This window comes from Pseudomonas sp. MAFF 730105, assembly GCF_055380705.1.
The window spans coordinates 6,552,708-6,609,574 of sequence record NZ_AP018438.1; the positions used below are offsets into that span (position 1 = coordinate 6,552,708).

Here is a 56,867-nt window from a genome sequence, read left to right on the forward strand (position 1 = left end):
GCAGACCAGGCCGTTGACCAGCATGAATAACGTGGGCAGCAGCGAGCCCTGGTACAGCAACCGTGTACGCTCTACAGCCATCTCCGTGGCGTACTGCTTGCAGATGACCCGCGGTTCCACACAGGGGCCCGCCAGATCGGAATTGAGGGTCATAGGCACTGTTCTTGTTCTTAGGGGCACGGAGAACCCGAAACGAGCACCGAGCATACACAAGCCAGAGGCCATCCCACACTGCTCCCGCTCACAAAAATGTCTAAAAATGTCGCTATTTCATTGGACGACAGCCCCTTCAAGCGTGTTTTGCCGCCGCTTGCACCCATGACTGACCGGTCATCCCAATCGGTCTTTTATCGGCTGAGGTAAAGCTTGGTTTGCCCGGGGTGCCGCCGCACCCTAGAATGCGCCGATGCGCGATGATCTCTCTCTTCTGCTGAACTCCCTCAATGATGCCCAACGCCAGGCCGTAGCGGCCTCCGTGGGTAGACAGTTGGTCCTGGCCGGTGCCGGTTCCGGTAAAACCCGGGTGCTGGTGCACCGTATCGCCTGGTTGATCCAGGTCGAGAACGCCTCGCCCCATTCGATCCTGTCGGTGACCTTCACCAACAAGGCCGCTGCCGAGATGCGCCACCGCATCGAACAGTTGATGGGCATCAACCCGGCCGGCATGTGGGTCGGTACGTTCCACGGCCTGGCACACCGCCTGTTGCGGGCCCATTGGCAGGAGGCCGGCCTGAGCCAGACCTTCCAGATCCTGGACAGCGACGACCAGCAACGTCTGGTCAAGCGGGTGATCCGCGAGCTGGGGCTGGACGAGCAGCGCTGGCCGGCCCGCCAGGCCCAGTGGTTCATCAACGGCCAGAAGGACGAAGGCCTGCGCCCACAGCACATCCAGGCCAGCGGCGACCTGTTCCTGGCGACCATGCGCAGCATCTACGAAGCCTACGAGGCCGCGTGCCAGCGCGCCGGGGTCATCGATTTTTCCGAACTGCTGCTGCGGGCACTCGACCTTTGGCGTGATCATCCAGGGCTGCTGGCGCACTATCAGAAGCGCTTCCGGCATGTGTTGGTGGACGAGTTTCAGGACACCAACGCCGTGCAGTACGCCTGGTTGCGCCTGCTGGCCAAAGGCGGCGACAGCCTGATGGTGGTGGGTGACGACGATCAGTCGATCTACGGCTGGCGCGGCGCCAAAATCGAGAACATCCATCAGTACTCGGCGGATTTTCCTGACGCCGAAGTTATCCGCCTGGAACAGAATTACCGCTCCACGGCCGGTATCCTCAAGGCTGCCAACGCCCTGATCGCCAACAACACCGGGCGCCTGGGCAAGGAGCTGTGGACCGACGGCGGCGAAGGCGAAGCCATCAACCTCTATGCCGCCTTCAACGAACACGATGAAGCGCGCTATGTGGTGGAAACCATCGAGAGCGCGCTGAAAACCGGCCTGGCCCGCAGTGACATCGCCATCCTGTACCGCTCCAACGCCCAGTCGCGGGTATTGGAAGAAGCGTTGTTGCGCGAGCGGATCCCTTACCGCATCTACGGCGGCCAGCGCTTCTTCGAGCGCGCCGAAATCAAGAACGCCATGGCCTACCTGCGCTTGCTCGAAGGCCGAGGCAACGACGCAGCCCTGGAGCGAGTGATCAACGTACCGACCCGGGGCATTGGCGAGAAGACCGTCGAAGCGATCCGCGATCATGCGCGCCACAGCCATGTGTCCATGTGGGAATCCATGCGTCTGCTGGTCGACAACAAAGGCGTGACCGGTCGTGCCGCCGGCGCACTGAAGGCCTTTATGGACCTCATCGAGGACCTGGCCGCCAAATGCGCAGAAATGCCACTGCACTTGATGACCCAGACCGTCATCGAGCAGTCCGGCCTGATTGCCTATCACGAAGCGGAAAAAGGCGAGAAAGGCCAGGCCCGGGTAGAAAACCTCGAGGAACTGGTCAGCGCCGCCCGTAACTTCGAGAGCACCGAAGAAGACGCGGACCTGTCGCCCCTGGCGGCCTTCCTCGGCCACGCCTCCCTGGAGGCCGGTGACACCCAGGCCGAGGAACATGAAGACAGCATCCAGTTGATGACCCTGCACAGCGCCAAGGGCCTGGAATTCCCCTACGTGTTCCTGGTGGGCATGGAAGAAGGCCTGTTCCCTCATAAAATGAGCCTGGAAGAACCGGGGCGCCTGGAAGAAGAACGCCGCCTGGCCTATGTCGGCATTACCCGGGCGATGCAGAACCTGGTGCTGACCTACGCCGAAACCCGGCGTCTGTATGGCAGCGAGACCTACAACAAGGTGTCGCGCTTCGTACGTGAGGTGCCGAAGGGTCTGATTCAGGAAGTGCGCCTGTCCAACAGTGTCAGCCGTCCGTTCGGTGGCAGCCAACAGCACGGCACCAGCAGCCTGTTCGGCGGCAGCGACATCCCGGCGACCGGCTTCAGCCTCGGCCAGGCCGTGCGGCACTCGGTATTCGGCGATGGCGTGATCCTCAATTTCGAAGGCGCCGGTGCCCAGGCCCGGGTGCAGGTGAATTTCAGCGAAGGCAGCAAATGGCTGATGCTGGGGTACGCCAAGCTCGAGGCAATCTAGAAGGTTTTCTCGAGACTTTATATGTGGGAGCGAGCCTGCTCGCGATGGCGGTGAATCAGACAACGTTGATGTTCACTGACACTACGCCATCGCGAGCAGGCTCGCCCCCACAGTGACCTTTCAGCATCTGGCTGCTTTCCGATAGAACTTGTCCACCTTTCCTACAGCCCAAAGCGAACAGGCCCTCTTGCGCTTCTGAAGCTGAACCTAAGCTGTCACGCAAAAGCCCGAAACACTCTGCCGCTAGCCAGCAACAGTTCACCTGTGCAACATGGCGCGCGTGCTATTCACAAATGGGAATGCCTTTATATGAAACGTTTTCTGAGCATCGCCATGGCGTTGTGCATCGGCCTGACGATGGCCATCGACGCCAATGCCGCCAAGCGCTTTGGCGGTGGTAAAAGTGCGGGCGCGGCCCCGACTCACCAGACCAGCCAGATGGCGCCGTCCTCCGCAGCCGGTCCAACTGCCGCCACCGCAGGCGCGGCCGGTGCCGCGGGCGCAGCCACCAAGGCCGGCGGTGCTTCGCGCTGGCTCGGCCCCCTGGCCGGTATCGCCGCCGGTGGCCTGCTGGCCTCCATGTTCATGGGTGGCGGTTTCCAGGGCATGCAGATCTTCGACATCCTGATCCTGGCGGTCATCGCCTTCCTGGTGTTCCGCTTCATTGCCGCCCGTCGTCGCAAGCAGCAGGAGCAGTACGCTCCGGCCGGCCATGCGCCAATGCAGCGTGAAACGTTCAACCAGCAGCCTGCCGGTGGCTCGATTTTCGGTGGTTCTGCACCCGTGGCCGCCCGCCCGGTCATCAACGCTCCTGCCTGGTTCAACGAACGGAACTTCGTCGAGGCCGCGCGCACCCACTTCCACTCCCTGCAGCAGCATTGGGACGCGAACGAAATGGACAAGATCGCCGAGTTCGTGACCCCGCAACTGCTGGAGTTCCTCAAGCGCGAACGTGCCGACCTGGGTGATGGCTACCAGTCCACCTACATCGACAATCTTCAGGTGCAACTGGACGGTGTCGATGATCGCGCCGACAAGACCATCGCTACCCTGACCTTCAGCGGTGTGTCGAAGGACTCTCGCTTCGATCAGGGCGAAGCGTTCAGCGAAAGCTGGAACATGGAGCGTGCCCAAGGCGAGAACCAGCCTTGGCTGGTGGCAGGTATTCGCCAGAACGGTTGAACCTTTGCGCGTTTCGCCTGTTGAAATAAGAGAACCCCGGCTCAAGCCGGGGTTTTCTATTTCGCGGTTGCATCTATGGCGCGCTACTGTATAAACCGCCTCATGTAAAACCGCGCCATCGAGAAAGAGGACACCCGGACGTGGAAGAAATCATCGAACAATTGCGTGAAGCCAACGAACCGGTACCGGTTCCACTGGAGTTGCCCGACGAAGACTTGCTGGTAGAGATCGAAGAGCAGTTGTTCATCGATATCCCGTTCGTCTTCAGGGAGTTTTTGCTGACCGTCAGCGATGTCATCTATGGCAGCCTGGAACCGGTCACCGTTACCGATCCCAACTCCCATACCTACCTGCCGGAAGTGGCCGCCACCGCCTGGGATGCGGGTGTCGACCGCAGCCTGATTCCGATCTGCCAGGACGGCGACGATTATTATTGCGTCGAAGAAGACGGTACCGTGGTGCTCTGGCAAGCCGAAGAAGAACTGATTGCCGAAGAAACCTGGGAGTCCGTTTGGCACTGGGCGCGGGACGTCTGGCTGGAAAGCTGATCAGCATCAGGGATCAATGCCCGGACGACTCCTTGTGGTTGTCCAGGGTTTCCATCAAGGCCACCTGCATTCTTGTATGCAGGCGGACAAACCAGCGCCAGAGCAATGCCGCCACGGCAGTCGCTACCACGGCAATCAACACCAGCAGCTTGTTGGTCGGCAGGATACTGGCCGACAAGGCTGCCAATAGCAGGAAAATCACCAGCAACGAGAGGATGGGGATCACTTCGGCGATCACCCGTCGCACCCGCTGGGTGTGACGACCGGCCATCTCGGCCTTCACGCCCATCTCCGCCAGCAGCATCGACAGCGCCTTGAGCTTGCGATAGGCCGCGATCAGGAAGGGCAGCGACAACAGCAGCGCCCCGCCCCAGATCAGCGCTTTCTGCCAGCTCGGGTCGCTGATCCAATCTTGCAGATAGACCGACATCCGCTCGGCGAAATACCCGCCCGACACAAAAATCGCGATGACTAGTGCCAGGTTGATGCCCACCTGCAGCAGGATTCGCCTGATCATCGAAGCAATCAACGCGCCTTCGCCGCGAGGCTGGATGCTGCGCAACCATTCACCGTACATGCCCAGCACCCGGGTCAGCCGTCGCGGCATCACGGTCGCCAATTTAAGAGACAACGGATCGGCGGCACGGATCAGGTACGGCGTCAGCAACGTGGTCAGCACCGAGACGGCGACCGCTACCGGGTAGAGAAAGTCGCTGGTGACCTGCAGCGTCATCCCCAATGAGGCGATGATGAAAGAGAACTCGCCAATCTGCGAAAGCCCCATCCCGACCCGCAGAGAAGTACGTCCATCGTTGCCGGCGATAAAGGCGCCGAGACCGCAGGACAACATTTTGCCCAGCACCACGGCCGCCGTGATCACGGCAATCGGCCAGGCGTATTGCAGCAATATGGCCGGATCGAGCATCAGGCCTATGGCCACGAAAAAAATCGCACTGAACAGATCACGCACCGGCTCCACCAGGCGCTCGATCTTCAGCAACTGCCGGGACTCGGCCATGATCGCCCCGATCAGGAACGCCCCGAGCACCATGCTGTATTCCAGTTTCACCACCAGCAGGCAGAAGCCGAAACACAGGCCCAGTACGGTGATCAGCAGCATCTCGTTACTGTCGAACTTCGCCACGTAGGCCAACAGCCTCGGCACCAGCAGGATGCCGACGACCAGCGCGACGATCATGAACAAAGACAGTTTGCCGACGGTGGAGAATACTTCGCCGGAACTCACCGTCCCGCTGACAGCGATGCTTGATAACAAGGCGATGATGCCGATGCCCAGGATGTCTTCAACGATCAGCACACCGAAAATCAGCTGCGCGAAGCGTTCGTTCTTCATCTTCAGGTCGTTGAGCGCCTTGACGATGATCGTGGTCGATGAAATGGCCAGGATCGCGCCCAGGAACAGCGAGTCCATGGTATTCCAGTCGAACCAGCGACCGATCTCATAGCCGATCCAGATCATCAGCACGATTTCGAGGAACGCCGCGATGAAGGCCGTGGCGCCGACCTTGAACAGCTTGCGCAGGCTGAACTCCAGGCCCAGACAGAACATGAGGAAGATCACACCCAGCTCGGCGAGGGTCTTGATGGTGTCTTCGTCATGGATGAAACCGAACGGCGGCGTATGGGGGCCGATGAGGAAACCGGCAACGATGTAGCCCAATACCACCGGTTGCTTGAAACGATGGAAGAGCACGGTTACCAATCCGGCTGCCATCATGATGATTGCCAGGTCTTGAATGAAATTGATGGCATGCATCGGTCGGGCTCCCTGATCAAATGACTCATCGCCAAGCTGGATAAGTCCGCTTCCTTTGTAGGAAATGCCCATGCAATGGGCTTTTGCAGGTTAACACCGCGACTTCCGACAAAAAGACGGTGCAATATATGGAAACAGATCCATCGGCGCGTGACGGCAGGCACAGGCGCAGCGTCCCGATATCGATGGTTTTGATAAACCTGATGGCCTATGGGCCAGCGACCAGCGCCCGCAGAGGTGCACTCCCTGAATTGCTGCCTTGAACCGTGAGTACGTTATGGAACCCGGAAACGCCCAACTGTCGATGACGGTGTTGATGACCCCCGATATGGCCAACTTCTCTGGCAATGTCCATGGCGGCACCTTGCTCAAATACCTCGACGAAGTCGCCTATGCCTGTGCCAGCCGTTATGCGGGACGCTACGTAGTGACCTTGTCAGTGGACCAGGTGATCTTTCGCGAACCGATTCATGTCGGCGAACTGGTGACCTTCCTGGCGTCGGTGAACTACACCGGCAACACGTCGATGGAAGTGGGCATCAAGGTCGTGACCGAAAACATTCGCGAACGCTCGGTGCGCCACACCAACAGTTGCTTCTTCACCATGGTGGCGGTGGATGACCAGCGTAAACCCGCGGCAGTCCCGCCCTTGCAACCGCAGAACAGCGAAGCAAAACGCCGCTACGAGCAAGCGCAGCAGCGCCGGCAGATCCGTCAGGAACTGGAAAAGCGTTATCAGGAGATCAAGGCGGACGGGCCTTAACCATTCAGCCTGTGGGACCGAGTCGCGCCCTTCGCGAGCAGGCTCGCTCCCACAGTATCTGAACCTACTCGGTCAACGGTGGGAGCGAGCCTGCTCGCAAAGGGGCCGGTGAGGATCAAAGACTGATCGGCACCGCCTCGAACCGTACCCGCGGATGTGCGATCCGGTCCTGGGCACGAACCAGCTCCAACTCATAGCTGGCGCACGCCTGGGTTTCCAATAGCACCTCATGCACCGCAGCCGCGGTGAATTCGAAGGCCGCCACCAGGTTGTCTCCCAACAGGACCCGCGCCAGGAACAGCCCCGACGTCAGGTCACCCACGCCCACGGGCTGGCGAGGGAAAGCCAGTAGAGGACGGCTCAGGTGCCAACTGCCATCGGCAGTCACCAGCAGCATTTCGAAGCGATCTTCGGGCTTGCCGGGGTAGGCCAGGTGTTTGACCAGGACAGCCTTCGGTCCGCGTGCCATGAGCGCACGAGCCATGGCGAGGCAGTCGAACAGCGACTGCGCCTTGCGCCCCGAGAAACTGTCCAGCTCCAGTTGATTCGGGCACATGAGGTCAGCCACGGCTGCCGCTTCATCCAACAGGAACTCACTGACCTCGGGCGCCACGATACAGCCCTTCTCCGGGTGCCCCATGACCGGATCGCACAGATACAACGCCTTGGGGTTAGAAGCCTTGATCCGAGCCACACCCGTCAGAATCGCCCGCCCCTGAGCGGCACTGCCCAGATAACCGGACAGCACCCCGTCGCAATTGCCCAGCTCGCCAATCGCGGCGATGCCTTCGACCAATGCCGGTATCTGCTGCGGCGCAAGCACCTCGCCGGCCCATTGGCCGTACTGGGTGTGATTGGAAAATTGCACGGTATTGAGCGGCCAGACATTCACGCCGACACGCTGCATGGGAAATACCGCAGCGCTGTTGCCTGCGTGGCCGAATACCACGTGGGACTGGATGGCAAGCAGATGGGGCGTCCGTTTCATGGGGAGAGGTTTCCGTAAAACGATTGAAATTCAAGCCGCGCAGTATGCGACTAAACGCAGCCTGTACGACAGACCGGCGACACAGTTAAGCTGATAGCAACTTGTGGGAGCACTTCGTTCATGCTGACTCTTGGAAACATTTTCGTGCTGATGCTGCTGGCCACCGGCGGCGCCTGGTTGTGGCACAACCATGGCTTGCGCGAACGGGCCCTGGCGAGGGTCGTGCAGCATTGCGCCAACCTCAAGATCGAGCTGTTGGACGGCAACGTAGCGCTGAAGAAAATCGGTTTCGTGAAGGATGGCAGTGGGCGGCGCAGGCTGGCCCGTGTCTACAATTTCGAGTTCACCGTCACGGGGGAGTCCCGTCATGCGGGCACCATTACCCAGTTCGGTGCCCACAGCGCGCAAATCGAACTCGCGCCGTATCCGATGCCCTTCGAAGAAGCACCCGAAGCGCCGATTGAACCGATCCAGACCAGGCCTCGGGCCGAGGTTATCGAGTTGAGCCAATGGCGCCAGGAACACAACAAGTGGAAGCCTTGAAACGGGTCTGACTCAGAATCGCCGACAGTTCGCCAGGCCGGCTTGCAACGCGTCAACGTCTTGCGGCTGACCGAAAATCAGTTCTAGCCGCGAATCCTGGCGCCACTCGCTGGTTTGCCAGGTCAGCGCTCCCTTATCCAGTGCATTGGCCGACACCCAGCCATCGACGCTGTGGATAACCAGCTTCGCCCGTGTCCAGTTTCCGCCTTGCAGCCATTCCGTCAGGGCCGTCGGATCGAAGCGCTGGCTCGGGTGCCAACGCCAGCCGATGCTCCAGCCCTCTTTCTGCTGTTGATGCAGGCAAATCGGCAACGTCGGATCACTCCAGATGGTCGGCATCTGGCCCACATCCCTCGGCAGATTCAAGTTATCCACAGCCCCACTTCCCTGCACACCAAACCCCGGCAGCCTGTCGAGGGGCAATGCAGCCTGTTGCGTCCAGTGCTGCGTAAGAGGCGGTAGCTGGGCGGCGATTCGAGCGCGGTCGGTTTCACTGAGGCCTTCGGACTTGTTCATCACCAGCAGTCCGGCATCGGCCAGCGCTTGCTGCTGCGCCTCGGGCAAAGGTCTGCCCTGGGCCAGCGCCTGGGCATCCAGGACCATTACGCAGGGCTGGACCGCCAGAACGCCAAGCCACGGCGCCAGCTGGAGTTGCCGCAGCAGTTGCGCAGGATGGCCCAGGCCGGACGGCTCGATAAACAGCCGGTCCGGTCGTGCCTTGCGCAGTAGACGGCCGAGGCCGATCTGGAACGGCGCGCCATTGACGCAGCACAGGCAGCCCCCGGCCACCTCGCCCAGTGCGATACCATCGGCCTCCTGAGTCAGCAAGGCGGCATCCAGGCCGATCTGGCCAAACTCATTGATCAGCACTGCCCAGCGCTCATCGGCCGGACGCTGGGCCAGCAGTTGCCTGATCAGGCTGGTCTTGCCGGCGCCCAAGGAACCGGCAATGACATGGGTGGGGATGTTCTGCAACATAATCGGCGACTTTTGATGGAGGTGAACGATGCGGATAATCGGTTGGTGCTTGTTGGCGCTGATATCGAACCAGGCACTGGCCCAGGCCTGTGTGGTTCACAGTCAAGCGGAGCGGCTCGATGTAAAAGTCTGCCAGCAGAACCGCAACATCCCGCCCAAACTGTTCGCTGACGGCTTCTGCCAACCGAACCTTGCCGGACAGAAAGTCGAGGTGCAATACGTCGATCAGTGCCCTGGAGGGGCCTTTGGCATCTGCAGCAACGCCCAAGTCGCCAATATGCCTTACCGCCAGGATATTCACTATTACGGCGTCACCACCGACGCCGCTTATCTCAAGCCGTTTTGTGAAGGGAAAAGCCAGGGTATCTGGCTCAAGCCTTAGGCCAGCCAATCCAGCGTGAGGATCAAGCGGCGTTCTCCCGGGGCCGGCTCCGGCGAGCGATGAATCAGGCCGAAGCCTTCATTGCCCAGCCACTTTTCACCTTTTAGCAACGCCACTTCGCCACTGCACAGCTGCTGGATCACCTGCCGATCACGGGGCTCGGCGTCAGGTTGAGCCAGCCGTCGACGTTCCATGACGCCCTCCTCAAGCCATTCGCTGCCAGCACCGGCATACGTTGTGATCAGCCGCACCGGCACATGATCGACGTGAAAGCGTGGGCACATGGCCTTGTCCAGCGTCCGCAGGCGCAGGCCGATCCGCTTGGCGCCCAGCAGGCAGGCAAACGCGCTGACCAGCCAGGCGACATCGGCAACGAAGCCTTCGTAGCCGTGCAGGTCGCTGAAACCGGCGGCAAGCCCCTTCAGTTCAGGTTGCGAGTCCTCCTCCGGGATCTCGAGTACCAGCGACTCGGCCAGCGCTTGATCCATCGAAAGCACCAACGCCGCAAAGTCACTGATGTGCGCCGGAAGCTGACGCTGCCAGACCGCCAGGTTGGTGCCGTCTTCCAGAATCTGCGCCAGGGTCCGCGGGGTATCGCCCAGAACCTGCCGAACCTGGCGCTCCTGTTTCAGAGTGGGCGCCAGCATCAGGCCGCGACCTCGTCATGCCAGGAGCCGAACGGGTCTGGCAGCAAGCGCCAACTCTCCATACCCTGGGCCATTTCCGCATCTGTGAGCAGGCATCCGTCCAGCTCTTCAGCGAGCAGGTCGAAGTCAATGTTCTGGCCGATGAAGACCAGTTCCTGGCGGCAATCCCCAGTGCCGGGCAACCAGTTTTTCATGATGGCCGCGGTGCTTTCCGCATCCTGGGGCCATTGATCCTTGGGCACGAACCGCCACCAGCGCCCGGCAAACCCATGTCGCATCAATCCGCCTGCCTGAGACCAACTGCCCGCGTCTTCAGGTTTGCTGGCCAGCCAGAAGAAGCCTTTGGAGCGTAGCAGCTTGCCGTTGATCCAGGGTCGTTCTATCAGGTCGAAGAAGCGCTGGGGATGGAAAGGCCCGCGCGCCCGGTAGACTGTCGAAGCGATGCCGTATTCCTCGGTTTCAGGCGAGTGCTCGCCACGCAACTCCTGCAGCCAGCCGGGCGCTTGAGCCGCACGCTCGAAGTCAAAACGACCGGTGTCGAGGATTTCTCCCAGGGGCACCTGCCCCATGACCATGGGCATAATCTTCGCGTGAGCGTTGAGACGCTTGAGGATAGCCATCAGTTCTTCCCGCTCGTGGCGGCTAATCAGGTCGATCTTGCTGATCAGAATCACGTCGGCGAACTCGATCTGTTCAATCAGCAGATCAGTGATCGAACGCTCATCTTCCTCGCCCAGTGTTTCGCCTCGCGATGCAAGGTTCTCGGCGGCTTGGTAATCCGGCAGGAAGTTCAGGCCGTCGACTACCGTCACCATGGTGTCGAGCCGTGCCACATCCGCCAGGCTTCGACCTTCTTCATCACGGAACGTGAAGGTTTCAGCCACCGGCAAAGGCTCGGAAATACCGGTGGATTCGATCAGCAGATAATCGAAGCGCCCTTCCCTGGCCAGTTGCCCGACTTCTTCCAGCAGGTCCTCACGCAAGGTGCAGCAGATGCAACCGTTGCTCATCTCCACCAGCTTTTCCTCGGCGCGGTTCAGGCTGACATCACGCTGAACTTCGCTGCCATCGATATTGATCTCGCTCATATCGTTGACGATGACCGCAACACGCAGGTTGTCACGATTTCGTAGAACGTAGTTGAGCAGCGTGCTCTTACCGGCACCAAGAAACCCGGAGAGCACAGTTACGGGAAGACGATTGGGCATCAGGTATATCCTCATCGGACGGCCGTGTTGGAAGTGTGTGTTGTGGCGCGTTTTGTCAGGTTGTCGCTTCGGTCAGGGCGACTTATTTTATGTTATAGTATAACGATAAATACTCGCTAGCCCGAAATTCCAACTCTTCGAGAATTACTGATGCGCATTCTTTTGAAATTCGTACTGGCGGGCCTGATGCTGTCAGGCGCTCTGGAGGCGTCTGCCCGAACCTCGTTACTGGCAAACTGCACACGCAGCGCGAACTTGCTGGCTTGTTCCGATGAGCAAGGCAATGCCTATAGCGTCATGACGGCAGGGAACACGGTTTATTTGCGCGGTTTTGAGGTGAAGGGCAGCCGACATTGGGCGCAAACGACCAGCCGTTACGGTCAATTGACGTTCTTCACGGGCTTGGCCTCCGACGGTGAAGCTTGGGTTGGTTACAGTCGACGCGTGGGCTGGACCACCCTGAATCGCTTTTCCAGTTCAGGCGGTGCAGCCGGTAAATTCATCTGCGGACGCATAAACGGCTGCGAGGATTCACGCTGATGTTTCACGTGGAACGATCATAAGAACCGCATGAAACTCTGTTCATGAAAAAGATCTGGTTGAATTTATTGTTACACTATAACATAAGCTTTGACCCCATGACGGATCTTGATCATGAATGCGTTTGCACTTCCGGACATCGCTGCCCAAGCTTCGCGCCAAGCCTTGCCTCTCGATTGGGTGGGCATGTGTGGCGTCGCCTTGCCTGTGTTGATCGAGGGACAACAACTGAGTGCTATAGCCGACCTTGGCGTCAGCCTCGACGATGTGGACGCTCGCGGTATCCATATGTCCCGTCTGTACCTGGCATTGGAGATGCTCGAAAACTCGACGCTTTCTCCCCCGCTGTTGCAACGTGTCTTACTGCATTTCCTGGACAGTCATGAAGGCCTTTCACAAGCCGCCTCCCTGACCCTTCACACCGAATTGCTGCTAAAACGCCCTGCCCTGGTCAGTCCGTTATCAGGCTGGAAGCGCTACCCGGTGAGTATCGAAGCGCACCTGAAACATGATGTGTTCCACGTGGAACTGAGCATTCAAATACCCTACTCATCCACCTGTCCATGCTCGGCGGCACTTGCCAGGCAGCTGATCCAACAGCAGTTCGTGGATGATTTCGCGAATAAATCTTTGGAGCATGCTGAGGTTCTGGCCTGGCTGGGTTCCTCACAAGGGATCGTTGCTACGCCACACAGCCAACGCAGCATCGCCTCCCTGAACATTCGCTTGAGCACGGGTAGCAGCCACTTGCCGCTGCTACGGATCATCAATCAGGCCGAAGCCGCCTTGGGCACCGCGGTACAAACCGCAGTCAAACGCGCCGACGAACAAGCATTCGCCCTCGCCAATGGTCAGAACCTGATGTTCTGCGAGGATGCCGCTCGACGATTGAGTCAGGCCTTGAGGCAGTCACCCGACGTCATGGCACTCAATGTGCGCGTCGTTCACGCGGAAAGCCTGCATGCCCATGACGCCGTGGCGCAAAGCCGCTGGACACGGGAGGCAGCATGATCAGTTGCCAAGCCTTGCGTTGGGGCCCACCGGGGCGTCCGCTCACACCCGAGCTGTATGTTGAGCGCCCCGCAGGCAGCCTGACGGCGATCATCGGTGCCAACGGTTCGGGCAAAAGCAGCCTGCTGAAAGTCCTCGCGGGGTTGCAAAAGCCCCTCTCCGGAAAACTCACCCTGACGGTTCCACGTCGGGGAGGCGTCTCGTTCCTGCCGCAGCAGCAACACCTGGATCGACAATTTCCCATCAGCCTGCAAGAGCTGATAGCCGCAGGAGCTTGGGGTAGTCGACACACACCGGCCCAGCGAAGCCAGCGACTCGGAACGGCGCTGGAGAACTGGGCGTTGACCGGCCTGGAGAATCGCCCACTCATGGCGTTGTCTGGAGGCGAGTTACAACGCGCTTTACTCGCTCGCTTGAGTCTGGCTGAAGCGCCGTTGCTCTTACTTGATGAACCCCATGCGGCGCTCGATGAAGAGGGTCAGGCGTTGTTGTGGAAACACATTCACACCTGGCATGCCGAGGGCCGCACCTTGGTGGTTGTGTGTCATGACCTTGCCGCTGTACGCCAGCATATTCCCCACACTTTGTTGGTCAGCGCCACAGGCTGCACGTTGGGTCGCAGCGTCGAAGTGATTACCCAACAACCTCATATAAAGGTGGCTTGATGCTCGCGGCCACCCATCTCTGGCAGCCCTTCCAGGAATTCGTTTTCATGCGCCGAGCGTTGCTTGGCGGCCTGGTACTGGCCTGCAGCACAGCGCCGTTGGGGGTGTTTCTGATCCTGCGACGCATGAGCCTGATCGGCGACGCCGTGGCCCACGGCATCCTGCCCGGCGCCGCGCTGGGCTTCTGGTTCGCGGGACTGAGCCTGCCCGCCTTGACCTTGGGCGGCCTCGGCGCGGGCCTGGGCATGGCCGGGCTTGCGGCGTGGGTCACCCGTCGAACGGGTCTGCGGGAAGATGCGAGTCTCGCGGCAATCTATCCCATCTCACTGGCGGCTGGCGTGCTGATCCTCGGCGTGGCCGGTAAACGCCTGGACCTGCTGCACCTGTTATTCGGATCAGCCTTGGCGGTGGACGGCCCGACTCTGACCGGCATGCTTTGGGTGTCGGCGGCGAGCCTGATTGCCATGGCGCTGATCTACCGCCCTTTATTACTCGACACGCTGGATCCGCTGTTCCTACAAACCGTCAGCCGTCTAGGCCCGTTGGCCCATGGTGTATTCCTGACCTTGGTGGTGCTGAACCTGGTGATCGGCTTTCAGGCCATTGGCGCCCTCATGGTGGTCGGCTTGATGATGTTGCCGGCCGCCGCCTCGCGGTTCTGGAGTCGTCGCTTACCGCCCCTGATGGCCATCGCTGCGCTGCTCGGTTGCCTCTCGGTCTGGTTTGGCCTGTTGTTGTCCTTCTATTTCTCGCTGCCCAGCGGTCCGGCCATCGTGCTGGTTGCGGGGATGTTTTATCTACTGTCCGTGATAGTCGGTCCGGTACACGGTCTGCTGCGCCGCCCGCCCCTGCTCACATCCCCATGAGGTGTTTCCCGATGCGCGTTCTGCTCGTGCTGTTCAGTCTGATGCTGTCGATGTCCTTGTCCGCTGCCGAGAAACTTCAGGTGGTCACCAGCTTCAGCATTCTCGCCGACATGACCCGACAGGTCGGTGGCGAGCATATCCAGATCACCAACATGGTCGGACCAGACGCCGATGCGCACACGTACGAACCGACGCCGGACGATGCCAAGGCGCTGCTCGGTGCAAAATTGATCATCAAGAATGGACTGGGCTTCGAGCCGTGGCTGGATCGCCTGGTCACCAGCACCGAAACCGGCGCGCCGGTTATCAGTGCCAGCCGAGGCGTGATTCCGCGCTCATTGGATGAAGACGGTGAGACCGTTCCGGACCCACACGCCTGGCACAACCTGGCGAATGCCGAGCTGTATGTGCGCAATATCACCAAGGCACTGGAAGTCGCCGACCCAGCCAACAAAGCCGACTATGAGCGCAACAGCCAGGCGTACCTGAAGAAGATTTATGCGCTGCTTGCCGATGCCAAAGCCAAGCTCGGTTCCCTGCCGCCTGGCAACAGGAAGATCGTGACGTCTCACGACGCATTCGGTTATCTGGGTCAGGCCTATGGCATCGACTTCATGGCACCCCAGGGACTGTCCACCGAACGCGAGCCGTCAGCCGCCGAAGTCGCAGCGCTGATCACCCAGATTCGTCAGGCACACGTCAAAGCGGTGTTCATGGAAAACATCAAGGACACCCGCCTGCTGAAGCAGATCGCTGATGAAAGCGGCGCGCACATTGGCGGTACGCTGTACTCCGACGCCCTCGCCGCCAGCGGACCGGCCAGTACCTTCACCGGCCTGTTCGAATACAACCTCAACACGCTGTACGACGCGCTGTCCAAGCCGTAACCGTCAGTTTCACCTGCACAGCGGTCAAGCCCTCGGCTTGACCGTTCCGCAATCCTGCCCCAACCACACGGCGCGGGTATCGAGGCTGCCATTCTGCTGGATACCGGTGGCATTGAAGGTGCCATTGACCTTGGTGGTAAATTCCCGATCGCTCTGAAAGGTGGCGATGCCGTTACCCTGGGCTTTCGGGCAACTGAAGCGAAACTTCCACTGATTGCCGGTGCGCTCGGTGATCTGCTGTTTGCATCCCGACTGCGGATCTTGCAGCGGGATGTCATTGGTTTGGACTTGGGCCGGCGTCAGGCATACCCGAATCCCCTTCCCACCCATGGTAATGCCCTGCTTTTCCAGCATCGCCCGCTGCTCCGGGGTGATCTGGTTCTGCAACTGGCCGAGAATAAGTTGCAGGTCTGGCAGGTTCTGGTTATCGACTTTCATGTTGCTTGAAGTCAGTTCCCACAAACCTGGCTGAAGCATCTGTGCCTGAGCCGCCACAGGAACTGACAAGCCAACCGCCAAGGCCAAACCCAGCAGACGAACATTCATTGCAAGAACTCCAGAGGACAAGTGGCCGTTAGACGCCGCCTACGGGCTTCGGTTCAAGCTCGGCGGCGGTGAATTAATTAGCGACATTCGTCATGGAACATGGTCTGTTAGGCATTGAAACTTCAGGAGCAAGGCTGCCCCATGGATTATTTCGGACCGCATGTTTTCGGTTACCTGATTGCGTTGCTTCATACCCTGGGTTCCATCGCCGCGGTGCATGCCGTGCTTACGGTGCGCACCGCCCAAGGCTCGATCGCCTGGGCCCTGTCACTGGTGTTCATCCCCTACCTGACGTTGATTCCTTATCTGGTGTTCGGTCGCAGCACCTTTGATGGTTACATCAAGGCACGCCGGCAAGCCAACGAAGAAATGCGCAAGGCCGTGTCCGAGCTGAATTGGCGCCCATGGGTCGAAGAGGCCCTGACCGCCCGTGCCTCCCAGGCCTACGACTCGCTACGCGCCATGCCCAAACTGGGTCGCACACCCTGCCTGGCAAACAACGAAGTGCGTTTGCTCGTCAACGGTCACGCCACGTTCGAGGCCATTTTCCGGGCCATCGAAAGCGCCCGTGAAGCGGTGCTGATCCAGTTCTTCATCATCCATGACGACCGACTTGGCCAACGCCTGCAGACGCTGCTTTTAAAGAAAGCCGCCGAAGGTGTAGCGGTGTATCTATTGTATGACCGGATCGGCAGCCATTCCCTGCCCCACCGCTATGTCCAGGCATTGCGCGATGGGGGTGTCCACGTCAAGGCGTTCGCCACCCGCAGCGGCTGGCTCAATCGTTTCCAGGTCAACTTTCGCAACCACCGCAAGATCGTCACGGTGGACGGTGTGCTGGGGTTCGTCGGCGGGCACAACGTGGGGGACGAATACATGGGGGAGATGCCACCATTGTCGCCGTGGCGCGACACCCATGTCGAAGTACGCGGCCCCGTGGTGGCGAGCATGCAGGAGTCATTTGCTGAAGACTGGTTCTGGGCTGCCCGTTCATTGCCCCCCTTGATCCTGCCGGACACTTACCCCGATGACGGCGTGCTCTGCCAGTTGCTGGCCAGCGGGCCGGCGGATGCCCAGGAAACCTGCTCGCTTTTTTTCGTCGAAGCCATCCATGCCGCCAGCGAACGGGTCTGGATCACTACGCCCTACTTCATTCCTGATGAGTCGGTATTCGCCGCATTGCGCCTGGCGGTGCTGCGCGGGGTGGACGTGCGCATCCTCCTGCCTTCACGACCGGACCATAAGATCGTCTACGCCGCCTCCAGCCTGTACGCATTCGAAGCGGTCCGCGCCGGTGTGCGCGTCTTCCGCTACAAGCCAGGTTTCCTGCATCAGAAAGTGGTACTGATCGACCGGGAAATCAGCGCCATCGGCAGCGCTAACCTGGACAATCGTTCGTTCCGGTTGAATTTCGAAGTGATGCTGCTGACGGTGGATATTCCGTTCGCCACCGAGGTCGAGCAGATGCTCGAAAAAGACCTCGCTCAAGCCCACGAAGTCGCCAAAGAGGAAAGCCGGGAAACCCACCGCCTACAGAAAGTCGGCATGCGGGTCGCCCGACTTATTTCGCCGATCCTTTAAGGGGTGTAGATATCGTCTCGGGTCCAAGGCAAGTCATGGCTGCCATCGGCATAAGCCTTCACCGCCAGGATCTGATGCAGATTGATCCACCCCTTGGCGAATGCATAGGCGCATCCGGCCAGGTACAAGCGCCAGATTCGCAGCGTCTGCTGCGGCACCTCTTTCGACGCGGCCTCCAGATTGTCTTCGAGCCGCTCACTCCAGTGATCCAAGGTGCGCGCGTAGTGCAAGCGCAAGCTCTCCACATCGACAATTTCCAACCCGGCCTCACTGATCTGGGCTGAAATCATCGACAGGTGCGGCAGCTCCCCATTGGGGAAAACGTACTTCTCGATGAAGTCCCCCGCGCCGCGTCCGACCGGACGGCCATCAGTATGTTTGGCTGTGATGCCATGGTTCATTACCAGCCCACCCTCGCGGACCGCACCAAACAGCGTCTTGCAGTACTGCTCCAGATTGGCGTGCCCCACATGCTCGAACATGCCAACGCTGACGACCTTGTCGAAGCGACCGTCCTGCGGAAGGTCCCGGTAATCCAGCAACTGCAATTCCACCTGGCCCTCCAGGCCCTCCGCTTTGACCCGCTCCCGGGCCAGGGCCAGTTGCGCTTTGCTCAAGGTGATACCGAAGACCCTGACCCCGAATTCCCGTGCTGCATAACGCGCCAACCCACCCCATCCGCAACCGACATCCAGCAGGTATTCACCGGGCTGCAGGCGCAGTTTGCGGCACAGGTGACGGAACTTGGCTTGTTGGGCCTGCTCGATGGTTTCGCTGCCCGTTTCGAAATAGGCGCAGGAATAGGCCATGTCGCTGTCGAGCCACAGCTGATAAAACGCGTTGGAAAGGTCGTAGTGATAGGAAATCGCCTTGGCGTCGGTTTCCTTGTCGTGGACTGAACGTACCGGCAGGCTGTCGTCCTCTTCGTCCAGCAGCGCCTGGCTCCATTCATCGCAGACCCGGATCACTTCGCTGATCGAGCCTTCGAGCTCAAGCTTGCCTTCGACAAACGCCGCCCCTAGCGCGTCCAGGCTGGGATGGGTCAGTTGCGCGACCATCTGTGGGTCCTTGACCACGATCGTGACGCTGGGATCGGCACCCAGCGTGAATTCGTGGCCGTCCCAGAGCCGCAGCCGAAGCGACAGTTGGAGATTCTGTAAGGCCGGTGGAAGTTGCGCGAGCATGAAATAACCCCCCTTGTTTCAGACGTCTGAAATGAGGGTAGACCATCGTAGAAAAATAGCAGGCTATCGAATTTATAGCCTTTTTCTATCGTCGCCCGAATTCGCTCCTTGAGCCGGTACTGCCAACTGTTTGGACCCTCTCCCACCATGGACTGCAAGTTCCACGGACAAGTTCTACCCCTCGTCCTGGACCTTCAGCAACGGTTCCTGAAAGCGTAGCAGCCTTCCGGCATTTCCCAATACCAGCAACGTGCTCAGGTTATGTAGCAGCGCCGCGATCATTGCCCCCGCCGCGCCAAGCCAGCCGAAGGCAGCAAAGGCGACAATCGCCAGCGTCCAGCCCAGGCCAATGATCACGTTGACCTGAAGCGTATGCCGGCATTGGCGGCTGAGCCGCACGCAGGTACCGAGCCGCCTCAGGTCGCTGCCGATCAGGACGATGTCCGCAGACGCCAGGGCAATGTCCGCTCCACCCGCCCCCATGGCGACACCCACCACCCCGGCCTTGAGCGCCAGCGAATCATTGATGCCGTCGCCGACGACCATGGGGCGAAAGCCGTTGTCGATTTCTGTCATGACTCGCTTGAGTTTGTCCTCCGGCAAGGCCTGGGCCTGCACATCGGCGATTCCCACTTCGCGGGCAAGCGTAGTGGCCACGCTCCGCCGATCACCCGTCAGCAACAGTTGCCGTCCCAGGCCCAGCGTCCGCAGCTCAGCCATGGCGACCTGCGCTTCCGGCTTGACGCTATCGGCCAGCAACAGCCAGGCAAGGAACTGTCCATCCAGGGCCAGCCCGGCAATCGGGCCGTCATGATCAGGTACCGTTGACGTTTCGATGCCCAGCTGAGCAAACAACTCAGGTCGACCAAGAGCCGCTTCGCCCTGGCTGGTCATCGCCACTACACCCAGGCCCTGACGCTCGTGAATGTCCGTCAATGGCAGATATTTTTCCTGCTCCACCAGCCCAGCCAACGCCCGGCTGACCGGATGGCTGCTGGCGGAACCAAGGCTGGCGGCCAATGGCAACAGGGACGGCTGATCGCTCTCTGCACTTTCGATGGATTGCAGGCGCAAGGTGCCGTAGGTCAGGGTTCCGGTCTTATCGACAACCAGTGACGTCAGGTCCGCAAGCTCTTCGAGAAAAGCCGAGCTGCGGATCAGGATGCCATGGCGTGCCGCCACTGCAATCCCTGCAATAGCGGTCGCCGGCGCCGACAACACCAGGGCACAAGGACAGGCCGCCACTAACACAGCCAGCATCGCCTGGGCATCGTTGGTAATGAACCAGGTCACCGCCGCCAGCAACAGCACCAACACCAGGTAGCTGCCAGCATAACGCTCCAGCAACCGGGTGATGGGCGGCTTGGAGCGTTCGGCGTTTTGCATCAGGGCGATAACCTTGCCCAGCGTCGACTCGTGCCCGGTGCGGGTCACTTCCAGACGCAGCAATCCATCGAGATTGATCGCCCCACCGAACACCTCGGTGCCCATCACCGCTTCCAGCGGCACGGATTCACCGGTAATAGGCGCAGTGTCGAGGCTGGCCTGGCCGGACAACACTCGTCCGTCAGCCGGTACGCGATCACCGGCACGCACCTCGACCGTATCGCCGGGCCGTAGCGTGGCGTTGTCGACTTCAATGATCGAGCCGTCGGCCAACACCTTGCGTCCCAGGCTGCGCGTCAGTTGACCCAAGGCGTGGATGGCTTCCTGGGAACCGATGACGCTGCGCTCTTCCAACACATGGCCGAAAATCATGATGATCGGCAGCAGCGCAGCCGTCAGCAAATCCCCCGTGGCCCAAGCCCCCAGCATCGCCAAGGCGATCAACTGATCGGTGATGCCATGCAGACTCGGATAACGCAGGCTATACCACGCCGAACGCATCACCGGCACCGCGACCAACAGCGAAGCGACACCCAACAGCAACTGGCTGACCCCGGTCTGCTCCGGCGACCAGCCGCGCCACACCAGACCTAGCGCAAGCAGACCGAGGGCAAGCATCGCCAGGGTCAACTGGCGAGCGGCCGTGCGCTGCTCAGCGGAAGACAACATCGGAACGGCGGCAGTTTGCGCGCTCATTGCTCAGCTCCCTGAATGATCAGGCGGGAATCGTCTTTCGGGTCGACCGTGGTCACTGACCCGGCCTGGCGGAGAATGCCGGGCATGCGCTCGCGATACAGGCGTAGCAGCAGTTGCGGATCAGCGTCTTTGGTCTTCGCCAGGCTGAGCACCGTAGCGGTGTCGGCCGAGGCCTTGGCGAGCCGTTCGCTGGCCTGGGCGTGAGCCACCTGCAGGACGCGGTCGGAATCCTGGCGAGCGGTCTGGGTCAGTTTCTCGGCTTCGGTGCGGGCATTGGCAACGGCTTTGTCGGCCTGCTGACTGGCCGTCAGCACCGCATTGAACGCGCTTACCGCAGGGCCCGGCAAACTCGACTGAACATCGACCCGTACCACTTCGATCCCCAGCCCCTGCCCCGTAGCGGCAAGATCGGCCAGCCGTCGGTTGATGCCTTGCACAAGATCACCGCGCAGGCGTTCGCGGCGTTCGGCGGCCTGGTTGTCACTGCCGATCAGTTCAGGACGGGCGACCAGAATCGTGTCCAAGTCCCGAGCCGCTGCGAGGGTCACCGCGCTACGGGTGACCAGGCGATCCAGCGCTGGCAGGACGTGCTCACCCTGCAAGACGAACGCATAAGGTTCGGTGACTTTGTAGAACACCCGCACATCCAGCTGCACCACCCCGGCGTCACCGGTTAGTAAATAGCCAGAGCCGGCCAGGGCATCGCTGACCGGCGAGGCAAAACTGGCGACACGATCAGCCTGCAAGGCCGCATCCGAGCGCAGCAGGTTTTCCACGCGGCGCTCCAAGACCCGATCCGCTGCCGGAAGCAGGATCACTTGTTCCACAGGACGCGGCCATGCCAATAGGAGCCCGGCATTCTGAATGCGATCCAGCGCGCCAAAGTGCAGTACCACGGCTCGGTTTTGAGGGTCGATCTGCCGAACATTGGAAAAGACCCAGGCCAACGCAGCCAGGATCGTGACAGCGTAAAGCGCCAGGAATGCCACGCGTCCAGCCTGAATCCAGGGGCTGGATAACTCATTTGTTCCACGTGGAACCACACTCATGGTTGTGTTCCACCTTTAAGTTCCACAGACGGCGGACCGTCCACCAGCACCCTGAACGGCGCCGCATCCGTGCGCAGGATCAGTTTGGTACCGGGGCTGACAATGGTGCCCAAGGTGTCCAGCGAACGCAGCAGGTTGTAAAGCTGAGGCGAACCGGCATAGGCCCTGCCATAGATTTCAGCGGCTTCTACTCGGGACTGGGCCTCGATATCGGCGGCTTTCACTGTGGCGTCAGCCTGCACGATCCGCGCATCGCGTTCGGCGGCGGAGCGAATTTGCGCGGCTTCGCGTTTACCGATGGCGGTGCGTTCAGTGGCGATGGTTTCCCGCTCGGCACGCATGCGATCCACCGTCGCGGTCAACGTCACCGAAGGCAACGTCAGACGCTCAATGCCCACTTGCAGTACTCGCACGCCATAGGTGGCGAGCAACTGCTGTTCGATCTGCTGGCGCAACTGCGCTTCAAAATCGCCGATGCGTACCTGGCTGGCGTCGGTGTTCACCAGATTCGCCAGGTCAAAACTGGCAGCCGTGGTTTCCAGGGCCGAGCCCACGAACGTGCGAATCTGCCGGGCGGCTTCGTCCGGTTGGTTCTGTACAGCACGCATGAAGCGTTGGACGTTATCTGGATCACCCTGAACCTGCCACGCCACGTAGGCTTGAACGATGATGCGCAAGCCGTCACGGGTACCGACATCCTGCAGCCCGCTGGACGTGGTGCGCAGCCGCAAGTCCACCGGAATCGCCGCCTCGAACGGCGCCGGCCAGCGCCACCCCAGGCCAGGTTGCAGCAGCACCCGTGCCGGATTGCCGAAACGGGTGATCACGGTCGCCTCCCCCGAACGCACCTGGACCAGGCTCGCGGCCGCAACGGCAAACGCTACCAGCAGCGCCGCCCACCCCATGCGCCGCCAGGGAAATGGCCCGGCCTCCTGCGGATCCCCGTGATGATGATGGTGATGTCCATGATGATGACCGGCATGGCCGTGATCATGACCGGTGTGATCGTGATGATCGTGATGATCGTGGGAAGAAGACTGGCTCAATGGGCAGCTCCTGGCTGGACAAGGTTACGCGGCGATGCGGGATCTGCCGGAAGCGTGAAAGTGCGCAGGTCGATGGTCGGCGCGTTGCCGCTGCCGCCTAGACGGTGATCGAGAATCAGCAACTTGGCACTGCCAAGGCCCCGGCTCAGTTGGCTGAGGTACTGCTCCAGCACAAAGGCGTGGCCGGCCGTGGCGTAGGCCTTGCGTTCAGCAGTGAAGCGCAAGTCGGAAGCCTGGGCGGTCGCGTTGATTTCCCGGGCAGTGGCCTGGGCCTGGTCGTGGGCAATACTGGCTTGCAGTTGTGCCTGGTTGGTCTGCTCCGCCGCAGCGCCGCGCTCCCGGGCAATCAAAGCCTGGGCGCCGATCTGCGCCGCTTGCACGCCATGGTAGGCATTAGCCGCACCCGCTGGTGGGTGGATCGCTTCGACGACAGTGGCGAGGATTTCCACGCCACTGTCGAGCCTCTGCAAATCGGCTTGTACAGCCCGACCGATTTCATCGGCCAGGCTGACCCGATCTGCTCCCAGCAAACCATCCAGCGTGCGCGAGGCAAACTCATGCACCAAGACGCGGCTGGCGGTGCTGCGAATCAGTGTGGGGATGTCGGCGCTGTTGTAGGTGGCGGCCAGCGCCGCCGCATCGGTGAGACCAATGCGATAGACAAAACGCACATCCATGTTGACGATCTGGAAGCTCTGCTGATCGGCACGACGGCTGGCAATCACCTGGGATTTATCGTTCACATGGCTGGCGTCCCACAAGCGATTGGCAATCGCCGGTGCTGGACCTTCCGCCGACTCGGTCTCGGTGCTCGCCCCGCTTTCGCCCACGCTGGTGGCCAGTTCATGGACGATGCCGTTTTCGACGTTAAGCACCCGACCCAACGGCCAGGGCAAGCCTAACTGCAGGCCAGGACCGAACACTTCCACCGGCTTACCAAAACGCTCGTAGATACCGCGCCCTTGCAGCGGTACTTCATGCACGCCCGTGAGCAGCCAACCCACCAGCGACACCAGCGCCAGCACCGGCAAAAAAGCGCGGCGCATGTAGCTGAACGCCCAGATCTGACGCAGGTCGATGCCAAAACGATTGTGCAATTCGTGCTGCAGGGCCAGCAACGGCTGCGGCGGCCAGCGCAGCAGGTCGGCGATGACGCTGCGACCCAGCAAGGTGGGTTCCAGGGAATCCCGGCGTGGGCTGAACAATGACAGCACAGCCCGCAGCAACAGCTCCGCCGCCGCCAGCCCCGGCAACACCCCCATCAGCACCGCCAGGCGCACCGGCCAGACGGACGATTCGCCGGCGAACAACAGACACAGTGCGCCGAGCACCAGCACGATAATCGCCAGGCGGGTCAGCTGCGCCAACGGCAGCGCTTCCGGCCATTCAAGGGTGGGTTGCTGCGCCAGTTGCCGTTCAAATACCAACAAGCCGAACGCCAGCAATAATGAAAGCGCTGCCCCGACACTGGCCGACGCACCAAGCGTGGTCGCCGGCAACGCCAGATTCCAGGCTTGTTCCAGGCTCAACAGCACCACCCCTGCCCAACCGGCCAACCACAACGTCGGCGCGCCGATCTGTTTCAGCAGGCCGATCCACCGCGCGCTGATGCGCTCCAGCAGTCGCTCATACCAGCCGGATTGATCAATCGGTTCACGCTCGACGGCTGGGATCTGCGCCGTCGATAACTCCGGTAGCAATGCCCTGTTGCGCCACTGCGTCACCCACCAGGCGGATTGCAGACCGGCCACCAACACCAGCAACGCGGCACTTTGACTCGCCAACAAGGCCGGCCACAGTGATTGCGGCGAAAACAGCCCGACAAAGAACCCCGTCACCAACCCCAGACCCGCCAGGAAGGCCAGGGCAAAAGCGATCCGCTTCAGACGCCGCCCCTGGGATTGTGCCTGCTGAAAGCGTGGCCACTCGGCCACCTGTGTCCCCTCGACATCAAGATCGACTTGCATACCACCCCAGCACTTGTGGCGATCAAAAACCGGGCGTGTGGACAGACTTCACCACCGCTTCGTTATAAGGCGTTACCTTATAACCATAGCTGTGAAATTTCTGTTTTTAATTCTTCATGTTGGATGGCAAAACCGGTGAGATGAACAGGGCCTTTGTGGCGCGGGGATTTATCCCCTCGCCACGAGGTTTTCAAATGGATCGAAGTCAGCCAGCCGAACTCTGCGCCTTGCGACGACGTCGACTGATCAGGCCCAGCGCGCTTGCGACCACAAACAGCACGCCGCCGATCTGCAACCAACGCTTGTAGGGACGCAACTCGGAACGAATCGGATCGAGGGCTTGGGTCACGTAGCGTTTGTCAGCCGCACGGAAATCCGGCTCCTGGCACTGATGACCGAAATCCCCAGCCCACGTCACATAAGGACCTTCTTTCACGTAGCGCTGATACAACGCGCTTTGTTCCTCGAGACTCGAGTTGTACGCCACGGCTCTGCACAACACCGCCGCAAATGCCTGGCTGGTATGGGGCACATTGTCCGCCGCCTTGCTTGCCAGGGCGGTGGCGACAAAACGGTAGTGATAGCGCTCGTTCGGTTGCGCGGCGCTGGCCTGCTGGCGTTGCACCTCCCCTTCGGCCACCAACGGTCCGACCTTCAGCTCAACCGGCTCCAGGCTGTAGCCGCCTCCCATGACGGCATAGTCCGGCGCCATCTCGTAACCGAGCATCTCCATGCCCCAATCGCGCGCCATCCTGGACGCATAGAAATACGCCTCGGCGCGCCGGGTCGGCCACCATTTGGACTCTGCCTCCTGGCGCAGTTGCCCGTAGGCCCGGGCCTTGTTCTGCAGATCGGGGTTATCGAAGTAAGCCGGTGCCTCGTCATACCGCCCTTCCCGCAACAAGCGACGGCCCAGCAGGTTGCGCAACTGGGCGGCGACCGGCAGTTGCACGTAGTTGTCGCGATCCTGCTGGCTCAATGGCGGTGGCGCCGGGACCTGGGCGTCGACGTACTGTTTCAATTCCTCTGCGGTCAGTACCCGCTCGGCGACTGCAGCGGCGTCGTACCAGTAGTTGCCCTGGCCACGGTAAAGCTGATCGAACGCTTGCAGGTAATCACCCCGTTGCAGGGCCAGGATCGCGCTCTCGCCTTCGACCCGGCACTTGGGCTGCACCGTTTCGTAATCCCAATCCGGCGTGCGCCGATTGCCCCAGGATTCGTCCTTTGGAAACGCCTGGGCCGCCTTGGAATAGGCCGCAGCCGCAGCCGTCTTGTCACCGTCACGCACCGCCAGTTTGGCCCGCAGCCACCAGGCCAATCCGCTGTCGCCGGCTTTTTCCACAAAGGCTTTGGCGCTGGCGTAATCGCCGTGCTGGTAGCTCACCGCCGCCAGCCGATCGGCATCATCCAGATTGCCGTGACTGCTGGCTTGCAGCAGCTTGACCAGCCTTTTATCACCGGATGGCTCCTCCCCATCCCACCAACTGACGCGGCTGAGCAAGTAGCTCGTCACCAACCGCTGCACGGCTTCGCTCTTGAGCAACTCCCTCAGGCGATCATCCGGCTGGCCATTCAGGTCCGCCGCCAGATACAACAACGAGCTGTAACCGACCTCGGAACCGTGCAGCGACTGGGTCGCATACAGCTTGATAGCACTGTCCCAGTCGTCTGCGGTATAGGCTACCCTGGCTTCTTCGCCGAGACTGGCGATAGCCAGCTCCAGCGGATCACTGAAGCCGGCAACGCTCAAGTCTCGGACCTGGCGAAACGCCGCACGGGCCTGATCCCGCGACGCCGCCGGATCTTCATTGCCCGCCTCGGTACTCACGGCAAACAAAGCCCGCCCCAGGGAATAGGCCGCCCAGGTACTGCGCAACGGGCGCTGGTCCGCTGGCAATGCCAGCAACTCCTGGAACGCCTGGGCAGCCCTCTGGTTTTCACCGGCACCAAAGGCGGCCGCGCCGATGGCGTACAACCGTAGCTCGGCCGGCAGGTTCGCCGCTTGCGCCGCGACCTCGTCGACGTCGGTCAACGCCCGCAACCGCTCCACCAACGCTTGCTGCGGTGGGGTCAGGCCAATCCGTTCAGCCTCGCTGCGCTGTGCCACGTAGGCAGACATGTCGTCGTAGTTGTAATCCGGATTGCGCGTCGCCTCACTGGCCGGCTTGAGTCCCGCGATGGCATGGCCAAGACGCTTGATCTCGAAGCGAAAGCTGCCTTCGGGTAATTCGGCCAAGGATTGGGCGCGGTTGTCCAGCAAGCGCATCGGGAACTCCGGACCACAGGCCAACGCCTGGCCCAACGGCAAGCCGAGGCTCATACAAAACACCGGGCAGAGCAAACGACGAGGCCATTTACGGGTAGACATTGAAAGCTCCTTGTTCAATTTTTGTACAGCGCGCCCAACCCATGGCCCGTTGGGCACCGGCAGCGAGGCGACCTTCCTGAATGCGGGTGAAGGTAAGCAGTCCGGGGGTTTGTTGCAACGTATAACCCGCCAAGGCATCGACCCCATCACATGCACCAACGGCAAGTGTCACGCGTTGGGGCCAGGGGCTGTCGAGATTGCCCCGATTGGCCAACCGGATATCGTACAAACCGTCTTTTTCCTCCACCGCCAGGGCCAGGTGGCTGTCCAGTTTGTCTCCTCGAGCCACCGCGCCGAGGGTGGTCAGGCTCCAGACACGGCGGTCACCCGCCAGCGGCAAGCGAAACCAGATCAAGCCAGCCAGGTGTTTCGGCGGTTCGGCACGCAGATCCGCGGCCAGGCCAGCCACCTGTTGCGGGTCTGCCAGCAGCTCCAGCCGCTCGCCTCCTCTGTCGATGGGTACTTCGCTTTCAACCACTGGCGCGCCGCTCTCTTGGGTCAACAGCGCCACGCCATAAGCCGGCAGGGCCAGGTAGAACGGCCGCCGGGTGACCTTGCTCCAGCGCTCGGCCCAGTGCCGGGCCTGTTTCGGATCGAACAACCCCTGCCGCGGGTCGCTCACCGCATGGACCTGTAGCACGCTGCTGTCCACGGCCTCCAACAACCCGGGCAGCGCGGGGCTGTCGAGCCAGGCCGGCAAGGCCGTGATACTCAACCGCAAAGTAGACGGCAAGGTCTGGCGCAACTGGCTCAGGAATGTCCCATAGGCCGGCAACCGCGCGTTACCGGCGTCATGGTCGATCTCCACGCCCACCGGTGTCAGACCCTGGGCTTGCCAGTCACTCAGCACTTGCTGGATCTGCGCAATGACCTCGTCCCGATCCAGCGTTCCGAGCTGACCGTCCAGGCGGATCACCGCAATCAGCGGTCGGCCATCGGCCTTGAGCAAGGCCGGATCGATCCGCGCACGGCTCCAGCCCGCACGGGGAAACGCCTGCAAGGCCAACACCCGCAAGCTTGAGAAGTCCTGATGGCTCTGGCGCAGCGCCGATGCGTGGGCCGGCGTCCACTGGCGTTGCCAGATATAGAGTTGTTGATCGAGGGGCGCGGCGGGGGGTTGCTCGCAGCCCTGCAAAAGCAGCGCGACGAGTGCCAGCGATGTCCGGAAAAGAAAAGTCATGAACCTTCATCACCCGCTAAAACCCGGCAGATTACCGTGTCTTGCACCGAACGGGCATAGGGCCACACCATTGCGCCGAAGTTTTCATGTGTCACCACGAGGGCAGGGCCGCCGTATGCCCAACGGCCCTTCCCACGTGCGACAGACTACGCTCAGACGTGTTTCTGCAAACCGACAGCCGTACGCGGCATGCCCACGAACCCGGGCAGGGCCTCGATCCGCGCCAGCCACTCGCGGACATGGACGTAGTCGTCCAGCGACACGTTGCCCTCCGGCGCATGGGCGATGTAGGTGTAGCCGGCGACATCGGCGATGGTAGGCGCATCACCCGCCAGCCAGGTGTTGCTGCTCAAATGTTGATCGACGACTTTCAACAGACCGTGGGACCGGGCGATCACCTCCTCGGCGTTATAAGGCGCACCGAACACCGTGATCAGCCGCGCGGTGGCTGGCCCCGTATGGATTGCGCCAGCTGCCGTCGATAACCAGCGCTGCACCTGAGCGGCACCCACCGAGTCGCTCGGAAGCCAGCGGCCCTTGCCATATTTCTGCGCCAGGTACACCAGGATGGCGTTGGAGTCGGCCAGTACCACGCCGTCATCGTCGATCACTGGTACCTGACCAAATGGGTTGAGGGCCAGGAAGTCCGCCTGTTTATGCGCCCCCTTGGCCAGATCGATGAAGATGACCTCGACTGGCAACTCGAGCAGCGAAAGCATCAATTGCACACGGTGGGCATGTCCGGAAAGCGGGAAGTGATAGAGCTTGATAGGGTTCATGGTCGACTCCGCTGGAAATGACGCCGTCAGCAGAACGGCATCGATGGCGTCATCTTCCCCCTCAATTAAAAGCTAGAGAATCACCCGTAAACGCAATCCATTATTTCCTTCAGCGAAACAATGCATCAGTTTCTCAAGGCCGGGTGTCTACGCAGGGCGCTGACCGTGAAATCGACAAAACTGCGAACCCGAGCCGGTGCATTGCGCCCCCCTGGTACAGCACATGAATCGGCAGGGGCGGCAGTTCAAAATCGGCCAGGACGATTTCCAGCTCCCCGCTGGCGATCTCCCCCGCCACTTGATAAGACAGCACACGGGTCATTCCCAGACCCTGGCAGGCTGCCGTAATGGCAGCCTGATTGGCGGTGACCACCAACCGAGGCACTGGCCGGACCGCCAGCGGTTGCCCGGCATCGAGGAAGGTCCAGCTTCTGACCTGGCCAATGGCCGAAGAGGCCACTACCGGCAGTCGCTCAAGCGCTTGCGGATGCTGGGGTCGACCGTACTGAGCGAAAAACGTGGGAGAGCCGCAGACGACCCGCCGCACTTCACCGACGCGGACGGCGTGCTGATTGCTGTCGGGCAGCTCGCCGATGCGCACGGCAATGTCCATTCCTTCCTCGACCATGTTGACGTTGCGGTCCAGCAGCAAGGCATTGATACTGACTTCCGGATACTGCTGCAGGTATTCCACCAGCAGGGGCGTGACGAACAACTGACCGAACAGCACCGGTGCGGTGATCGTCAGTTGCCCCCTGGGCTGGGCATGGCTGCCGGCCGCCGAATCCTCGGCTTCCTGTAGATCGCCCAGGATCCGGCGACTGTCCTCCAGAAAGCGCTGGCCGGCTTCGCTCAGGTACACGTTGCGGGTGGTGCGAACCAGCAACGGCGTGCCGATGCGTTGCTCCAACGCTGCCACCGCACGGGTGACACTGGCTGCCGACAGACCCAAGCGCCGCGATGCCGCCGAAAAACCCGACTCCTGGGCAACAGCAATAAACACCTGCATTTCCTGAAACCTGTCCATCCATCCCCCGATGAGAAATCCTGATACAAGTTTTCCAAACGCCGCAAAGCAGCGCCGCACGGCCATTGTAGGGCCTGAGCAAACGAACCGTAGCGTCACGACCCGGCTACTGATGAACAAGCTTGCTACCATCGCGCCCATCATTACCCTTTGATGACTAATAAACAGCACAGAATCCTGTGGGAGCGAGCCTGCTCGCGATAGCGGTGAATCAGTCGCCATCCATATGAATGACCCGTAGCTATCGCGAGCAGGCTCGCTCCCACAAGGCTGTGTGCCTGGTTCCAGACTCCGTACAAGGCCTGTTTTCGTGAACGTTTTTTTACGCGGACTCTTTTCCCCCTTCGCCCCTTTGATCACTTTGGGCAGCCTGGTCCTGATCGTTCCCCTCGCAATGCGTATCGCACTGGGTTGGTCCGATCCGTTGGGCTACCTGTCCGACCTGGGCGTTGGCGGCTTGCTGCTAGCGCTGCTTTACCGCCGCCCCCTCTGGCTGGCCTTGCCTGTGTTGCTGGCCTGGACCGCGCTGACGTTGGCCAACATCGAGTTGATCAGCGCCGTCGGACGCATGCCCAACCCCTCGGACCTGCACTACCTGACCGATCCGCAATTCGTCGAAAACTCCAGCAGCGGCGGCTTCGCCCATCCCTGGTTGGCCACGCTGCAACTGACAGCGCTGGCGCTCTGGCTGATGGTGCAATGGCCAGGCCGCTCACACCGCGCACTGCCCTTGCCACGCCACGCCTGGGCATTGCCGGCGCTGCTCCTGCTGGTCCACGGCACCGTACAATCCTGGCGCCCCACCGGGGCGGACCAGTGGAACGTGTTCAATCTACCCCATCAACTCGCCACGGCGGCGGTCGCAACCGGGCAGGACCGGATCCAGCACTGGCTTGAAGGCGATACGGATGCCCAGATTCCGCCGATGGAAGGCCTTACCCGGCTGGACCTTGATGGAGAGAAACTGCTGACCGCGCCAGGCCAGGCGCGCAACGTGCTGGTCATCGCCCTGGAAGGCATACCGGGTGCCTATATAGAAACCAACCGCCAGGCCCTGAAAGCCGGTTATCAGGATAGCCCCATGCCGCGCCTCAGTGCCTGGGCCGAGCGAGGCATGAACACGCCCGATTATGTCCTGCACAGCCACCAGACCATCCGCGGCCTGTACTCGATGTTGTGTGGCGACTACGACAAGCTCGACGATGGCACGCCCAAGGGCGTCGAAATGCTCAACCAGACCCAGCGCAACCAGGACTGCCTGCCGGCCCAGTTGCGCCAGCATGGCTTTGCCACGCATTTCCTCCAGGGTGCGGGCCTGCGGTTCATGGCCAAGGACCGGATCATGCCCCACATCGGCTTCGATACGACCCTGGGTATGGAATGGTTCACCCAACCCGCTTACCTGGAGTTTCCCTGGGGCAAGGACGACAAGACCTTCTTCGAAGGCGCGCTGGACTACGTCGGACACCTGCAACAAACGAACAAACCCTGGATGCTCACCCTGCTGACCGTGGGCACGCATCAGCCCTACTCCGCACCGGATGACTACCTGCAGCGCTATGAAACCGCCAAACAGGCCGCCGTGGGTTACCTGGACGATGCGCTGGATAACTTCCTCATCGGCCTGGAACGCCAGGGCATCCTGAAAGACACCTTGGTGGTGATCACCTCGGACGAGTCCCATGGCATCGACGATGTACGCTTGGCGTCATCCTGGGGATTCAACCTGACGCTGGCGCCGGAACCCTTGCCGCGCATCAAGCCAGGCACCTATGGGCACGTCGACCTCACCGCCTCGATCCTCGACTACTTCGGTTTCCCGGTGCCTGCGTCGCTGTCCGGTCGTTCGATGTTCAGGGACTACACAACGGGACGGGAAATCATGTCGTTCACCAATGGCATGCTGCGCTACCACGACGGCAAGGGCACGTTCACCGAATGCGATTTCCTGCAGCGTTGCCGCTACTACGCCAGCGAAGGTTTCATCGCCGACCGGGCGACCTACGGCGGGCACTACAGCGACCAGCGGGCCAGGCTGATCAGCGCACGGGCAACGGCCCTCAACCAGACCCTGCTACGCACGCCTCTGAACCAGCATTATCAATTCGGCAGCACCGAGAAAATTCCACTTCCCGCCCAGGTTTCCAACGACTGGACCGACAACCTGATCGGCGCCCAATACCTGGAAATGCCCCAGGGTTCGCAGACCCGCGTCAGCCTGAGCATCCGCGCCATCGAGACGGACCATACGGCCTATATTTCCCTCAAGGCCAAGGAGTTCGAGCAGGATGTGCCGATGGAACTGCCAACCGATGTAGCGGTGACGTCCGAACAACCGCTGGTGATGAACATCCGTTTCGATAACCCGCAGACCCGCAAAGCCTTTTCCTTCCATTTGCTGGGCCACGGGGAGGGTGCTATCGAGATCAGCGACTTCAGCGTCGTGACCGAGCTGCCGGGCCAGACGGACCAGCCGGAATACCTGGACGATATGCGGGAGGACAGCCAGGCCCAGTCCAGTTGAACAAAAAGCGCGCAGCCGCTGGACGGCTGCGCGTTTGTTCGGGCCTGTCCTGACCACTCACGGCGCTGTAACGCCGGGATTGATCGCTGCGCTTCAATACTTATCCACAGGGCATCGCTTCACCGGCCGGAGCCACCTGCCAACTGGTACTGAGGATAATGCGCGTGGCGTTTCGTTGAATCGGCACCAGATGATGCAGCGTGGTACCGGACTTGAGGAAATACACGTCACCCTTGAGGTGGTGGCAGGCCTTGCCGGGGTTGTCCAGGCGGTATTCCCATGCGTTCAGGTCATCCTTGTTCCCGTTGCTGTGGGGCACGCATTGCAGCACGTCGCCCCCCTCCGGGTCTTCAGGCGCCTCGATGATCCAGACCAGGGTGTAGGGGTAATCGCCCCAATGCCAACCATGGGTATCGTCTGGATGATTCAGCCGACTGATCAGGTACTGTCCGCGGTCCAGGCAGGACGCCAAGTCTTCGCCTGCGATGCTGCCGAGGAAATGGCGTAGCGACCCGGAGTGGTAAAGCGCCGGGATCACGACCCCGCCCTCGGCGATTTCCGCCTGAGGGATCACATGGATCTTGCGGTAGGGATCATGGATAAACAGGACGGTCGCATCGCGACCTGCCGAATATTCATCGAGCAACCCATGTACTTCGGACTGGAGCGCTTCCGGCATCTCGCCGGGTAGAAATGAAAAGTCCTTGAAGTGGAAATAGCCCTCTCGGTGAAACGAATTACGAACCTGCTTCATCCGGATTTCATTGCTCAAGAAATCCCGGAAGTGCCTGGAAAGTTGCTGTTCCACATCCGCCAGGATCCGACCTGTTTTTCGATTACTCATTCATTGCTCCATCCCATAGCCCGATTGTAGGACGACGGAACTGTTCGCTACAGTGCAACAGACGACAACAAACGGTAGTTTTACGCCAAATGCACACCCACCCAGGAACAGTGGCCATTCTCGTTTACGAGGGTCTTTGCGTATTCGAATTCGGTATTGCGCTGGAGATATTCGGCCTGCCTCGTCCAGAGTTGGACGTTGCGTGGTACGCCCACCGCATCGTTGCTGTCGATCCGGTCCCCATGCGGGCATTGGGGGGCATCCAGATCTCGGTCGACGCCGGGCTGGAAGAGCTGGACACCGCAGACACCATCATCATTCCCGGCTGGCGCTATCGCGACCCACCTCCGCAAGCGTTGCTGAACGCTCTCATAAACGCCCATGCCCGAGGCGCCCGCTTGCTTTCGATCTGCTCGGGTGTGTTCGTACTCGCCGCCACGGGACTGCTCGACGGTGAAACGGTAACCACCCATTGGCAGTTTTCCGATGAGCTTGCCGAACGCTTCCCTCTCATCAACGTGGACCCGAATGTGCTGTATGTCGATTCGGGGCAGATCATTACCTCAGCCGGCAGTGCCGCCGGCATCGACGCCTGCCTGCACCTGATCGCACGGGATTTTGGTACTCATATCGCCAACTCGGTGGCCCGTCGCCTGGTCATGGCGCCACAGCGAACCGGTGGTCAATCGCAATTCATCGTCGCCCCCGTGGGCAAGTCGCCGCGCAACGAACTGAGCCAGGTCCTGCAGTGGATCCGCGAACACTTGGACCAACCCCTGAGCGTGTCCGACATGGCCGCTCGCGTGGCCATGAGCGAGCGCACTTTCCTGCGTCGTTTCATAGAAACGACCGGCCTTTCGCCAAGGGCCTGGCTGCAACAGGAACGCCTGAACCGGGCCAGGGAACTGCTGGAAACTACCGATCAGAGCGCGACCGGCATTGCGCAGGCCTGTGGTTATCGCTCAGTGGAAAGTTTCCGGGCGGCGTTCAGGAACGCCGTCGGGTTGCCGCCCTCGGCCTACCGTGAAAGATTTGGTAGCGCGAAGATCAGCCGGCAAGTGTCCCGGGTTGCAGCGGCTGAACCCCATCCACCAACCGATGCCACTTGGCGTACTGCAACCGCATGATGGTCTTGCCGTCACAGATCTCCCCCACCCGATCATGCCCAAGGCCTGGTCGAGTGGCAGCTCCAGCACTTCGATTTCCTCGCCTTCTTCCAACCCGCCGCCGGCGTGTCGTTTGTCTTCGTCGTCATACTCGTCGACGAAGCCCGGCGTGGTCACTCCAGTACAGTGGTGAACACTTTGCCTGGGTTCATTAACCCGGCGGGGTCCAGCGTGCGTTTGATGGCACGCATCAACTCGATCTCCAGGGGGTCCTTGAAGCGAACTGCCGCCTCAGGCTTGGCTTGCCCCAAGCCATGCTCGGCGCTGATGCTGCCGTTGAAGGCGCTCGTCATCCGGTAGATGACTTGCATGATCGCGTGTTCATGAGTCCTGAACGAGGCGTCCGCATCGCCGAGCGGCTTGCTGATGTTGTAGTGCAGGTTGCCATCGCCCATGTGGCCATAAGAAACAATGCGCACGCCAGGAAAGTCCCGTTGCAGGGCCTTGTCGGTGCACTCGATGAATTCCGGTATCCGGCTCACGGGCACGCTGATGTCATGCTTGAGGCTCGGACCTTCATGATTCTGCGCCTCGGAAATGCCTTCGCGCAGTGCCCAGAGCGCCGCGGCTTGTGCCTGGTTGCCGGCCAATACCGCATCAATGACCCACCCACGCTCAAAGGCGTCGGCCAGGCCGTTTTCAAGCAGCAGTGCCAACGGCGCGTCGGGCACGGTGTCGCGCAATTCAATCAAGGCGTACCAGGGGTGCTTCGTTGCCAGCGGGTCGCTGCAGCCGGCCACATGGTCCAGGACAAAATCCAGGCTCTGGCGCGACATCATTTCGAAGCCCGTCAGGCGGTCGGCACACAAGCCGCGAACATGGCCGATCAGGTCCACCGCCGCCTGCGGCGAAGGCAGCGCGACCCAGGCTGTCGCCGTGCTGTGGGTCATCGGGAACAGTTTGAGCACCGCCGCCGTGATGATCCCGAGAGTGCCCTCCGAGCCGATGAATAAGTGCTTGAGATCGTAACCGGTATTGTCTTTGCGCAGGCCCCGCAACCCGTTCCAGACGCGACCGTCAGGCAGCACCACTTCCAGGCCGAGGGTAAGCTCACGCATGTTGCCGTATCGCAGCACCGCCGTGCCGCCGGCATTGGTCGCCAGGTTGCCGCCCACCGTGCAACTGCCCTCCGCTCCCAGCGAGAGCGGAAACAGGCGACCGGCCTGGTGGGCGGCATCCTGCAATTGTTGCAGGATCACCCCGGCCTCGACCGTGATGGTTTCGTTAGCCAGATCGATGTCACGGATACGTTTCATCCGGGTCAAGGACAACACCAGCTGATTGCCAGAGGGGTCAGGAATCGAGCCGCCGCACAAGCCGGTGTTGCCGCCTTGCGGCACCAAGGCAACCTGGGCGTCATGACAGATCCGTACAACCTCGGCCACTTCTTCGGTCGTCGCCGGACGTACCACCAAGGCCGCCAGGCCTTGATAGGCGTTACGCCAATCTGTCAGATAGCTTTGCATCAGCTCTGGGTCGCGCACCAATCCTGCTTGCCCGACCACCTGCTCGATGCGTTGCAGCACCTCTTGGCTCAATGATGGCATCCTCTGTCCTCGACCGGTTTACGGACGCTGCCCGAACGCCGCCTGGCTCGCCGTCCAACCCGCCACACGCTCGCTCAAGGACAACCCAAGGCCAGGGCGGGTAGGCACTAACATGCGTCCATCGCGGGTTTGCATGCGTTCGTTGAACAGAGGCTCCAGCCATTCGAAATGCTCAACCCATGGCTCGCGGCTATACGTGGCGGCCAGATGAATGTGCAGTTCCATGGCAAAGTGCGGCGCGATCATCAGTCCCGCTTGCTCGGCCAACGCCTGGACCTTGAGGTAAGGGGTAATGCCACCGACACGGGGCGCGTCGGGCATCAGGTAATCGGCGGCGCGCAGCTTGATGAATTCCCAGTGCTCGGCAACGCTGGTGAGCATTTCACCGGTCGCGATCGGCGTGTCGAATTGCAGGGCCAGCGCGGCATGACCTTCAGCGTCGTAGCAATCCAACGGTTCCTCGATCCAGACCAGGTTGAACTGCTCGAGACGTCGACACATTCGCTGCGCAGCAGGTCGGTCCCATTGCTGGTTGGCGTCCACCATCAACGGAAAGTCATCCCCCAGATGTTTGCGGATGGTGCTGACACGGCGCAGATCCAGCGCCTGGTCAGGCTGGCCGACCTTGAGCTTGATGCCCCCGATGCCCTTCTCCCGGGAAAGGTCGGTATTGATCATTAATTGGTCAAGCGGAGTGTGAAGGAACCCACCCGACGTGTTGTAGCACTGGACAGAATCGCGATGGGCGCCCAGCAAGCGAGCCAGGGAAAGATTTGCCCGCTTGGCTTTCAGATCCCACAAGGCGACATCAAACGCACCAATCGCCTGGGTGGCCAGACCGCTCCGCCCCACCGAAGCACCGGCCCAGCAGAGCTTGTCCCACAGCTTGGAAATGTCGCTGGGGTTTTCGCCAATGAGGCTGGGGGCAACTTCCTGGGCATGGGCAAATTGCCCAGGACCACCGGCGCGCTTGGAATAGCTGAATCCCAAGCCCCGATGGCCGTCCCTGGTTTCGATTTCCACAAACAGAATGGCGATTTCCGTCATCGGCTTCTGCCGACCGGTGAGTACCTTGGCGTCGCTGATGGGATTGGCCAGCGGCAGGTAGACCGAGGCCACGCGCACCCAGGCAATACGGTCATCGTCGGAGGAAGGTATTTGCGGCGTCTCTTGCATGGCTATGCTCCGAACGTTTTGGAGTCAGCCGCTGCCGCACGGGTTCGTGTGACAGCGGCATATACGCGGGAATGAAAACAGGCCACTAACTGCGCATCAATTCGATAGCAGCGCTTTTCCTGTTGCGAATGACCGTCACCAGGTGCCAGGAGATAGACGCGGCGGCCAGGATGAGAAAGCCCGCTGAGATGGGGTTGGACAGGAAGCCGGTGAAATTGCCATCGGACAGCATCAAGCCACGACGCAAGTTGGTCTCCGCCATGGGGCCCAGGATGAAACCGATGATGAACGGCGCAATCGGCAACCCGCTCTTGACGAACCCGTAGCCCAGCAAGCCAAACAGCAGCACCGCCCAGACGTCGAAGATCCGGCTGTTCAGGCCAAATGCGCCAACCACACAGAGCACAAGGATGATCGGCAACAGAATGTGCTTGGGCACCGCCAGCAGTTTGATGAACATGCGCAGTCCGTAGAACTCGAGCACCAGCATCAGGACCGAAGCGAGGATCAGCGCGGCGAAGATCGTATAGACCAACGGCGCCTGGCTGATGAACAGCAGAGGCCCCGGCTGGATGCCGTGGATCATGAAACCGCCGAGCATCACAGCCGTGGTGGTATCGCCGGGAATGCCCAGGGTCAACAGCGGAATCATCGCGCCGCCAATGCCGGCGTTGTTTGCCGTCTCGCTGGCGACCACGCCGTCGATCTTGCCTTTGCCGAACTCTTCCGGGGTTTTGGAACGTTTCTTCGCCACGATATAAGAAACGATATTCGAGGTACCGGCACCGATACCGGGCAGGATACCAATGCCCAGGCCGATCAGGGATGAACGGGTGGCATTGGGCAGTTGACCGACGAACTCCTTCATCGAAAAACCAAAACCTTTTACGCCTTTCATACTGACGTGCTGTGGTTTGGCCCGATGGCTCAGGCGTGCGCTTTCAGCAAACTTCAGCACTTCGGCCACTGCAAACATACCGATCATGACAGTGAGCATGGCGAAGCCGCCATTGAGGCTCGGCAGGTCAAACGTAAAACGGCGGATCGCCTCGACCGGGGCAATCCCCACGGTGGAAAAGGCAAAGCCCAGGGCACCGGCGAACAGGCCTTTGACCAACGAGCCGGTGGACAGCGTGGCGATCAACGTCAGCGAGAAAATCGCAATGGAAAAGTATTCGTGCGGGCCAAAACTCAAGGCCAGATCCGCCAGGATCGGAGCGATGAACATCAGCGCGGCGATACTGAAAATAGTGCCCAGGAACGAGAACACCACGCCGATCCCCAGCGCCTTGACGCCCATTCCCTTCTTCATCAACGGCCAACCATCGAATGTAGTGGCGATCGATGCCGGTGTTCCCGGTATGTTGAGCAATATCGCCGATATCAGCCCTCCCGAGGTGGCACCGACAAACAGCGCAACCAGCAGCGCCAAGCCCGCACCAGGGCCCATCGAGTAAGTCAGCGGCAGGCACAACGCAATAGCCATGGTGGCCGAAAGCCCGGGCACCGCACCAAAAACAATCCCCACCGCGACGCCGAGGGTGATGAGGAAAAACACATAGGGAGTCAGTACGGCACCGAAGCCTTGCTGCATGAGTTCAATCATGGCCGTCTCCTAGAAATCCAATAGACCGACAGGCAGGAGCAAGTCGAAGCCATGGCGAAAAATGTAAAAGATCAACACTGACGAAACGACCGCGATGAACCCGTACAGGAGGTGCTTGACCTTCTGTTCCGCAGGGGTCAACACGATGAATTGGACGTACAGATAAAGCACGGTCATGACGATGAATCCCACGGGTTGCAGCAACGCGGTGTAAAGCAGCACCAACGCGAGGGACTTGAAGACCGTCGGATAATCAATCTGCTCGGTTTTTTCAGCGGGTTCGGCAGGTTGGTCCGGCAGCTTTCGCCATGCCCATAATTGCAACGCGCCCAACAGGCACAACGCAACGGCGAGCACCCAGGGCACAAACGCAGCATCGACGAAACTGCGGCGCGGCAGATTCAGGGTCAATACCAGATACGCCACGCCGGCACCGAGCATTGCCAGTCCGGCAATCAGCTCGTTTCTTTTATAGGAATCCATACAGGCTCCTCTTGCTGGGAAGGACTGGGCTGTCGGGTGCCAGTACGCACCCGAGCCCGTCATGCGGTGTTATTTGGCCTTACGCATCTCGTCCTTGAACTGCATGAAGCTGTCGCGGGTTTTGTTGAGGGTCGCAATGGCTTCTTCGCTGCCCTGGAAGCTGACCGGTTGCTTGAACGACTTCTTCAGCTCCTCGGCGTATTCCGGCTCTTCGGTGATCTTCTTCATCGTATCGGCCATTTTCTTGACGATGGCCGGGTCCGTACCCTTCGGGAAGGCCACGACGTAAGGCTTGTCCAGGACCAGGTCCACGCCTTGTTCCTTGAAGGTCTTCACGTCACCCAGCAGTGCGTTGCGCTCGGCGTTGGGTTGACCCAGGGCGGTCATTTTGCCGCTGGTGATGTAATCCTGGACCGAGCCATAGCTGATGGCACCGAGGTCGATGCGCTTGCCCAGCAAGGCGACGATTTTTTCGGACACTGTGCCGCTGTCGACCATTTTCAATTTCACGCCGGCCAGCTTCTCGAACATCAGCCCTTGAAGATGGGAGAAGTTGCCCATTTCGGTACCGTAGGTGATGGTGCCGGGCTTGGCCTTGGCTTTTTCAATCAGTTGATCAAGGGTGTCGATGCCCGAGCTTTTCGCCGAGACAAACACCGCACCTTTGTCGACGCCAGCGATGCAGGAGATATCAAATGCGTCAAAACGGTCCTCGGAGAGCCCTGCCACCTCGTTCACGATCAACTGGCCGGTATGGGTAAACAGAATGGTATTGCCATCCGGTGCCGCGCTCTTGACCGCATCGGCGGCAATCGTCCCGCCCCCGCCAGCCATGTTGGTGACGACCATGGGTTTGCCAGTGAGCTTGGTGAAATACTTGGCCATCATTCGGGCATTGAAATCGGTATCACCACCGGCATTGGCAATGACCACCACCTGCACGGGGCGGCTTGGCCAGTCACTGGCGTCGGCGGCCATTGCCGTGCCGGCGGTCAGGCTCAGAAAAGAGGCGATTAAAGAGGCGCAGAATGTTTTTCTCATTATTGTTCTCCAAGTACTGCCATTCATTGGGGGTAGGAACTAAGGAGGAAACGCAAGCGACAGACACCATCGCCTGGCTGGACAGCCGACGTCGCTTGAATGTCGATAGGGGAAAATTCGATTGCACTTGCAAGCCTGCATAAGGCTTTCCAGAAAGTGGTGAAGACCGTTGGCGCTCTGTGGAGAGAAGCAAGGCCGACGTATCACAGACTTGCTGGGCTGCAAATGTAGAAGGCATATCGGAGCCTTTCGTTTTTATTATTTTTTGATGTCATACGTTGTCGTATGACTGAATATCATCACCTATGTCCCAGGTTGTCAACGCAGTTGTTCAGCGGTTCGTCGTGAATACGACGAACCGGCTGCCGACAGGAGCGGGTTGGGTCTGCGTTCTAGCGCACCAAGGCATGGCGTATCGAGCAGAAAAAAACTTCTGGATTCAAGCTTGTAGCGCTTCATCCAACGAAGCTGTGGAAAACCCCGATCAAGCTCGATTCTTGGCCGGGGAAGAGCTCACCGTAAGTTTCTGGAGCGTCCTGGCTGGAGGCCTGAGAGTGAACCTAATCCAGCAACCGATGCAGCTTGGCGTACTGCAACAGCATGATGGTCTTGCCGTCGCAGATTTCTCCGCTCTCGATCATGCCCAGGGCCTGGTCGAGCGGTAGCTCCAGTACCTCGATTTCCTCGCCTTCCTCTTCCAACCCGCCGCCGGCGTGTCGTTTGTCTTCGTCGAAATACTCGCCGACGAAAAAATGCAGCCGCTCCGTTACCGAGCCCGGGCTCATGAAGGCTTCGAAGACCTTGCGCACGTCCTGGATGACGTAGCCGGTTTCTTCCTGGGTTTCCTTGCGGATGCAGGTGTGCGGATCGTCGTTGTCCAACAGGCCGGCACAGGTTTCGATCAACAGGTCATCGTGTCCGTTGACGAAGGCCGGAAAGCGGAATTGCCGGGTCAACACCACGGTCTGCTTGGCCTTGCTGTACAGCAGGATTGTGGCGCCATTGCCGCGGTCATAGGTCTCGCGGGTCAACTCCTGCCATTGGCCGTTGCGACCGAGGTAGTCATAGGTGGTCTTGCGCAGTACGTACCAGTTGTCCGAGAGCACTTCGACGTTCTTGATGCGTACGCGATCGTTGATACCGGTTGCCTGGGTCATTCATCCACTCCATTCGGGACCAGGGTTGCATTTGAAAGCCTGCTTACGCTGGCTTGATGTCGTTCATGACACCGCCGGAACACGCGGCAATGCTCGTTTGTGAGCCGTCTTGCCGTAGGCGCGTTCGATGATGTGTCGCGCCTGAGGCGACACCTCTTCACCCATCAGATACGCATCGATCTCCATGTAACTGCAACCATACGCCACCTCATCCAACCGACCGGGTGCCAAGTCTTCCAGATCGGCGGTCGGCGCCTTGTGCACCAGCGACGCAGGCGCGCCCATGGCATCGGCCAACCACCGCACCTGAGTCTTCGTCAGCCCGGACAACGGCGCCAAGTCGCATGCACCGTCGCCGAATTTAGTGAAGAACCCCATCACCGCCTCCGCGCCATGGTCGGTACCGACCACCAGCCCATTGCTCATATTGGCAATGGCGTATTGTGCCAACATCCGTGCCCGGGCCTTGGCATTGCCTTTGACAAAGTCAGTGTGCTCGGCCGAAGGCTGCAAGCCGTCGATCGCGATATTGGCCATCAGCCCATCCACACACGCGGCAATGTTGCTCGTGGTGATCAGGTCCGGCCGGATGAAGTCCAAGGATGCTTGGGCGTCTGGCTCATCGGCCTGGGTCTTGTAAGGCAGTCGCACGGCGATGAAACGCGCCTCGTAATCCTCGCCTCGCAATTGTTCCACCGCCAACTGGCATAGACGCCCGGCTGTGAGCGAGTCGACGCCGCCGCTGATACCCAGTACCAGGGACGTGCAACCCGACTCACGTAAAACCTGCTTGATAAACCCAACGCGACGGGCAATCTCGAGGTGCTCACCGCCCTGTTTGAGTTGGCGATCGATGCCCAGTTCCCGGGCAATGCGCTCTTGCTGAAGTGAAGTCATATCAGGCTCCCATCTGTGGATTGATCAGGGCGACGTTGAACACTTGGGCGGCATAGCGAAGGAACGAAACATCTTCACAGACGTTCTTGATCGGATCATCGGAGAACTTCACCACCGGCTCGCCATGAACGCGCACCAGTTTCATGACAATGCTCAGCGGCTCGACCCCCTCGACATCGCAGGCCAGGCTGGTGCCCATGCCAAAACCGAACTTGGCCTTGCCGCGGACATGACGCAGGATCGGCAAGCATTTCTCGAAATTGAGACCGTCGGAGAACATCAGGTCCTTGGTCCGTGGATCGACACCCAATTCCCGGTAACGCCCCAGCACTTTGTCAGCCCAGACAATCGGGTCACCTGAATCCTGGCGCAGCCCGTCATAGAGCTTGGCGAAGTACAGGTCGAAATCCTTGAGGAAGAAGTCGGTGCTGATGCAGTCCGTCAGCGCGATACCGAGCCGGCCACGATACTCGCGCACCCAGTTTTCCAAGGCCGCGTTCTGACTCTCGCGCAGGCGCCCGAGTTGCTGATGGACCATCAGCCATTGGTGAGCCATCGTGCCGATCAGTGGGAGATCGAACTCATACGCCAGGTGAGCGTTACTGGTGCCGACAAACACGCCGGGAAAATCACTGCGCATGATATTCACCACTTCACGTTGCGCCCTGAAGGACAGCCGGCGACGGGTGGAAAAGTCGGAAACACGGAACTCGGCAAGTTCTTCACGACTGGCGTTTTTCTCCAGCCACTCGAACTTCTGGTACAGCTTGCGGGTAACGTCGGCCAGTTCGACTTCGGGGTACTTCTCGCGGTTGCGCAGCTCGCTGACCATCGCCAGTACCGGCTGCTCGAACATGATGCAGTGCAACATCGGACCACGAACGCGGATGTGCAGTTGGCCGTCAACCTCCGACACATGGATGTAGCGCAGATTGAAGCGAAACAGACCCAGGAACTGTTCGAAGTCCGGTGTCAGGTATTCGCGGAAACGCTTGTTGAACAAAAACCTTTGCTCCCCCTCGCGCAACTGCAATCCGGCAAGCTTTTCCAGTTCCACACGAATGTCCGGGATCAGGTGACCGAGCCGCTCTTTGGAACGCACGATGAACTGATACTCCACCTCCACGTTCGGGTGCTGGTGCAAAACCGCCTGCATCATGGTGAAGGTGTAGTAATCGGTATCCAGCAGGCTCTGGATGACGCCACTGTTTGAGTCGAATGCGCTGTCCATGTTTGCTCCTTACTCGCTTGCCAGGCGGATGGTTTCTTCGCGGGTCCTGGCAACCCAGACCCCCGCTTGCTGCAGGTCCTGAATGGCTTGCGTGGCGCCCTCCTCACTGATGGCCCGGCAGGCCGGAAGGTGAACGATCACGTTGAAGCCGGCGGCAGCCAGTTGCAGGGCCGTGGTCTTGACGCAGAAATCCAGCGCCAGCCCGCCGACAAGAACCTGCTCCACACCCAGGCCTTTCAGGTACTCGATCACCCCGGTGGACAGCTTGCCGTGCAGGTCGTGGTAACAGGCGCCGTACGGGTGAAAATCCGGCTCGACGCCCTTCCAGACGAAATAGTCGTAGTCGTAGGGAGTCGGCAGTTCGTCCAACAAGGTGAAACCTTCGGTACCAGGAACACAGTGGCTGACCCAAGTGACGTCGGCGTGCTCGAGCCCGGTCGGGGTGAGCATCTGTGAATGCTCGGCGACCACCCATGGCGCCTGAGGCGAATGGGCATCCTTGCTGCCGACACGCAGGCTGGCCAGGGAAGCGATGAAATTCAGCTCGTCGCCAATTTGTTCTCCACCAGGCACAGGCAGCTCATCAGGGCAAAGCGGTGTAAAGCTCTTTTGCGCATCGACATCGAAGGAAGCCGTCTTACGGTTCAGGCTATTCATACTGGTTTCTCCTGTTCACAGCAACGAGAGTACATAACGTGTACTTTAATGACAAGCCACCGTGAAAAGAATTTTTCTTGCCTATCGATTCATGCACGTATGAAATAGACATGGCTCAGATAAATTTCACCGGACACGTTTTTGATGATACGGTACATGTCGTGTACCTAAAGAGAATAAGCCATGTTCGAACTGGCCCTTTATGGCGGCGCCTTCAATCCCCCTCATGCCGGTCACGCCCAGGTGATGATCCAGGCGTCATTCCAGGCCAGGCGCGTGCTGGTCGCCCCAAGCTTCAGGCATCCCTACGGCAAGCGAATGGTTGACTATGAAATTCGCCTGAAATGGCTGGAGTCGATCGTCGAGCACGTTCAGCCGCTGTGCTGCGCGCAAGTGCATGCAAGCCGGGTCGAGCAGGTCGTCGCGCGTGGTGTCGAAGGCGCCATCTACAGCTACACCCTGCTTGCCCACCTGGCCGACAGCCTGGCCTTGGACGGCAAGCGGATAGCGTTAGTGGTGGGCCAGGACGTCGCGGATCTGTTACCGACCTTCTACCGCGGCCAGGAATTACTGGAGCGCTTTTCCATCCTTTGTGTGGAAGAGAAGATCCATGTGCGCAGCACGCTGGTTCGCGAACGACTGGCTTTAGGCGAACTGCTGCCCAATCACTGGATGGCACCCGGCATGGACCCGGTAAACTACGACCTTTACGCTACCCACGGAAACTGACATGCCGAACCGCACAGCCGCTGCGCGCGATTATCTGCACACCATCGACCTGTGTGTGCTGCGCTTCAACCGGGAAGCCCAGGCCCTTGAAATCCTCCTGAACCGCCGGGAAGCAGAGCCGTTCGCCGGCCATTGGGCGCTGCCAGGGATCGTGGTGAATGGAGGGGTCGAAGATCTCACGCTGAACGACGCCGTGGAGCGCCTGCGCAATTCGAACAAAGTGGGCATGCCGCTGGCCTGGATCGAACAGGTCGGCACCGTCGGCGACGCGTTCCGCGATCCACGCTGCTGGTCATCATCGACGTTCTACCTGGCCATTGTCAGCGATACGCCCCCGCTCGCCGAACACCAGGGATTCTTTGCGCTAAAGGACGTCGCTGACGCCACGATAAAACTCCCTTTCGACCACAACAGCCTGGTGGCTGCCGTGCAGGAGCGGCTGTTCTCCAAAGCGCTCTACAGCAGCCTGCCGCTGATGTTCCTGGGCCCCGAGTTCAGCGCGCCGGAAGCCGTGGGCATTTTTTCCCTGGTGCTCGACCGTCCGGTGCTCAAGACCAGCATGCGCCAGCGTCTGCTGAAGATGACCGAAGCGGGCTACCTGCAGGAAACCGGCCGCAAGAAAAGCGGCGATGGCGGCCGTCCGCAACGCACCGTGGAAAACCTCAAACCGGGCAGCGTCTACCTTTTTGACCGGTGTTTTCTGGAGTGATGCTCAGCCCGGAATCCGGGCGCTCGGCAAGCGCGCATCCGCGTCACTTGATGCCATAAAAATTCCTACGATTGCCCATCATCTTTTCTAGTTCGACAAAACCTGTCCACTCGTCAAATCTTCGCCCAACCCTGGCGGGGACTCATAAAAACAAGACCTGACGAGCGTGCTTCATGGGCATCAGTATGAAATTCGGCCACAAGATCCTTCTCGGCGCCTGTGTCATCTCGGTGGCAGTATTCCTGTCGTTCTCACTGCTCAATGACCATCGACAACAAGCAAGTACCCGCGAAGCGCTGCACAGCAGCTTGCAAACCACTGGCAAGTTGCTCGGCGCCAACCTCGACAATTGGCTGGCTGGCCGGCTCCTGCTGATCGAGGGCGCCGCCGAAACCATTGCCGCCGACCCCACCCCGGCTACCATCAGCAAGATGCTCTCTCAAGACATCATCACCAAGACCTTTATCGCCAGCTATGTCGGGCTCCAAGATAGTCGTTTCTTCATTTATCCCGAGCGGGTGATGCCCGATGGCTACGATGTCCGTCAGCGCCAGTGGTACAAGGAGGCGGCAGCCTCCCTCAGCCCCGTCCTGACCGAACCCTACATTGGAGCCGGCATCGATTATCTGATCATGACCGAGGCGGTGCCGATCAAGATCAACGGCAAGGCAGCCGGCGTATTCGGGGCGAGTCTGAGCCTGGAAAAGCTCGCCAGCATCGTCAACTCCGTTGATCTCAACGGCATCGGCTATGCCTTCCTGGTCAGTGACGACGGCAAGATCCTGGTGCATCCGGACAGTGCCTTGGTCACCAAGACTCTGGCCCAAGCGTTCCCCGAAGGTGCTCCGGGTATCAATGACAACCTGAATGAAGTACAGGAAAACGGCAGCACCCGGATCGTTACATTCACGCCGATCAACGGCTTGCCGTCATTGCACTGGTCCATCGGACTGTCGGTGGACAAGGACAAGGCCTACGCCGCGCTCCATGAGTTTCGCACCTCGGCCCTGATCGCAACGCTGATTGCGATACTGATCACCGTTGTCTTGCTCGGTCTATTGATCAATGCCCTGATGCGGCCTTTACGCAATATGGGCTTGGCCATGCAATCCATTGCCGATGGCGAAGGCGATCTGACCCAACGCCTGCAGAGCCTGTCCCAGGACGAGTTTGGCGTGATGGCTGGCGGGTTCAACCGCTTCGTCGAACGCATTCAGCACTCGATACGCGAAGTCCTGACGTCCAGTAGCCAACTTACCCAACTGGCCGCGCAGGTCAGCCAGGCATCGCACTCGTCCCTGAAAAGCTCCGACACCCAGGCGGCGTTGACCCACAACATCGCCACAGCCATCAACGAGCTGGGCGCCGCCGCCCAAGAGATCGCCCGTAGCGCCGCACATGCGTCAAATCGCGCCTCGGATACCAAGACCCAGACCCATGAAGGCCAACAGGTAGTGGAGCGCAGCATCAGCGCCATGGCACAGCTCTCATCACAAGTGATCAATACCCGTCAGGACATCGAAAGCCTGAATGAAAAAACCTTGAAAATCGGCCGGATCCTCGACGTGATCAAGGGCATTTCCGACCAGACCAACCTGCTGGCCCTCAACGCCGCCATCGAGGCCGCCCGTGCCGGAGACGCCGGACGTGGCTTTGCGGTGGTCTCGGACGAGGTGCGCACCCTCGCCCATCGCACTCAACAATCGGCGCAGGAAATTCACAATATGATCGAGGAGTTGCAAGCCGGCGCCGGCAGCGCCGTCAATGCCATGCTGGAAAGCCAGCGCCACAGCGACACCAACGTCAGCACCGCCAGGCTTGCCGGTGAACGACTCAATCAGGTACTGCAGGGCATTGGCGAGATCGACGAAATCAACCTATCCATGGCCACCGCCACCGAAGAACAAACCTCAGTGGTGGACAATCTGGATCGGGACATCAGCCACATCAATGACCTGAACCAGAAGACTGTCGGCAATCTGCAATCCACTTTGCAGGCGTGCAATGAACTGGAAAAACAGTCGATCCGCCTGCAGCAGATGGTCAACACCTTCAAGATCTGAAGGTGATCCAGGACCCGTTCGGCAGACGCCCCTCACTCCACCGTCACAGACTTCGCCAGATTCCGCGGCTGATCGACATCCGTCCCCTTGAGCACGGCCACGTAGTACGACAGCAACTGCAGCGGGATGGTATAGAGGATCGGCGCCAGGGCGTCGTGGATGTGCGGCATATGCACCACGTGATTCCCTTCGCCATTGGTCATGCCGGCCTTTTCGTCAGCAAAGACGATCAGTTGGCCGCCACGGGCACGCACTTCCTGAAGGTTGGACTTGAGCTTTTCCAACAGCTCGTTGTTCGGGGCCACGGTGACCACCGGCATGTCGTTGTCCACCAGAGCCAGCGGGCCATGCTTGAGCTCACCGGCCGGGTAGGCTTCGGCGTGGATATAGGAGATTTCCTTGAGTTTCAGGGCGCCTTCCATCGCTACCGGGAATTGCGCACCACGGCCCAGGAACAGGGTGTGGTTCTTCTCGGCGAACAGTTCGGCGATTTTTTCCACAGTGCTGTCCATCGCCAGGGCTTCACCCAGACGGGCCGGCAGGCGGCGCAGTTCTTCCACCAGCGTTGCCTCTACACCCTCGGCCAAGGTCCCGCGCACCTGGCCCAACGACAAGGTCAACAGCAGAAGACCGACCAACTGGGTGGTGAAGGCCTTGGTCGACGCCACGCCGATCTCGCGGCCGGCCTGGGTCAGCAAGGTCAGGTCGGATTCGCGCACCAACGAGCTGATGCCGACGTTGCAGATCGCCAGGCTGGCGAGGAAACCCAAGGCCTTGGCATTGCGCAGGGCCGCCAGGGTATCGGCGGTTTCACCGGACTGGGAGATGGTGACGAACAGTGTGTCCGGTTGCACCACCACCTTGCGATAACGGAACTCACTGGCAACTTCCACCTGGCACGGAATACCGGCCAATTCCTCCAGCCAGTAACGAGCGACCATGCCGGCGTGATAGCTGGTGCCGCAGGCGACGATCTGCACATTGCGAACCTTGGCGAACAATTCGGCTGCCTGTGGGCCAAAGGCCTGGACCAATACCTGGCTCTGGCTCATGCGCCCTTCCAGGGTACGTTGCACCACAGCCGGTTGCTCGTGGATTTCCTTGAGCATGAAGTGGCGGAACTCGCCCTTGTCGGCGGCTTCGGCACCGTCGCGGTACTGCACGATTTCGCGCTCTACCACTTGGCCATCGAGATCCCAGATCTGCACGCTGTCGCGGCGAATTTCAGCGATATCGCCCTCTTCCAGATACATGAAACGGTCAGTGACCTGACGCAGTGCCAACTGGTCAGACGCCAGGAAGTTTTCCCCCAGGCCCAGGCCAATCACCAGCGGGCTGCCACTGCGGGCCGCCACCAGACGATCCGGTTGTTTCGCACTGATGACTGCCAGGCCATAGGCGCCGTGAAGCTCCTTGACGGTGGCCTTGAGGGCCACGGTCAGGTCCGTCAGTTCCTTGAGCTTGTGATTGAGCAGATGGGCGATGACTTCAGTGTCGGTGTCCGAGGTGAAGACGTAGCCCTGGGCCTTGAGCTGTTCACGCAAGGCTTCGTGGTTCTCGATGATGCCGTTGTGCACCACTGCCAGGTCGCCGGAGAAATGCGGATGGGCATTGCGCTCGCACGGCGCACCGTGGGTGGCCCAACGGGTGTGGGCAATGCCCAGGCGACCGATCAGCGGCTCGGCTTCCAGCGCCTGCTCCAGCTCACTGACCTTGCCCGGCCGACGCATGCGCTCAAGTTGCCCATCGTTGGTGAGCACTGCCACACCCGCACTGTCATAGCCACGGTATTCCAGACGCTTGAGGCCTTCGAGCAGGATGGCTGTGATGTTGCGTTCAGCAACGGCGCCGACAATTCCACACATGTTATTTCTCCTGGCTGACAGACGCGCAGATCACCTGGATGCCGCGCGCCTGAATCTGATCGCGAGCCTCTACGGGCAGGCGATCATCGGTAATGAGGGTATGGACGCTGCTCCACGGCAGTTCCAGGTTGGGGATCTTGCGACCGATTTTATCGGCCTCCACCATCACGATTACCTCACGGGCCACCTCAGCCATGACCCGGCTTAGCCCCAGTAACTCGTTGAAGGTGGTGGTACCACGAATCAGGTCGATGCCGTCGGCACCGATGAACAGCTGGTCGAAGTCATAGGAACGCAGGACCTGTTCCGCCACCTGGCCCTGGAAGGATTCGGAATGAGGATCCCAGGTGCCGCCAGTCATCAACAGTACCGGTTCGTGTTCCAGTTCGTTCAAGGCACTGGCGACGTGCAGAGAGTTGGTCATGACCACCAACCCCGGTTGCAGGCCGAGTTCGGGGATCATGGCGGCAGTGGTGCTGCCGCTGTCGATGATGATGCGCGCGTGTTCGCGAATCCGCTTCACCGCCGCCCGGGCGATGGCTTGCTTGTACTTGGACACGGTCTGGGCGTTATCGGCCACCAACTCCTGCGGCATCGGGACCGCGCCGCCGTAACGACGCAAGAGCAGGCCATTGGTCTCCAGGGCGGCAAGATCCTTGCGAATCGTAACTTCCGAGGTTTCGAAGCGCTTGGCCAGCTCGTCCACACTGACTTCACCCTGCTCTTGGAGCAAGGCAAGGATGTTGTGGCGGCGTTGGGGGGTGTTGCGCTTTGACATGGCAGTTTAAGTTTCGATTCGAAAGATAACGTAAGCAATCAAAACCTATTGTGCGGCGATCGTCAAGGCGAAGGGAGAAAAATTCAGAAAAGATGGAGATCCTGTGGGAGCGAGCCTGCTCGCGATAGCGTTGTGTCAGTCGATGACTACTTGGCTAATATACCGCTATCGCGAGCATGGCTCGCTCCCACAGGGTGGACTGTGGATAACTTTAAGGTTTCTTGATTTTTTCCGGACGCTTCCAGCCGTCGATATTCTTCTGGCGTGCACGCCCCACAGCCAGCTGTCGGTTATCCACATTCTGGGTAATGGTCGAACCGGCCGCTGTGGTCGCACCGCTGGAGATATCCACAGGCGCTACCAAGGAGTTGTTGGAACCGATGAATACGTCCTCCCCCAGTACCGTCTTCCACTTGTTCGCGCCGTCATAGTTACAGGTGATGGTGCCGGCGCCAATATTGGTGCGGGCGCCGACTTCAGCGTCACCCAGATAGGTCAGGTGACCGGCCTTGGCGCCTTCACCCAGGTGGGCGTTCTTCAGCTCGACAAAGTTACCCACATGGGCATGGGCCTCCAGCACGGAGCCAGGACGCAAACGGGCAAATGGGCCGGCATCGCTACCTTCTCCCATCACCGCTCCGTCCAAGTGACTGTTGGCCTTGATCACCACGCCTTTGCGCAAGGTGCTGTCCTTGATCACACAGTTCGGACCGATAACCACGTCGTCTTCGATGACGACCTTGCCCTCAAGGATGACGTTGATGTCGATGACCACGTCGCGGCCCACGCTGACCTCACCTCGAACATCGAAACGGGCCGGGTCACGCAGGGTTACGCCCTGGGCCATCAAGCGGCGAGCGGCGCGCAGCTGATAGTGGCGTTCCAGCTCGGCCAGTTGCCGACGATCATTGGCACCCTGCACTTCCATTGCGTCCAAGGGTTGCTCAGTAGCAACCACCAGGCCGTCAGTCACTGCCATGGCGATCACGTCGGTCAGGTAGTACTCGCCTTGGGCGTTGTTGTTCGACAGGCGACTCATCCAGTCACCCAGGCGCCCGGCCGGCAGCGCCAGGATCCCGGTGTTGCCCTCGGTGATGGCGCGTTGGGCTTCGTTGGCATCCTTCTGCTCGACGATGGCGGTAACCTGGCCGTCGGCGTCACGCACGATGCGACCGTAGCCGGTAGGGTCATCCAGCTCGACGGTCAACAGGCCCAGTTGTTGCGGGCCAACATGCTTGAGCAGGCGCTGCAAGGTGTCGACTTCGATCAGCGGCACATCACCGTAAAGAACCAGCACCGTGTCAGCGGTAATGAACGGCACCGCCTGGGCCACCGCGTGGCCCGTCCCGAGTTGTTTATCCTGCAGGACAAAATTCAGGTCATCGGCCGCCAGCCGTTCACGCACGGCATCGGCACCGTGGCCGATCACCACATGAATACGCTGTGGATCGAGTTGGCGAGCGCTGTGGATAACATGACCGAGCATGGAGTTGCCAGCGATCGGATGCAGTACCTTGGGCAGCGCCGAACGCATGCGAGTGCCTTGGCCGGCCGCGAGGATAACGATTTCGAGAGACATGACGGGTACCAATCCTGGGTGGTCAACGACTGCGAACAGATGATGAGTGTCGCGAAAAGAAAAAAGGGTAGCCGAGGCTACCCTTTTTAATCAATCACACAAAAAGCAGACGGCTTAGCCGCCGAACTTCTTGCGGATCTGCTGGACGGTGCGCAGCTGGGCTGCGGCCTCGGCCAGACGTGCAGCAGCAGAACCGTAGTCGAAGTCTGCGCCTTTTTCGTGCAGAGCCTTCTCGGCAGCCTTGACGGCTTCCTGAGCGGAGGCTTCGTCCAGGTCGGCAGCACGTTGCACGGTGTCGGCAAGGACCTTGACCATGTTCGGCTGAACCTCGAGGAAACCACCAGAGATGTAGAACACCTCCTTTTCCCCGCCCTGCTTGGTCAGACTAATCGGACCTGGCTTCAAGCTGGTGATCAGCGGTGCGTGCCCCAGAGCGATACCAAGATCCCCCAGTTCACCATGCGCAACCACAAACTCGACCAGACCGGAGAAAATTTCCCCTTCCGCACTGACGATATCGCAATGGACTGTCATAGCCATCTGATTGCCTCAACCTAAATTAGCGCCCGTTTCCGGGCGCCGGGATTACAGTTTCTTGGCTTTCTCGATCGCTTCTTCGATGCCGCCGACCATGTAGAACGCTTGTTCTGGCAGGTGGTCGTAGTCACCGTTGAGGATGCCTTTGAAGCCAGCAATGGTGTCTTTCAGGGAAACGTATTTACCCGAGGCACCGGTGAAGACTTCAGCCACGAAGAACGGCTGCGACAAGAAACGCTGGATCTTACGAGCACGGTTTACCAACTGCTTGTCGGCTTCCGACAGCTCGTCCATACCCAGGATCGCGATGATGTCCTTCAGTTCTTTGTAACGCTGCAGCACGTACTGAACGCCGCGAGCGGTTTCGTAGTGGTCGTTGCCGATCACGTTCGGGTCCAGCTGGCGAGAAGTCGAGTCCAGTGGGTCTACCGCTGGGTAGATACCCAGGGAAGCGATGTCACGGGACAGAACGACGGTGGCGTCCAAGTGGGCGAAGGTGGTCGCTGGCGACGGGTCGGTCAAGTCGTCCGCTGGTACGTATACCGCCTGGATCGAGGTGATCGAGCCTTGCTTGGTCGAAGTGATGCGCTCTTGCAGCACGCCCATCTCTTCAGCCAGGGTCGGCTGGTAACCTACTGCCGAAGGCATACGGCCCAGCAGTGCGGATACTTCGGTACCGGCCAGGGTGTAACGGTAGATGTTGTCGACGAACAGCAGAACGTCGTTACCTTCGTCACGGAACTTCTCGGCCATGGTCAGGCCGGTCAGGGCTACGCGCAGACGGTTTCCCGGCGGCTCGTTCATCTGGCCATAGACCAGTGCCACTTTGTCCAGAACGTTGGAGTCCTTCATCTCGTGGTAGAAGTCGTTACCCTCACGAGTACGCTCACCCACACCAGCGAACACGGAATAACCGCTGTGCTCGATGGCGATGTTACGGATCAGTTCCATCATGTTTACGGTCTTGCCTACACCGGCACCACCGAACAGACCGACTTTACCGCCCTTGGCGAACGGGCAAACCAGGTCGATAACCTTGATGCCGGTTTCCAGCAGCTCGTTGCCACCCGCTTGTTCAGCGAAGGTTGGCGCAGGACGGTGAATGCCCCAGCGCTCTTCGGTGTCAATCGGACCAGCTTCGTCGATCGGGTTGCCCAGTACGTCCATGATCCGGCCCAGGGTCGCTTTACCGACCGGTACGGAAATGGCTGCGCCAGTGTTGTTGACGTCCAGACCGCGCTTCAAGCCTTCGGTGGAGCCCATCGCAATGGTACGAACCACGCCGTCGCCCAGCTGCTGCTGAACTTCGAGGGTGGTTTCGGCGCCTTGAACCTTCAAGGCGTCGTAGATGCTCGGTACGTTGTCGCGTGGGAATTCCACGTCGATAACGGCGCCGATGATTTGAACGATACGTCCGCTACTCATAGCTGGATCCTCTGAATATTTGAACCGTTAAACCGCGGCAGCGCCGCCGACGATTTCCGAGATCTCTTGGGTGATCGCAGCCTGACGCGCCTTGTTGTAGATCAGCTGCAAATCGCTGATCAAATCACCGGCGTTGTCGGTAGCGTTCTTCATCGCGATCATCCGCGCGGCTTGTTCAGCTGCGTTGTTCTCGACCACCGCCTGGTACACCTGCGACTCCACGTAGCGGACCATCAAGCCGTCGAGCAGCTCCTTGGCATCCGGTTCGTAGAGGTAGTCCCAGTGGTGCTTGAGTTCCTGTTCCGGGGTCGCAACCAATGGAATCAACTGCTCCACGGTCGGCTGTTGCGTCATGGTGTTGATGAACTTGTTGGATACCACGGACAGGCGGTCGATCCGGCCTTCCAGGTAAGCATCCAGCATCACCTTGACGCTGCCGATCAGGTCATTGATCGACGGTTCTTCACCCAGGTGGCTGATAGCGGCGACGACGTTACCGCCGAAGTTGCGGAAGAAAGCCGCACCCTTGCTACCTACCACGCACAGATCGATCTCGACGCCTTGTTCGCGGTTTACCGCCATGTCCTTGACCAGGGCCTTGAACAGGTTGGTGTTCAAGCCACCGCACAGACCACGGTCACTGCTCACCACAACGTAACCGACGCGCTTGACGGCGCGGTCGATCATGAATGGGTGGCGATATTCCGGGTTGGCGTTGGCCAGATGACCAATCACCTGGCGGATGCGCTCCGCATAAGGACGGCTAGCAGCCATGCGCATTTGTGCCTTGCGCATTTTGCTGACCGCCACTTTTTCCATGGCGCTGGTAATCTTTTGCGTGCTTTTGATGCTCGCAATCTTACTGCGAATCTCTTTTGCGCCTGCCATGTAACACCTATCAGGTTAGCAAGCGGGAGCCTTGCGGCTCCCGCTGCGGCTTACCAGGTTTGGGTGGCCTTGAACTTCTCGATACCGGCTTTGAGGCCAGCGTCGATTTCGTCATTGAAGTCACCCTTCACGTTGATCTTGGCCATCAAATCGGCGTGATCGCGGTTGAAGAAAGCAATCAGCGCTTGTTCGAAGCTGCCGATCTTGGCGATTTCAATGTCAGTCAGGAACCCACGCTCAGCGGCATACAGCGACAGCGCCATGTCAGCGATCGACATCGGTGCGTATTGCTTCTGCTTCATCAGCTCGGTAACGCGCTGACCATGCTCAAGTTGCTTACGGGTCGCTTCGTCCAGGTCAGATGCGAACTGGGCGAATGCCGCCAGTTCACGGTACTGAGCCAGAGCGGTACGGATACCACCGGACAGCTTCTTGATGATCTTGGTCTGAGCGGCACCACCTACACGGGATACCGAAACACCGGCGTTCACAGCAGGACGGATGCCCGAGTTGAACATGGCCGATTCCAGGAAGATCTGACCGTCGGTGATGGAGATCACGTTGGTCGGAACGAACGCGGAAACGTCGCCAGCCTGGGTTTCGATGATCGGCAGAGCGGTCAGGGAACCGGTCTTGCCAGTCACGGCGCCGTTGGTGAACTTCTCGACGTACTCTTCCGAAACGCGGGATGCGCGCTCCAGCAGACGGGAGTGGAGATAGAACACGTCGCCTGGGTAGGCTTCACGGCCTGGTGGACGGCGCAGCAGCAGGGAAATCTGGCGGTAAGCCACTGCTTGCTTGGACAGATCGTCATAGACGATCAGCGCGTCTTCACCGCGGTCGCGGAAGTATTCGCCCATGGTGCAACCGGAGTACGGTGCCAGGAACTGCAGTGCGGCCGATTCGGAAGCACTGGCAGCAACGATGATGGTGTTAGCCAATGCACCGTTCTCTTCCAGCTTGCGCACCACGTTGGCGATGGTCGATTGCTTCTGACCGATTGCCACGTATACGCAGAAGATGCCGCTGTTTTTCTGGTTGATGATCGCGTCGATCGCCAGAGCGGTCTTACCGATCTGACGGTCACCGATGATCAGCTCACGCTGGCCACGGCCGACAGGGATCATGGCATCGACAGCCTTGTAGCCAGTCTGTACAGGCTGATCTACCGACTTACGCCAGATCACGCCTGGAGCAACTTTCTCGACCGCGTCGGTCTCGGTGTTGTTCAGCGGACCTTTGCCGTCAACAGGGTTACCCAGTGCGTCGACTACGCGACCCAGCAGTTCCTTACCAACCGGAACTTCGAGGATGCGGCCGGTGCACTTGGCGCTCATGCCTTCAGCCAGAGTCGTGTATGCGCCCAGTACAACGGCACCTACGGAGTCCTGCTCCAGGTTGAGGGCCATACCGTAGACGCCGCCCGGAAACTCGATCATCTCGCCGTACATGACGTCGGCCAGACCGTGAATCCGCACGATACCGTCAGATACGCTGACGACAGTGCCTTCGTTACGGGCTTGGGAGGTCACATCGAGCTTTTCGATGCGGCCCTTGATAATTTCACTTATTTCGGAAGGA

49 protein-coding genes and 3 pseudogenes (2 of these 52 cut by a window edge) are annotated in these 56,867 nt (G+C 60.1%); 18 read left to right on the forward strand and 34 right to left on the reverse strand.

Annotated features, from left to right (window positions below):
- Positions 1-153 carry the beginning of a putative bifunctional diguanylate cyclase/phosphodiesterase gene (locus tag PCOSP_RS28935; RefSeq protein ID WP_464710001.1) on the reverse strand. The gene continues 2,721 nt to the left of window position 1, outside the view, so 153 of the gene's 2,874 nt are visible here — the first part of the coding sequence; it begins with the start codon at positions 151-153; its stop codon lies off the left edge, out of view.
- Positions 154-406: 253 nt separating this feature from the next.
- On the opposite strand from PCOSP_RS28935, the gene uvrD reads away from it, so the two are divergent.
- The 3 genes from uvrD (at position 407) to PCOSP_RS28950 (ending at position 4,320) form a co-directional block, all read left to right on the forward strand.
- A complete protein-coding gene (gene uvrD, locus PCOSP_RS28940) occupies positions 407-2,590 on the forward strand; it encodes a DNA helicase II (protein WP_464710002.1) in 2,184 nt (727 codons plus the stop codon).
- A 309-nt stretch (positions 2,591-2,899) separates the two neighbouring features.
- Positions 2,900-3,772, forward strand: a complete 873-nt coding sequence (locus PCOSP_RS28945; protein ID WP_175362289.1) for a Tim44 domain-containing protein — start codon at positions 2,900-2,902, stop codon at positions 3,770-3,772.
- Between the two features lie 140 nt (positions 3,773-3,912).
- Positions 3,913-4,320 (forward strand): SMI1/KNR4 family protein, encoded by a 408-nt coding sequence (locus PCOSP_RS28950; protein WP_041023443.1) that lies wholly within the window; start codon positions 3,913-3,915, stop codon positions 4,318-4,320.
- A gap of 13 nt (positions 4,321-4,333) precedes the next feature.
- Here the strand turns inward: PCOSP_RS28950 and PCOSP_RS28955 are convergent, their stop codons facing one another.
- Positions 4,334-6,097, reverse strand: coding sequence for a cation:proton antiporter (locus PCOSP_RS28955; RefSeq protein WP_139641323.1), 1,764 nt, complete (start codon positions 6,095-6,097; stop codon positions 4,334-4,336).
- 277 nt (positions 6,098-6,374) lie between these two features.
- Here PCOSP_RS28955 and PCOSP_RS28960 point away from each other — a divergent pair, with 277 nt between their 5' ends.
- Positions 6,375-6,860 (forward strand): acyl-CoA thioesterase, encoded by a 486-nt coding sequence (locus PCOSP_RS28960; protein ID WP_003187124.1) that lies wholly within the window; start codon positions 6,375-6,377, stop codon positions 6,858-6,860.
- Positions 6,861-6,975: 115 nt separating this feature from the next.
- On the opposite strand, the gene pdxY is transcribed toward PCOSP_RS28960, so the two are convergent.
- On the reverse strand, positions 6,976-7,848 hold the full coding sequence (pdxY, locus tag PCOSP_RS28965) for a pyridoxal kinase PdxY (protein WP_139641325.1): 873 nt from the start codon (positions 7,846-7,848) through the stop codon (positions 6,976-6,978).
- Between the two features lie 120 nt (positions 7,849-7,968).
- Here pdxY and PCOSP_RS28970 point away from each other — a divergent pair, with 120 nt between their 5' ends.
- On the forward strand, positions 7,969-8,391 hold the full coding sequence (locus tag PCOSP_RS28970) for a DUF3301 domain-containing protein (RefSeq protein WP_139641327.1): 423 nt from the start codon (positions 7,969-7,971) through the stop codon (positions 8,389-8,391).
- 12 nt (positions 8,392-8,403) lie between these two features.
- On the opposite strand, the gene PCOSP_RS28975 is transcribed toward PCOSP_RS28970, so the two are convergent.
- Entirely contained in the window at positions 8,404-9,369 is a 966-nt protein-coding gene (locus tag PCOSP_RS28975; protein ID WP_464710004.1) for a CobW family GTP-binding protein, read from the reverse strand.
- A gap of 28 nt (positions 9,370-9,397) precedes the next feature.
- Between PCOSP_RS28975 and PCOSP_RS28980 the strand changes: the two genes are divergently transcribed.
- Positions 9,398-9,751 (forward strand): NADH:ubiquinone oxidoreductase, encoded by a 354-nt coding sequence (locus PCOSP_RS28980; RefSeq protein ID WP_464710005.1) that lies wholly within the window; start codon positions 9,398-9,400, stop codon positions 9,749-9,751.
- Here PCOSP_RS28980 and PCOSP_RS28985 read toward each other — a convergent pair.
- Both PCOSP_RS28985 and zigA read right to left on the reverse strand, forming a co-directional pair.
- Positions 9,748-10,398, reverse strand: coding sequence for a DUF1826 domain-containing protein (locus PCOSP_RS28985; RefSeq protein WP_464710006.1), 651 nt, complete (start codon positions 10,396-10,398; stop codon positions 9,748-9,750). The two genes, PCOSP_RS28980 and PCOSP_RS28985, sit on opposite strands and share 4 nt — an antisense overlap.
- On the reverse strand, positions 10,398-11,606 hold the full coding sequence (zigA, locus tag PCOSP_RS28990) for a zinc metallochaperone GTPase ZigA (RefSeq protein WP_175362286.1): 1,209 nt from the start codon (positions 11,604-11,606) through the stop codon (positions 10,398-10,400). Before zigA ends, PCOSP_RS28985 begins: the two co-directional genes overlap by 1 nt.
- A 186-nt stretch (positions 11,607-11,792) precedes the next feature.
- Between zigA and PCOSP_RS28995 the strand changes: the two genes are divergently transcribed.
- The 5 genes from PCOSP_RS28995 (at position 11,793) to PCOSP_RS29015 (ending at position 15,575) form a co-directional block, all read left to right on the forward strand.
- Positions 11,793-12,146, forward strand: a complete 354-nt coding sequence (locus PCOSP_RS28995) for a glutamine synthetase (RefSeq protein ID WP_373682428.1) — start codon at positions 11,793-11,795, stop codon at positions 12,144-12,146.
- 114 nt (positions 12,147-12,260) lie between these two features.
- Positions 12,261-13,157, forward strand: a complete 897-nt coding sequence (folE2, locus tag PCOSP_RS29000; protein WP_464710007.1) for a GTP cyclohydrolase FolE2 — start codon at positions 12,261-12,263, stop codon at positions 13,155-13,157.
- Complete coding sequence (locus PCOSP_RS29005; RefSeq protein ID WP_139641341.1) at positions 13,154-13,822, forward strand: metal ABC transporter ATP-binding protein; 669 nt, start codon at positions 13,154-13,156, stop codon at positions 13,820-13,822. The genes folE2 and PCOSP_RS29005 overlap by 4 nt, the downstream gene beginning before the upstream one ends.
- Positions 13,822-14,688: a metal ABC transporter permease gene (locus tag PCOSP_RS29010; protein ID WP_139641342.1), complete on the forward strand. Its 867-nt coding sequence runs from the start codon at positions 13,822-13,824 to the stop codon at positions 14,686-14,688. Before PCOSP_RS29005 ends, PCOSP_RS29010 begins: the two co-directional genes overlap by 1 nt.
- A gap of 11 nt (positions 14,689-14,699) precedes the next feature.
- Positions 14,700-15,575: a metal ABC transporter substrate-binding protein gene (locus PCOSP_RS29015; protein ID WP_175362284.1), complete on the forward strand. Its 876-nt coding sequence runs from the start codon at positions 14,700-14,702 to the stop codon at positions 15,573-15,575.
- Between the two features lie 24 nt (positions 15,576-15,599).
- On the opposite strand, the gene PCOSP_RS29020 is transcribed toward PCOSP_RS29015, so the two are convergent.
- The gene (locus tag PCOSP_RS29020; RefSeq protein WP_139641346.1) at positions 15,600-16,121 is read right to left on the reverse strand and encodes a DUF3617 domain-containing protein; all 522 of its coding nucleotides are present in this window, start codon (positions 16,119-16,121) and stop codon (positions 15,600-15,602) included.
- A 141-nt stretch (positions 16,122-16,262) separates the two neighbouring features.
- Between PCOSP_RS29020 and cls the strand changes: the two genes are divergently transcribed.
- On the forward strand, positions 16,263-17,702 hold the full coding sequence (gene cls / locus PCOSP_RS29025; RefSeq protein ID WP_464710008.1) for a cardiolipin synthase: 1,440 nt from the start codon (positions 16,263-16,265) through the stop codon (positions 17,700-17,702).
- On the opposite strand, the gene cfaB is transcribed toward cls, so the two are convergent.
- From cfaB to PCOSP_RS29070, 9 genes and pseudogenes are all read right to left on the reverse strand, one after another.
- The gene (gene cfaB / locus PCOSP_RS29030) at positions 17,699-18,886 is read right to left on the reverse strand and encodes a C17 cyclopropane fatty acid synthase CfaB (protein ID WP_464710009.1); all 1,188 of its coding nucleotides are present in this window, start codon (positions 18,884-18,886) and stop codon (positions 17,699-17,701) included. The two genes, cls and cfaB, sit on opposite strands and share 4 nt — an antisense overlap.
- Positions 18,887-19,060: 174 nt before the next feature.
- Positions 19,061-20,968, reverse strand: coding sequence for a heavy metal translocating P-type ATPase (locus tag PCOSP_RS29035; RefSeq protein WP_464710010.1), 1,908 nt, complete (start codon positions 20,966-20,968; stop codon positions 19,061-19,063).
- On the reverse strand, positions 20,965-22,017 hold the full coding sequence (hflK, locus tag PCOSP_RS29040; protein ID WP_139641354.1) for a protease modulator HflK: 1,053 nt from the start codon (positions 22,015-22,017) through the stop codon (positions 20,965-20,967). Before hflK (PCOSP_RS29040) ends, PCOSP_RS29035 begins: the two co-directional genes overlap by 4 nt.
- A complete protein-coding gene (gene hflC / locus PCOSP_RS29045; protein WP_175385394.1) occupies positions 22,014-23,063 on the reverse strand; it encodes a protease modulator HflC in 1,050 nt (349 codons plus the stop codon). Before hflC ends, hflK (PCOSP_RS29040) begins: the two co-directional genes overlap by 4 nt.
- A complete protein-coding gene (gene hflK, locus PCOSP_RS29050; protein ID WP_464710011.1) occupies positions 23,060-25,030 on the reverse strand; it encodes a protease modulator HflK in 1,971 nt (656 codons plus the stop codon). Before hflK (PCOSP_RS29050) ends, hflC begins: the two co-directional genes overlap by 4 nt.
- A gap of 205 nt (positions 25,031-25,235) precedes the next feature.
- On the reverse strand, positions 25,236-27,398 hold the full coding sequence (locus PCOSP_RS29055; RefSeq protein ID WP_464710013.1) for a hypothetical protein: 2,163 nt from the start codon (positions 27,396-27,398) through the stop codon (positions 25,236-25,238).
- On the reverse strand, positions 27,385-28,578 hold the full coding sequence (locus PCOSP_RS29060) for a DUF3142 domain-containing protein (RefSeq protein WP_464710014.1): 1,194 nt from the start codon (positions 28,576-28,578) through the stop codon (positions 27,385-27,387). Before PCOSP_RS29060 ends, PCOSP_RS29055 begins: the two co-directional genes overlap by 14 nt.
- Before the next feature lie 152 nt (positions 28,579-28,730).
- Positions 28,731-29,357, reverse strand: coding sequence for a glutathione S-transferase family protein (locus PCOSP_RS29065; RefSeq protein WP_464710015.1), 627 nt, complete (start codon positions 29,355-29,357; stop codon positions 28,731-28,733).
- Between the two features lie 125 nt (positions 29,358-29,482).
- Positions 29,483-30,384: pseudogene (locus PCOSP_RS29070) on the reverse strand (LysR family transcriptional regulator).
- A gap of 394 nt (positions 30,385-30,778) precedes the next feature.
- Between PCOSP_RS29070 and PCOSP_RS29075 the strand changes: the two are divergent.
- Entirely contained in the window at positions 30,779-32,908 is a 2,130-nt protein-coding gene (locus PCOSP_RS29075; RefSeq protein WP_464710016.1) for an LTA synthase family protein, read from the forward strand.
- Positions 32,909-33,008: 100 nt separating this feature from the next.
- Here PCOSP_RS29075 and PCOSP_RS29080 read toward each other — a convergent pair whose 3' ends face one another.
- The gene (locus PCOSP_RS29080) at positions 33,009-33,752 is read right to left on the reverse strand and encodes a HalD/BesD family halogenase (protein ID WP_139641371.1); all 744 of its coding nucleotides are present in this window, start codon (positions 33,750-33,752) and stop codon (positions 33,009-33,011) included.
- 89 nt (positions 33,753-33,841) lie between these two features.
- On the opposite strand from PCOSP_RS29080, the gene ftrA reads away from it, so the two are divergent.
- Complete coding sequence (gene ftrA / locus PCOSP_RS29085) at positions 33,842-34,879, forward strand: transcriptional regulator FtrA (protein WP_175362274.1); 1,038 nt, start codon at positions 33,842-33,844, stop codon at positions 34,877-34,879.
- On the opposite strand, the pseudogene PCOSP_RS29090 reads toward ftrA, so the two are convergent.
- The 10 genes and pseudogenes from PCOSP_RS29090 to PCOSP_RS29135 all read right to left on the reverse strand — a co-directional run.
- Positions 34,800-35,020: pseudogene (locus PCOSP_RS29090) on the reverse strand (hypothetical protein); the annotation flags it as partial. The gene ftrA and the pseudogene PCOSP_RS29090 sit on opposite strands and share 80 nt — an antisense overlap.
- An 11-nt stretch (positions 35,021-35,031) precedes the next feature.
- Positions 35,032-36,465, reverse strand: a complete 1,434-nt coding sequence (locus PCOSP_RS29095; protein WP_139641374.1) for an FAD-binding oxidoreductase — start codon at positions 36,463-36,465, stop codon at positions 35,032-35,034.
- Positions 36,466-36,483: 18 nt separating this feature from the next.
- Positions 36,484-37,641, reverse strand: coding sequence for an L-talarate/galactarate dehydratase (locus PCOSP_RS29100; RefSeq protein ID WP_139641376.1), 1,158 nt, complete (start codon positions 37,639-37,641; stop codon positions 36,484-36,486).
- 85 nt (positions 37,642-37,726) lie between these two features.
- Positions 37,727-39,247 carry a tripartite tricarboxylate transporter permease gene (locus tag PCOSP_RS29105; RefSeq protein WP_175362273.1) on the reverse strand — a complete coding sequence of 507 codons (1,521 nt, stop codon included), beginning with the start codon at positions 39,245-39,247 and terminating at the stop codon, positions 37,727-37,729.
- A gap of 9 nt (positions 39,248-39,256) precedes the next feature.
- The gene (locus PCOSP_RS29110; protein WP_139641380.1) at positions 39,257-39,730 is read right to left on the reverse strand and encodes a tripartite tricarboxylate transporter TctB family protein; all 474 of its coding nucleotides are present in this window, start codon (positions 39,728-39,730) and stop codon (positions 39,257-39,259) included.
- 69 nt (positions 39,731-39,799) lie between these two features.
- Complete coding sequence (locus PCOSP_RS29115; RefSeq protein WP_139641382.1) at positions 39,800-40,771, reverse strand: tripartite tricarboxylate transporter substrate binding protein; 972 nt, start codon at positions 40,769-40,771, stop codon at positions 39,800-39,802.
- Between the two features lie 560 nt (positions 40,772-41,331).
- Positions 41,332-41,928 (reverse strand): GDP-mannose pyrophosphatase NudK, encoded by a 597-nt coding sequence (gene nudK / locus PCOSP_RS29120; RefSeq protein WP_139641384.1) that lies wholly within the window; start codon positions 41,926-41,928, stop codon positions 41,332-41,334.
- A 63-nt stretch (positions 41,929-41,991) separates the two neighbouring features.
- Positions 41,992-42,825 carry an ammonia-dependent NAD(+) synthetase gene (gene nadE / locus PCOSP_RS29125; RefSeq protein WP_139641387.1) on the reverse strand — a complete coding sequence of 278 codons (834 nt, stop codon included), beginning with the start codon at positions 42,823-42,825 and terminating at the stop codon, positions 41,992-41,994.
- Position 42,826: 1 nt separating this feature from the next.
- Positions 42,827-44,056, reverse strand: a complete 1,230-nt coding sequence (gene pncB / locus PCOSP_RS29130) for a nicotinate phosphoribosyltransferase (protein ID WP_139641389.1) — start codon at positions 44,054-44,056, stop codon at positions 42,827-42,829.
- A 9-nt stretch (positions 44,057-44,065) separates the two neighbouring features.
- A complete protein-coding gene (locus PCOSP_RS29135) occupies positions 44,066-44,713 on the reverse strand; it encodes a nicotinamidase (RefSeq protein WP_464710019.1) in 648 nt (215 codons plus the stop codon).
- A 183-nt stretch (positions 44,714-44,896) separates the two neighbouring features.
- Between PCOSP_RS29135 and PCOSP_RS29140 the strand changes: the two genes are divergently transcribed.
- The 4 genes and pseudogenes from PCOSP_RS29140 (at position 44,897) to PCOSP_RS29155 (ending at position 48,214) form a co-directional block, all read left to right on the forward strand.
- Entirely contained in the window at positions 44,897-45,442 is a 546-nt protein-coding gene (locus PCOSP_RS29140; RefSeq protein ID WP_175385388.1) for an adenylyltransferase/cytidyltransferase family protein, read from the forward strand.
- A gap of 1 nt (position 45,443) precedes the next feature.
- Positions 45,444-46,151 carry an NUDIX hydrolase gene (locus PCOSP_RS29145; RefSeq protein WP_464710021.1) on the forward strand — a complete coding sequence of 236 codons (708 nt, stop codon included), beginning with the start codon at positions 45,444-45,446 and terminating at the stop codon, positions 46,149-46,151.
- A 185-nt stretch (positions 46,152-46,336) separates the two neighbouring features.
- Positions 46,337-47,356 (forward strand): annotated as a pseudogene (locus PCOSP_RS29150) (HAMP domain-containing protein); the annotation flags it as partial.
- Positions 47,330-48,214: a methyl-accepting chemotaxis protein gene (locus PCOSP_RS29155; RefSeq protein ID WP_464712015.1), complete on the forward strand. Its 885-nt coding sequence runs from the start codon at positions 47,330-47,332 to the stop codon at positions 48,212-48,214. The pseudogene PCOSP_RS29150 and the gene PCOSP_RS29155, both read left to right, overlap by 27 nt.
- Positions 48,215-48,246: 32 nt before the next feature.
- Here PCOSP_RS29155 and glmS read toward each other — a convergent pair whose 3' ends face one another.
- From glmS to atpA, 7 genes are all read right to left on the reverse strand, one after another.
- The gene (gene glmS, locus PCOSP_RS29160) at positions 48,247-50,079 is read right to left on the reverse strand and encodes a glutamine--fructose-6-phosphate transaminase (isomerizing) (protein WP_139641398.1); all 1,833 of its coding nucleotides are present in this window, start codon (positions 50,077-50,079) and stop codon (positions 48,247-48,249) included.
- Between the two features lies 1 nt (position 50,080).
- The gene (locus PCOSP_RS29165; RefSeq protein ID WP_139641399.1) at positions 50,081-50,857 is read right to left on the reverse strand and encodes a DeoR/GlpR family DNA-binding transcription regulator; all 777 of its coding nucleotides are present in this window, start codon (positions 50,855-50,857) and stop codon (positions 50,081-50,083) included.
- A 211-nt stretch (positions 50,858-51,068) separates the two neighbouring features.
- Positions 51,069-52,436: a bifunctional UDP-N-acetylglucosamine diphosphorylase/glucosamine-1-phosphate N-acetyltransferase GlmU gene (gene glmU / locus PCOSP_RS29170; RefSeq protein WP_139641400.1), complete on the reverse strand. Its 1,368-nt coding sequence runs from the start codon at positions 52,434-52,436 to the stop codon at positions 51,069-51,071.
- 114 nt (positions 52,437-52,550) lie between these two features.
- Positions 52,551-52,976 (reverse strand): F0F1 ATP synthase subunit epsilon, encoded by a 426-nt coding sequence (locus PCOSP_RS29175; RefSeq protein WP_024777790.1) that lies wholly within the window; start codon positions 52,974-52,976, stop codon positions 52,551-52,553.
- Positions 52,977-53,021: 45 nt separating this feature from the next.
- Entirely contained in the window at positions 53,022-54,398 is a 1,377-nt protein-coding gene (gene atpD / locus PCOSP_RS29180; RefSeq protein WP_024777789.1) for a F0F1 ATP synthase subunit beta, read from the reverse strand.
- Between the two features lie 27 nt (positions 54,399-54,425).
- A complete protein-coding gene (atpG, locus tag PCOSP_RS29185) occupies positions 54,426-55,286 on the reverse strand; it encodes a F0F1 ATP synthase subunit gamma (RefSeq protein ID WP_030139034.1) in 861 nt (286 codons plus the stop codon).
- A 50-nt stretch (positions 55,287-55,336) separates the two neighbouring features.
- On the reverse strand, positions 55,337-56,867 hold the 3' portion of the coding sequence (atpA, locus tag PCOSP_RS29190) for a F0F1 ATP synthase subunit alpha (protein WP_024777788.1). The gene runs 14 nt beyond the window's last position; the window shows 1,531 of its 1,545 coding nt (coding positions 15-1,545); its start codon lies beyond the right edge, outside the window; the stop codon is at positions 55,337-55,339.

What these genes read in the sequence shown, in the direction of transcription:
- uvrD (WP_464710002.1), top strand. Translation starts at nt 407, where the DNA reads ATGCGCGATGATCTCTCTCTTCTGCTGAACTCCCTCAATGATGCCCAA.
- PCOSP_RS28945 (WP_175362289.1), top strand. Translation starts at nt 2,900, where the DNA reads ATGAAACGTTTTCTGAGCATCGCCATGGCGTTGTGCATCGGCCTGACG.
- PCOSP_RS28955 (WP_139641323.1), bottom strand. Translation starts at nt 6,097, where the DNA reads ATGCATGCCATCAATTTCATTCAAGACCTGGCAATCATCATGATGGCA.
- PCOSP_RS28960 (WP_003187124.1), top strand. Translation starts at nt 6,375, where the DNA reads ATGGAACCCGGAAACGCCCAACTGTCGATGACGGTGTTGATGACCCCC.
- pdxY (WP_139641325.1), bottom strand. Translation starts at nt 7,848, where the DNA reads ATGAAACGGACGCCCCATCTGCTTGCCATCCAGTCCCACGTGGTATTC.
- PCOSP_RS28970 (WP_139641327.1), top strand. Translation starts at nt 7,969, where the DNA reads ATGCTGACTCTTGGAAACATTTTCGTGCTGATGCTGCTGGCCACCGGC.
- PCOSP_RS28975 (WP_464710004.1), bottom strand. Translation starts at nt 9,369, where the DNA reads ATGTTGCAGAACATCCCCACCCATGTCATTGCCGGTTCCTTGGGCGCC.
- PCOSP_RS28980 (WP_464710005.1), top strand. Translation starts at nt 9,398, where the DNA reads ATGCGGATAATCGGTTGGTGCTTGTTGGCGCTGATATCGAACCAGGCA.
- PCOSP_RS28985 (WP_464710006.1), bottom strand. Translation starts at nt 10,398, where the DNA reads ATGCTGGCGCCCACTCTGAAACAGGAGCGCCAGGTTCGGCAGGTTCTG.
- zigA (WP_175362286.1), bottom strand. Translation starts at nt 11,606, where the DNA reads ATGCCCAATCGTCTTCCCGTAACTGTGCTCTCCGGGTTTCTTGGTGCC.
- PCOSP_RS28995 (WP_373682428.1), top strand. Translation starts at nt 11,793, where the DNA reads ATGCTGTCAGGCGCTCTGGAGGCGTCTGCCCGAACCTCGTTACTGGCA.
- folE2 (WP_464710007.1), top strand. Translation starts at nt 12,261, where the DNA reads ATGAATGCGTTTGCACTTCCGGACATCGCTGCCCAAGCTTCGCGCCAA.
- PCOSP_RS29005 (WP_139641341.1), top strand. Translation starts at nt 13,154, where the DNA reads ATGATCAGTTGCCAAGCCTTGCGTTGGGGCCCACCGGGGCGTCCGCTC.
- PCOSP_RS29010 (WP_139641342.1), top strand. Translation starts at nt 13,822, where the DNA reads ATGCTCGCGGCCACCCATCTCTGGCAGCCCTTCCAGGAATTCGTTTTC.
- PCOSP_RS29015 (WP_175362284.1), top strand. Translation starts at nt 14,700, where the DNA reads ATGCGCGTTCTGCTCGTGCTGTTCAGTCTGATGCTGTCGATGTCCTTG.
- PCOSP_RS29020 (WP_139641346.1), bottom strand. Translation starts at nt 16,121, where the DNA reads ATGAATGTTCGTCTGCTGGGTTTGGCCTTGGCGGTTGGCTTGTCAGTT.
- cls (WP_464710008.1), top strand. Translation starts at nt 16,263, where the DNA reads ATGGATTATTTCGGACCGCATGTTTTCGGTTACCTGATTGCGTTGCTT.
- cfaB (WP_464710009.1), bottom strand. Translation starts at nt 18,886, where the DNA reads ATGCTCGCGCAACTTCCACCGGCCTTACAGAATCTCCAACTGTCGCTT.
- PCOSP_RS29035 (WP_464710010.1), bottom strand. Translation starts at nt 20,968, where the DNA reads ATGAGCGCGCAAACTGCCGCCGTTCCGATGTTGTCTTCCGCTGAGCAG.
- hflK (WP_139641354.1), bottom strand. Translation starts at nt 22,017, where the DNA reads ATGAGTGTGGTTCCACGTGGAACAAATGAGTTATCCAGCCCCTGGATT.
- hflK (WP_464710011.1), bottom strand. Translation starts at nt 25,030, where the DNA reads ATGCAAGTCGATCTTGATGTCGAGGGGACACAGGTGGCCGAGTGGCCA.
- PCOSP_RS29055 (WP_464710013.1), bottom strand. Translation starts at nt 27,398, where the DNA reads ATGTCTACCCGTAAATGGCCTCGTCGTTTGCTCTGCCCGGTGTTTTGT.
- PCOSP_RS29060 (WP_464710014.1), bottom strand. Translation starts at nt 28,578, where the DNA reads ATGACTTTTCTTTTCCGGACATCGCTGGCACTCGTCGCGCTGCTTTTG.
- PCOSP_RS29065 (WP_464710015.1), bottom strand. Translation starts at nt 29,357, where the DNA reads ATGAACCCTATCAAGCTCTATCACTTCCCGCTTTCCGGACATGCCCAC.
- PCOSP_RS29075 (WP_464710016.1), top strand. Translation starts at nt 30,779, where the DNA reads ATGCGTATCGCACTGGGTTGGTCCGATCCGTTGGGCTACCTGTCCGAC.
- PCOSP_RS29080 (WP_139641371.1), bottom strand. Translation starts at nt 33,752, where the DNA reads ATGAGTAATCGAAAAACAGGTCGGATCCTGGCGGATGTGGAACAGCAA.
- ftrA (WP_175362274.1), top strand. Translation starts at nt 33,842, where the DNA reads ATGCACACCCACCCAGGAACAGTGGCCATTCTCGTTTACGAGGGTCTT.
- PCOSP_RS29095 (WP_139641374.1), bottom strand. Translation starts at nt 36,465, where the DNA reads ATGCCATCATTGAGCCAAGAGGTGCTGCAACGCATCGAGCAGGTGGTC.
- PCOSP_RS29100 (WP_139641376.1), bottom strand. Translation starts at nt 37,641, where the DNA reads ATGCAAGAGACGCCGCAAATACCTTCCTCCGACGATGACCGTATTGCC.
- PCOSP_RS29105 (WP_175362273.1), bottom strand. Translation starts at nt 39,247, where the DNA reads ATGATTGAACTCATGCAGCAAGGCTTCGGTGCCGTACTGACTCCCTAT.
- PCOSP_RS29110 (WP_139641380.1), bottom strand. Translation starts at nt 39,730, where the DNA reads ATGGATTCCTATAAAAGAAACGAGCTGATTGCCGGACTGGCAATGCTC.
- PCOSP_RS29115 (WP_139641382.1), bottom strand. Translation starts at nt 40,771, where the DNA reads ATGAGAAAAACATTCTGCGCCTCTTTAATCGCCTCTTTTCTGAGCCTG.
- nudK (WP_139641384.1), bottom strand. Translation starts at nt 41,928, where the DNA reads ATGACCCAGGCAACCGGTATCAACGATCGCGTACGCATCAAGAACGTC.
- nadE (WP_139641387.1), bottom strand. Translation starts at nt 42,825, where the DNA reads ATGACTTCACTTCAGCAAGAGCGCATTGCCCGGGAACTGGGCATCGAT.
- pncB (WP_139641389.1), bottom strand. Translation starts at nt 44,056, where the DNA reads ATGGACAGCGCATTCGACTCAAACAGTGGCGTCATCCAGAGCCTGCTG.
- PCOSP_RS29135 (WP_464710019.1), bottom strand. Translation starts at nt 44,713, where the DNA reads ATGAATAGCCTGAACCGTAAGACGGCTTCCTTCGATGTCGATGCGCAA.
- PCOSP_RS29140 (WP_175385388.1), top strand. Translation starts at nt 44,897, where the DNA reads ATGTTCGAACTGGCCCTTTATGGCGGCGCCTTCAATCCCCCTCATGCC.
- PCOSP_RS29145 (WP_464710021.1), top strand. Translation starts at nt 45,444, where the DNA reads ATGCCGAACCGCACAGCCGCTGCGCGCGATTATCTGCACACCATCGAC.
- PCOSP_RS29155 (WP_464712015.1), top strand. Translation starts at nt 47,330, where the DNA reads ATGGCTGGCGGGTTCAACCGCTTCGTCGAACGCATTCAGCACTCGATA.
- glmS (WP_139641398.1), bottom strand. Translation starts at nt 50,079, where the DNA reads ATGTGTGGAATTGTCGGCGCCGTTGCTGAACGCAACATCACAGCCATC.
- PCOSP_RS29165 (WP_139641399.1), bottom strand. Translation starts at nt 50,857, where the DNA reads ATGTCAAAGCGCAACACCCCCCAACGCCGCCACAACATCCTTGCCTTG.
- glmU (WP_139641400.1), bottom strand. Translation starts at nt 52,436, where the DNA reads ATGTCTCTCGAAATCGTTATCCTCGCGGCCGGCCAAGGCACTCGCATG.
- PCOSP_RS29175 (WP_024777790.1), bottom strand. Translation starts at nt 52,976, where the DNA reads ATGGCTATGACAGTCCATTGCGATATCGTCAGTGCGGAAGGGGAAATT.
- atpD (WP_024777789.1), bottom strand. Translation starts at nt 54,398, where the DNA reads ATGAGTAGCGGACGTATCGTTCAAATCATCGGCGCCGTTATCGACGTG.
- atpG (WP_030139034.1), bottom strand. Translation starts at nt 55,286, where the DNA reads ATGGCAGGCGCAAAAGAGATTCGCAGTAAGATTGCGAGCATCAAAAGC.